The organism is Achromobacter sp. UMC46 (genome assembly GCF_014170335.1).
Taxonomy (GTDB): Bacteria; Pseudomonadota; Gammaproteobacteria; order Burkholderiales; family Burkholderiaceae_B; genus Achromobacter.
The window spans coordinates 112215-167687 of sequence record NZ_LZZS01000031.1; the positions used below are offsets into that span (position 1 = coordinate 112215).

The following is a 55473-nucleotide window of genomic DNA, read 5'->3' on the forward strand; positions in this document are numbered from 1 at the left end:
GGCCCAGCGGGATCGCCTGGGCGGCAGCCGCAAGCGCGCCGCTGCTGGTGACGGTGCTGCGCAGCATGTCGGTGTCGATCAGGCCCGGCGCGATGCCGTTGACGGTGACGCCCAGGTGCGCGGACTCGCGCGCCATGGCTTTGGTCAGGCCCAGCACGGCGGACTTGGCGGCGATGTACGACGCGCTGGATCGGTAGCCGCCAAGCTGGGCGGCCACCGATGTGAAGGTGACGATGCGGCCGTGCGCCAGCGGCGCGGCTTCGCGGCGGCGCAGATAGGCGCGGCCGCACAGGAATACGCCGCGCGCGTTGACGGCGAAGCTGCGTTCCCAGATGTCCAGCGTGGTGTCTTTGATCAAGGGGCGCTCGCCGTCGGGCTGGAACAGCAGCAGTCCGGCGGCGCTGACCAGCACGGCGATCGGGCCATGCTGCGATTCGATGGCGTCGAACGCGCCTTCGACGGCGGCCTCGTCGCTGACGTCGAAGGCGTGGGCGGCATGCGGCGCGCCCAGTTCGGCGGCCACGCGGCTGGCGCGCACGGCATCCACGTCCGACACCACCACGCGGAATCCCGCGCGCGCCAGTTCCTGGCAGATCGTGGCGCCGATGCCGCCGCCGCCGCCGGTCACCAGCGCAAGACGGGAGGCCGCGCCGTGCGGGGCGGGCGTGGATACATTGGGCATGCTGTCTCCTGATTGGCGTGCCGTCTGCCGGGGGAGGCGTGGCCGCTGGTTTGAATTTTTTGCGATTATGTATACATGAAGAGTCAGCAGGTATAGGGGCTTTCCCTGAGCGTCCTTTGATTTAGGACATGGACACTAGGGAAAGTGCGGATACGTGCGATCAGCTCGGTGCCGCATGTATTCTTCATGTATACAATGCGGCCATGGACACGCTATCTCAACACGTTACCGATACGCTGCGGGACTGGGTGCTGCACGGCCAATTCAGCCCGGGCGCCCGTCTGGAAGAAATCCCGCTGGCCGAGAAATTGGGGGTGTCGCGCACGCCGGTGCGCGCGGCGCTGGCGACCTTGGGCAACGAAGGCTTGCTGGAACATCTGCCCAAGCGTGGCTACACGGTGCGCGCCTATGACATTGGCGAGATCGTGGCGGCCTATGAAGTGCGCGCCGCGCTGGAAGGGCTGGCCTGTCGGCAGGCGGCCTTGCGCGGGCTGACCAACGATGCGGTGGCGGTATTGAAGAACTGCCTGGACGAGGGCGACCGGATCCTGGCGAAAGGGGTGCTGCTGGCCGAAGACCATTTGCCGTACCAGCAGGTGAACATCACCTTGCACAACGGCATCCTGGAAGCGGCGGGCAACCCGTGGGTCAAGCGCTTCGCCACGCAGGCGCAGGCCATCCCCTATGCGTCGGACCGCATCATCCTGTGGGAAGACCACGGAATCATCCTGCGCTCGCACGATGACCATCACCGGATCGTCAACGCGATCATCGCGCGCGACGGCGCGCGCGCCGAAGACCTGATGCGCGAACACGTGTACTACGCGGGGATCATCCTGAAGAACAACTACGAGCGGCTGGCGCAGGCTTACCGGGTGTAAGCGCTACGCCTGCCGCGGCGGTGCTTAGCCGCTGATGCCGGTTTCCAGGCAGGGCTGGAATTCGCCGGTTTGCGGGTCGCGCAGGAACAGGACGCCGGTGGCTACGCCGAAGTAGGTGCCATGCAGTTCCAGGTCGCCCTTTTCCACGCGGCGGCGGATGGACGGGAATGTCATCAGGTTGTTCAGGCTGTGTTCGACCACGGCCAGTTCCAGGCGTTTGAGCTTGGTCTGGCGGTCGCCGGAGCCGGGACCCAGGCGTTCGGCCATGGGCTCGATCTGCGACATCCACTTGCCGATGAAGTCGCCCTTGGACAGGGGCTTGGCGTCGTCGAAGAACGAGCGGATGCCGCCGCAGGACGCGTGGCCCAGCACGACGATGTGCTTGACGTTCAGGCCGTTGACCGCGAACTCGATCGCGGCGCTGGTGCCGTGGTAGGACGATTCAGAGTCGGGCTCACAGGGCGGCACCAGGTTGGCGACGTTGCGGACCACGAACATTTCACCGGGTCCGGCGTCGAAGATCACTTCAGGGGACACGCGGGAATCGCAGCAGCCGATCAGCAGGATTTCCGGGTTTTGGCCCAGTTCAGCCAGCTTCTGATAGCGGCTGCTTTCCGAATGGAAACGGCCTTCCAGGAATGATTGGTAGCCTTCGGTGAGTCTTTTTGGGAACATGATCTTCACATCCTAGTAACAAGGCCAGGCCTGCTGGCACGCCGACAGACGCAATAAGGGGCTTCGTGTGGAAGCCCCTGTTATCGAGTCGGCAAGCCGGATTTTCCCATATTTGGACCGACAGGCACCTGTCTAAACCCTGACTACAGAAGGGTTTTTTTGCTGCCCGCGAGGACAAACCCCGCGCGTAGCGTGGGGGCCCCCCCGCCGCCGGGCCGCCCCAAGGCGGGGGAAGCCCCCTCGGGGGGCAGAGAGCGCGCGCAGCGTGCGAAGCGTGGGGGCCCCCCGCCGCCGGGCCGCCCCAAGGCGGGGGAAGCCCCCTCGGGGGGCAGAGAGCGCGCGCAGCGTGCGAAGCGTGGGGGCCAATACCCTCTTCTATTGCGCGCGGACGTCCAGCACCGTGACCCGGGTGAATTGCAGCGGCGTGATCGCTTTCACCAGCCGGATCTGGCCTGGGGCCATGGGGCCGATGACGTCGTCGTTGACCCGGCCGACCTCGCGGCCCTGCGCGTCATACAGCACGAAGGTCAGCACGGCGCTGGAAATGGGCCGGCCCGACTGGTTGGCGAGCGATCCCGTGATGGTGGACACATTCATGTTCGTGTCGCGCACCGCCTGCACGTTGCCCAGGGTGACGCCGTAAGCCATGCTTTGGGCGCCGGCGGCGCAGGACAGGCCGGCAAGCAGGACAGCAGAGGCAAGGGCGAGTTTCATGGAAGTCTCCTGGGGCACGGGCGCCGGGGCGCTTGCATGTCCGCGCCGCCGTCTTCGCCGTCCGCAACGGGCGCGGACAGCTGTATCTCACACCTTTCCGCAGCCGGGCACAACGGGTCAAAAGGATGAATGGGTAACAGGTTGCGCGGCTTGTTCCCAGATTCGACGGGGGATGGCACAAATGCATCGGAATGTCTCGAGCTTGAGGATTTCGGCTGTCGGAAAGCTGAACGGCGGACGCCGGATTCCCTGGCTTTTCTTAACCTTTCCGCGCTTGCGAAGCCCGGCGGATTGTTCGATGATGGCCGTGCCGGCACGTGGCCGGCGGATCGTGCCGCCCGCCGCCATGCGCGACCCTGCGCCAGGCGGGCGCTTAACGCTCAAGGGAGAAACTCATGCTTTCCCGTACTAGCCAGCTGGCCTCGGCCATCGTGTTGTCCGCATGCTTTTTCGGGGCGTATGCGCAGACCCCTGCCGCGCCTGCCGCCGCGCCCGCCAAGACACCCACGCCACAGCAGCAGCGCATGGCGGACTGCAACAAGTCGGCGACCGGCAAGACGGGCGACGACCGCAAGACCTACATGAGCAGTTGCCTGAAAGGCGAGGCCCCGGCGCCCGCCAAGCAACTGACGCCGCAGCAGCAGAAGATGAAGGACTGCAACGCCACGGCCGGCGAGCAGAAGCTGACGGGCGACAAGCGCAAGACCTTCATGAGCACGTGCTTGAAGGGCTGATCTGCGAGCGTTGCCGCCGCGAAAAAAAAGCGCCAGACATTGCGTCTGGCGCTTTTTTCTTGGGGCGTTCGCCGCTCGCTTTTTTTGCCTTAGGCCGTGGCGATCGGCGTGACCGGCGAACCGATTGCGTGCGGCAGGCGCAGCGGCGGCGCCGTCAGCATGAAGTGGTGGCGGCCGTTGGCGTGCAGGAAGTCCGCCAGGTCTTTCAGGTACCACAGCTCGGCCAGCGGCAAGCCCAGCTTGAACAGGCAGTGGTGGTGCAGCGGCAGCATGGCGCGCGGGCCCGTCTTTTCCCTGGCCGGGTAAGCCTCGACCGCATAGTTGTCCGCGCAGATGGCGGCGATGCCGCTGTCCGTGATCCATTGCAGGAGCGCGGCATCGGTGCCGTCCAGCGCGGCGCCGTAGGTGTGCAGCACCTCGGGGTCGGGCGTGCCGTTCATGGCGACGACGGCTTCGGCGTAACCGGTGCGCAGCACCAGCATGTCGCCGGACTCGATCGTGATGCCGTCCGTCTGCAGCACGTGCATCAGTTCCGCGTAGCCGATCAGCGTGCGGCCGGGGCCGTAGTGGCGGAACAGGTCCACCAGCACGCCGCGCCCTTGCATGCCTTTCTGCGCCAGGTTTTCCACGCCCAGCTTCAGCGCGGCCGACGGGCCGCCGCTGTTGCAGCCGCAGCCGGTGTGATCGCCGTCGGCCGGGCCGATGACATCGACGCCGGCCTGGAAGCCGTTGTAGTAGCGCAGTTCAGGCTTGCCGTCGCCGTCGGCGTCGAACAGCGCGCCCACGTGCGCCAGCGCGTCCCACTGGGTGGAGTACTGCATGGACAGCAGCACCTGGTCGTCGCTCAGCACGTCCACCGCATCCGGGTTGACGTTGCGTAGCGGGAAGTTCAGGTAGGGCGTGTCTGCAAGCTTGGTGGGGCTTAACTGCGGCGGATGGCGGCGCGGGTTGAGCACGTTGCCGCCCGGCAGGTCCAGCGGCAGCGACAGGCAGAACGTCTTGCCGGCGCGGATTTCGCGCGCGCCCTTCAAGACTTGCGCTTCGGTGATGAGGTTCAGGCGGCCAAGTTGGTCGTCGGGTCCGAAGTCGCCCCAGTTGGAGCCTTCGGGCCGGTGTTTCCAGCGCTGCATGCGATTACTCCGTCAGGAAGTCGACGACCGCGCGGGTGAAGGCTTCCGGTTGCTCCCAGTTCGAAATGTGGGAGGTGTTCAGTTCGGCGTAGCGGGCGCCCGGGATCGCGGCGGCAAGCTCCTTGCCTTGGGCGGGCGTGGCGGCCAGGTCGTGCGTGCTGCTGATGACGAGCGTGGGCGCGGTGATGGCGGACACCTGCGGGCGGTAGTCGGCGTCACGCAGGGCCGCGCAGTTGGCCGAGTAGCCGGCGTCTGGCGTGCGGCGCAGCATGTCGATCAGCACTTGGGTCAGGCCCGGTTCAGCGGCGCGGTAGCCGTCGGTCAACCAGCGCTCGACCAGCGTGGGCGCCATTTTTTCCAGCGTCTGGTCGGCCACGGCGGCGATGCGGGTGCTCCAGCCGTCGGCGGAACCGATGCGCGCGGCCGTGTTGCACAAGATCAGCTTGGCGACAAGCTGAGGGTGCGCCAGCGCCAGCGCGATGCCGGTGGGGCCGCCCATCGACAGGCCGCAGAAGTGGGCCTGCTTGATGTTCAGGTGCGCCAGCAGTTCGGCGACGTCTCCCGCCAGTTGCGCGAAAGTGTATTCGCCGTCGGGGATCGAGGACTTGCCGTGGCCGCGGGTGTCGTAGCGCAGCACGCGGAAGTGCTTGGCCAGTTCGGGGATCTGGCGGGCCCACATGTCGGAGCAGGTGCCCAGCGAATTGGAGAGCACGAGCACCGGCGCGTCGGCCGGCCCATCGATGACGTAGAACAGCCGTGCCTGGCTGAGTTCGGCGTAAGCCATGTGGGATTACCTCGGATGAAACCGCGGCCGCGTGAAGGGCGGCCGCTTAGGGATTACAGATGGCAGGTGCCGTCGACGTAGGCTTTGCGCCAGCGCGTGATGGTCACGCGGTCGAAGAGGTCGGCCTGCGAAAACGGGTCGGCGTCGATGAATTGCTGCGCGGCGTCGCGCGTGTCCAGGTCGACGATGTACAGGCCGCCGCCGGCGTCCTTGCCGTCGTCCTGCAGCTTGGCGCCGCAGGCCAGCAGCAGCTGCTTGTTGGCGTCCAGGTACTCCAGGTGCGCCGCGCGGTGCTGTTGGCGGACGGCCTGGTGGTCGGGCTTGTCGAACGTTTCGATGATGTAGGGCATGGAATGCTCCTGTCAGATCGCCGAGGGATGGCGCGCCAGCGCCGTGACGTTGATGTCCATGTACGGGAACAGCGGCAGGGACGCCAGCAGCGTGTGCAATTCGTCGTTGCTTTCCACGTCGAAGATGCTGACGTTGGCGTAGCGGCCGACCACGCGCCACAATTCCTTCCACTTGCCGTCGCGTTGCAGTTGCTGCGCCAGCGCCTTTTCGTCGGCCTTGAGCTTATCGGCGCGGTCGGCGGGCATGTCGACGGGAAGATTGACCTGCATTTGAACCATGAACAACATGATGGACTCTCCAGAGAGGCGGCCCCGGCCAGTGCCGGGGCGGCGCATCGTCAAAAAAACTCAAGCGGAAAACTTCAGCGGCAGGCCGGTCAGGGTCAGCAGCGCGTCGGCGGTGACGTCGCCGAACATGTCGATGACGGTCACGCCGTCGGCGCGGATGTCGAACACCGCCACGTCCGTGTACACGCGCGACACGCAGCGCACGCCGGTCAGCGGGTAGGTGCAGGCTTCGACCAGCTTGCTCTGGCCTTCGCGGGTCTGCAGTTCCATCATCACGAAGACGTCCTTGGCGCCGATGGCCAGGTCCATCGCGCCGCCCACGGCGGGGATGGCGTCGGGCGCACCGGTGTGCCAGTTGGCCAGGTCGCCGTGCTGCGATACCTGGAAGGCGCCCAGCACGCAGATGTCCAGGTGGCCGCCGCGCATCATGGCGAACGAGTCGGCGTGGTGGAAGAACGAGCAGCCGGGCAGTTCGGTGACGGGCTGCTTGCCGGCGTTGATCAGGTCGTAGTCCTCTTCGCCCTTGGCGGGCGCGGGGCCCATGCCGAGCATGCCGTTTTCGGTATGCAGGATGACTTCGCGGTCGGCCGGCAGGTGGTTGGCGACGAGCGTGGGCAGGCCGATGCCCAGGTTGACGTAGGCGCCTTCAGGGATGTCCTGCGCGACGCGGGCGGCGATCTGGTCGCGGGTCAGTTTGGTGCTCATTGCTGCTCCTTGGCGGCCGGGGTAGCGTCGATCTGCACGACGCGCTGCACGAAGATGCCGGGGGTGACGACGGTTTCGGGGTCCAGCGTGCCCAGCTCGACCACTTCGCGCACTTGCGCCACGGCCACGCGCGCGGCGCTGGCCATAATGGGGCCGAAGTTGCGGGCGGTCTTGCGGTAGACGAGGTTGCCCCAGCGGTCGCCGCGTTCGGCCTTGATCAGCGCGTAGTCGGCGTGCAGGGGATATTCCAGCACGTAGTGGCGGCCGTTGATTTCGCGGACTTCCTTGCCGTCGGCCAGCGGCGTGCCGTAGCCGGTGGGCGAGAAGAACGCGCCGATGCCGGCGCCGGCGGCGCGGATGCGCTCGGCCAGGTTGCCCTGGGGCACCAGTTCCAGTTCGAGCTTGCCGCTGCGGTACAGGCCGTCGAAGATCTGCGAGTCCACCTGGCGGGGGAACGAGCAGATGATCTTGCGCACGCGGTTGGCGGCCAGCAGGGCGGCTAGGCCCGTGGTGCCGTTGCCGGCGTTGTTGTTGATGATGACGAGGTCTTTCGCGCCCTGTTCGAGCAGGGCGTCGATCAATTCCATGGGCTGGCCGGCGGTGCCGAAGCCGCCGATCATGACGGTGGCGCCGTCGGGTACGTCCGCCAGGGCGGCCGCCGCGCTTGCAACAAGCTTAGAGATCATGATGTTCGCTCATAGGTGGCGTGTCATAATTTGTTCTTCATTAGAACTTTCGTTCTTCTGAAGAACATCGTTTCATGGGGACCGCATAGCGTCAAGGCAAGCCGACGCCGCGCGATCTCCAATGTTTTGCGTTGCCTTCGCGGGCAACGGACGGCTCGCCAGCGGCGAGTTTTTTTCTCGTGAGACCAGACGGATGGCGGAGCAAGACACCCAGCAACCCAGCGACAGTTACGTGCAATCTTTCGCACGCGGCCTGTCGGTGATCCGGGCTTTCGGCCCGGACCGTTCGCAGATGACGCTGTCCGAAGTGGCCGCCGTCACGGGGCTGACCCGCGCCGGCGCGCGCCGCATCCTGCTGACGCTCGAACACCTGGGCTACGTCACGGTTGAAGACCGCAAATTCGCGCTGACGCCGCGCATCCTGGAGCTGGGCTACGCCTACCTGTCGGGCACGCCGCTGTGGAATCTGGCGCTGCCCTACATGGAAGAAGTGGCCGAGCTCACGCGCGAGTCCTGCTCCGTGTCGGTGCTGGAAGGCGCGGACATCGTCTACATCCTGCGCCTGTCCACGCACAAGGTCATGACCATCAACCTGGCCGTGGGCAGCCGCCTGCCGGCCTGGGTGACGTCGATGGGCCGCGTGCTGCTGGCCGGCCTGCCGGAGGCGGAGCTGGACCGGGTGCTGGCCATGAGCCAGATCCAGGCCTACACCGCCGACACGGTGACCGGCATCGCCGAACTCAAGCGCGTGCTGGCCGGCGTGCGCGCCGACGGCTACGCCTGCGTGGCGCAGGAACTTGAACCCGGCTTGCAGTCCGTCGCGGTGCCCATCATCGACCGCAGCGGCCGGGTGATCGCCGCGATGAACGTCAGCGGGCATTCCAACCGCTTCTCGCGCGAGGCCATGCTGGAAGCCTTCCTGCCGCCCTTGCGCCACGCCGCCGGCCAGATCAACCACGCGCTGCTGCGCCGCTAGGCGAACCCGGCGGCAGGGCGGAAGGCGGGGCTGGTCGTGCATGGCGGCCGGGCTCAGATCGGGGCCACGCCCAGCGTCGTACCGCCGCAGACATACAGCATCTGGCCGGTCACGAAACCATTGTCGGGCGACAGGAAGAACATGGCGGCGCGCGCCACGTCTTCCGGCGTGCCCAGGCGCTTGACGACGATGCTGTTGATGATGCGTTCGGTCTGCGGGGCGCCAGCCGGGTTGCTCTTCGTGAAGAGGTCCGTGGCGATGGGGCCGGGGCCGATGGCGTTGACGGTGATGCCGTCGCCGCCCAGTTCCATGGCCAGCGTGCGTGTCAGGCCGACCAGGCCGGCCTTGGTGGCCGAATAGACCACGCGATCCGGCTTGCCCAGCGCCGCGCGCGACGACATGTTCACGATGCGGCCGAAGCCGGCTTGGCGCATGGCGGGCAGTGCGGCCTGCACCAGGATCAGCGCGGTGCGCAGATGCAGGTTCACCACATAGTCCAGATCCGCCAGCGTGGCCGTGTCGGCCGTGCCGGGGCGGGTCGCGCCCGCATTGTTCACCAGGCCCACGATGTTGTAGGCGGCGGTGACTTCCTGCGCGACTTCCTTGGTGCGCGCTTCATCGGTCAGGTCGGCCTGATACGAGACCAGCCCCGCCGGCGGATGCTCGGGCAGGCGGTAGTCGATGTTGACCACTTTGTGGCCCGCTTCCAGCAGCATGCGGATGATGGCGGCGCCAATCCCGGCGCTGCCGCCGGTGACGAGATACGCAGTCGGTTTGCTCATATCAGTTCCTGTCTGTTCGATGAAAGCGCGGTGGATCAGTGCGTGGCGTAGCCCCAGGCCAGCACGGCGGTGATGTGGATCACGCCCACCCACAGCATCATGATGACGGTGTAGCCCATCACGTCGCGCAGCTTCAGCTTGGACAAGGCCAGCGCCGGCAGGATCCAGAAGGGTTGCACCAGATCGTTCCAGGCGTTGCCCAGCATGACGGCCATCGTCGTCTGGTTCATGGCGCTGCCGATTTCCTTGGCGGCGTCGATCATGAACGGACCCTGGATGACCCAGTGGCCGCCGGCGGACGGGGCGAAGAAGTTGATGAAGAACGAGCTGATCAGGCCCCAGAACGGCAGCGTGGCGGGCGTGGCGAAGTCGACGAACACTTGCGAGATCGACGTCACCAGACCGGAGGCGGCCATGATGGCCATGATGCCGGCGTAGAACGGGTATTGCAGGATGATGCCCGAGATCGTCTTGATGCCTTCGGTCAGCTTGGCCACGTAGGCGGCCGGCGTGCCCAGCAGAATGATGCCCAGGAACAGGATGATGAAGTTGATCAGGTTCAGGTCCAGCGAGCCGCCGTCCATGAAGTGGAACGTGACGTAGGCGATGCCCAGCGCGCCGATCAGCATGGAGAGGATGCGGCTGTTGTTCAGCTTCGAGGCAATGGTGCCCTTTTCCAGCATGTCTTCGGTGGCGTTGGAAGCGTTGGCGTCGCGGTCGATGCCCGGGTCCACTTCAACGATCTTCTCGCCCTTCTTCGGGTGCAGCCAGGCGTTGAGCAGCGGCAGCGTGATGATGATGACCAGGCTGGTGATCAGCATGGGCACCGAGAAGATGGTTTCCGACAGCGGGATGGTGCCCATCTGCTTGGCGGTGGGGTGGCCGGGGGTGGCGACCAGCACCGGGATGCTGGCGGACAGGCCCAGGCCGTACATCGTGAAGCCGCTATAGGCCGCGGCGATGATCAGCGGGTAGTGCACGCCCTTGACCTTCAGCGCCAGCTTCTTGGCGACGATGCCGCCGATGACGAGCCCGAAGCCCCAGTTCAGGTAGCTGCCCACGCCGCCGACCAGCGTCGCGACGATGATGGCGGTGTGCGGGCGGTGCACATGGCTGACGATGCGGTTGAGCAGGCGGTCGGTCAGCGGCGCGGTGGCCAGCACGTAGCCCATGGCCAGAATCACGGCCATCTGCGTCGTGAAGGCCAAGAGGCTCCAGAAGCCCTTGCCCCAGGCGCGGGTGACGTCGCCGATGCTCTGGCCCTCGATGCCCATGGCGAGCAGAACGGTCAGCAGGGTCAGCGCGATCGCGAAGACGAAAGGATCGGGCAGATACTTGCGCATCAGCTCGGTAAAGAATGAAGCGAGTTTATTCATGGTGCCTCCAACAACTCCGTAGGCGGGTTCTCTTGTGTCTTGCCTTGCCCGCCACCGGGTGGCGGCGCGGGCGGGTGCGACGTCTGTTTTCTTTGTGTGGTTGGGCTCGTGGCCCGTTGGCGCGGTTGGCCGTGGCCCCCGCGCCTTATTTGTCTTGAATTCGTTGTGGCGCCGTCAGGCGTCGCCGGCCTTGCTGTTCAGCCACGCGGCCAGCTCGCCCAGCGTGGCGCTTTTCTCGCGCAGCACGCGTTCGCGGCGTTCGGGGCTCCAGGTGTAGAAGCCCTGGCCGCTCTTGGCGCCGATCTGCCCGCTTTCGACCTTGCTTTTGAGCAGCTCGGATGGTTCGGTGCGGTTTTCCAGGTCTTTGTAGAGATAGCTGGCGATCGCGTAGTGCACGTCGATGCCGTTCATGTCGCGCTGTTCCAGCGGGCCGGACAAGGCCAGGCGGATACCGAGGCTCCACTTGACCACTTCGTCGATGTCTTCGGCGCTGGCCACGCCCTTTTCCAACAGCGAGATCGCTTCGCGGGCCAGCGCATGCTGGATGCGGTTGGCGATGAAGCCGGGGATGTCCTGGCGCACCAGCACGGGCCGTTTGCCGGCGAAGCGCAGCGTGGCCATGACCTGGGCGACGGTGGCTTCCGAGGTGTCGTCGTTGCGCACGACTTCGACCAGCGGAATGACGTCGGCCGGGGTGAAGAAGTGGGTGCCCACGAAGCGGTCGCGGCGCGTGACCGCGCTGGCGATGGCGTTGATGGACAGGCCCGAGGTATTGGTGGCGAAGAGCGTGTGCGCGGGGCACACGGCGTCAAGCTTGGCGAAGATGCCGCGCTTGAGTTCCAGGTTTTCCGGCACGGCTTCGATGACGAGGTCGCAGCTTGCGGCGGCGTCCAGGCCGGGGTCGAAGCGGATGCGCTGGATGGCTGCCGCCACGCCGTCTGGGGCGTAGACGTTCAATTGCCGTTCGATGGTCTTCAAGGCGCGATCAAGGGCGCCTTCCATCGGGTCGATCAGGACGATGTCGAGTCCCTTCGAGGCGAATAGCGCGGCGATGCCGCTGCCCATGGCGCCTGCGCCGATGACGGCGAGATTCTTGAGGGGAGTATCCATGATGGTTCGCTCGATGCTTGCTGGCAGGCCGCGGCGGCGCAGGCGGGCTCGAGGGGGAACCAGGGTGATCTCTGTCTCTTCCTCGGGTGCCTTTCTGTGCGCATGGGCCAGAAAAATCGTTTGTTCTATATACGAACATTTGTGCGTATATAGAATTTCTGAGAAAGATAGTACTAAAAGTCATCGGGGGTGGACAAATGGGGTTTTTTTGGCGTTCATCTGGTGGACGTCTGGGGCGACAGAGGAGGGCACCTTGCGGGTGCGCTGCCCCAGCCGCGCCAATGTCACCAGTGATAGTTCGCCGTGCCGGCAATGCGGGCGTCAGCCGGAATTGCGCAGCCCCGCCGCGATGCCGTTGATCGTCAGATGGATCGCGCGCTGCACGCGTTCGTCGATGTCGGCGTTGGGATGCTTGTGCGCCGCGCGGTGGCGGCGGATCAGGTCGATCTGCAGGTAGTTCAGCGGGTCGATGTAGGCGAAGCGTTCACGCAGCGAGTCTTGCAGGGTGGGGTTGTCGGCCAGCAGTTCGCGCTGGGTCAATAGCTTCAGCATGGCCAGCGTGCGGGCGTGTTCGGCGCTGATGGCGCCGAACACGCGTTCGCGCAGGCCGCGCTGCGGGACCAGTTGGGCGTAGCGGGCCGCGATGGCCAGATCGGACTTGGCCAGCACCATTTCCATGTTGGACAGCAGCGTGCGGAAGGCGGGCCAGTCGCGCGCCATCTCGCGCAGCTGCGCCAGGCGGCCGCGGCGCGAGCGCGGCGCATCGGGGGCGCCGGTTTCCAGATAGGCCTCGATGGCCGAGCCCATGCCGTACCAGCCCGTCAGCATCAGGCGGCATTGCGCCCACGAGAAGCCCCAGGGAATGGCGCGCAGGTCTTCGATGCGCTGGCCCTTCTTGCGCGACGCGGGGCGCGAACCGATGTTCAGGCCGGCGATTTCGCTGATGGGCGTGGCGGCGAAGAAGTACTCCGCGAAGCGGGGCGTGTCGTAGACCAGGCCGCGGTAGGTGCGCTGCGCCATGTCCGACATGAACGACATGGCCGGGCCGTGGTGCGCCATGTGCGCGTCTTCGGCGCTGGTGGCTTCGGCGCGCGGGGCCAGGCTGGATTCCAGCGTGGCGGCGACCAGCAGTTCCAGGTGCCAGCGGCCGACCTCGGCGTCCTTGTACTTGCTTTGGATCACTTCGCCCTGTTCGGTCAGACGGATCTGCCCGGCGACGGTGCCCGGGGGCTGGGCCAGGATGGCGTCGAAGCTGGAGCCGCCGCCGCGGCCCACCGAACCGCCGCGGCCATGGAACAGGCGCAGGCGCACGTGGCGGGCCGAGAACACGTCGACCAGCGCGCGTTCGGCCTGGTAGAGCGACCAGTTCGACGTCAGGAAACCGCCGTCCTTGTTGCTGTCGGAATAGCCCAGCATGACCTCCTGCGCGCCGTTCTGCGCCAGCTTCACGCGCTGGCGCACTTCGGGCAGGTCCAGCCAGGCGGCCATGATCTCTGCGCCGCGCTGCAAGTCGGGGATGGTCTCGAACAGCGGCACGACCATCAGGCCGTCTTCCGCCGCGATGTCCTGGCCGGCGGGCGCGATCAGGCCGGCTTCCTTCTGCAGCACCATCACTTCCAGCAGGTCGCTGAGCGTCTCGGTGTGCGACACGATGGTCTGGCGCACGGCCTGCTTGCCGTAGCGGGCACGACCGGCGGCAGCGGCGCGCAACACCGCCAGCTCTCGCGTGGTGTCTTCGCTGTAGGCGATCCAGGGCGACGCCAGCGGGCGGGCCTGCGCCAGTTCGGCGCGCAGCAGCGCCACGCGCTGGTCTTCGTCCAGCGCCAGATAGTCCAGCGCCTGGCCGTCGCGCTGCGTGCCGGCGCGGGCGAACAATTCGGCCAGTGCGCGTTCATGCACGTCGGAACTTTGGCGCAAGTCGACGGTGGCCAGATGGAAGCCGAAGACCTCCACCGCCTGTTGCAGCCCGGCCAGCCGCAGCCGGCCGATGGGCGCGCCATGGTGGGCGGCCAGCGACGCGGCGATCACGGCCAGGTCGGCCGACAGCTCTTCCGGCGCGCCGTAGGGCGCCGCCGCCACGGTGCTGCGGCGGGCCAGGTTCTGGCCGGTCAACCCTTGCGCCGTGGCGGCCAGGCGCGCGTAGACGCCGACCAGCGCGCGGCGATAGGGCTCGTCGCTGCGGTGCGGGGAGTCGTCGCCGCTGTTCTCGGCCAACGCCAGCAGTTCGGGGTTGGCCGTGATCAGCAGGGTGGTGATTGACAGTTCCGCGCCCAGCGCGTGGACCTCTTGCAGATAGTGTTCGAACAGCACGGTGGCCTGGCGCAGCAGCGCGCGCTCCAGGGTGCTGGCGTCCACGTTCGGGTTGCCGTCGCGGTCGCCGCCGATCCAGCTGCCCATGCGCAGGAAGGGCTCCAGCGGCGGGGGCGGCGCGGCGAACGGCTTGGCGGGCTCGCGGTTCAGCAGCCTGGACAGGTCCGCATACAAGCGCGGGATGACTTGCAGGAAGGTGCTGCGGTAGTACGACAGCGCATTCTCGATTTCGTCGGCCACCGTCAGGCGTGTGTAGCGCAGCATGCGGGTCTGCCACAGGGTGGCGACGCGGCCGAGCAGGGCGGCGTCCAGCTGCGCCAGTTCTTCCGGCGTCAGCGGGCCGTCGCGCTGCGTCAGCGCCGAGGCGATTTCGCGGTGGACGTCCAGGGTGCTTTTGCGCTGCACCTCGGTAGGGTGCGCGGTCAGCACGGGCATCACGCAAGCCTCGGCCAGCAGGCGGCGGATGCGGGCGGCGCCCACGCCATGCTTGCCCAGCGTTTGCACCGCATCGCGCAGGCTGCCGCGCGACGCGGTGTCGTCGGCGAGCGCGCGGGCGCGCTGGCGGCGGTTCTGGTCGCGGTCTTCGGCGATGTTGGCCAGATGCAGGAAGTAGCTGAAGGCGCGCGCGACGGAGTTCGGGTCGTTGCCTTGCAGGCGCTTGACGCGCTGCTCCAGCAGCTTGCTGTCCGCCTCATTGCCCTCGCGGCGGAACTTCACGGCCGTGCGGCGCAGCGTTTCGATGGTGTCGAAGACGCGTTTGCCTTCACATTCCTCGATGACCGTTCCTAACAGGCGGCCTAACAGCCGGATATCGTGACGCAAGGGTTCTGCTGAATCGGACTTCGGGCGGATGGCATTCATCGGGCGGGGATCCGTCGGGCGGCTGGAAAAGGGAAGGGGGAGAAACGCGGCGGCTGCAAACTGCGGAATGGGAAACGGATCCGATTTTACGCAGGCTTGCTTACGGGAAAGGCGGCGGGGCTGCGTTAAAGTTCGCCTGTTCCCTTCGTCTTTCTAGAAGCCCCCTTTATGCAAAATCATCAACGCCGCGCACTTGTCCTATTTTCGGGCGGGCAGGATTCCACGACTTGCCTGGCCTGGGCGCTGGACCGCTATGCCCATGTGGAGACGGTGGCGTTCGATTACGGCCAGCGCCACCGCATCGAACTGGATGCGCGTTTGAACGTGCTGCGCGACATCCGAGCAGGCTTTCCGCAATGGGCGGCGCGGCTGGGCGAAGACCATCTGCTGGACCTGAAGGTGCTGGGCCAGGTCGGCGATACGGCCATGACCAGCGACCGCGCCATCGAGATGCAGGCCAACGGCCTGCCCAACACGTTCGTGCCTGGGCGCAACCTGCTTTTTCTGACATTGGCGGCGGCGCTGGGCTACCGGCGCCAGCTTGACGTGCTGGTCGGCGGCATGTGCGAAACCGACTTCTCGGGCTATCCCGATTGCCGCGACGACACCATCAAGGCGCAGCAGGTGGCACTGGGTCTGGGGCTGGGCAGCCGTGTCACCATCGAAACCCCGCTCATGTGGATCGACAAATCGGAAACCTGGGCGCTGGCCCAGACGCTGGGCGGCAACGCGCTGGTCGAAACCATCGTCGAGGAAAGCCACACCTGCTATCTGGGCGAACGCGGCGCGCGCCACGGCTGGGGCTACGGCTGCGGCACCTGCCCGGCCTGCGAACTGCGCCGCGCGGGCTGGGAAAAGTGGACGGCCGCGCGGGCCTGACGCCATCCCCGTTTTGCGGCGCGCCGCCGGATGACGCGTGTCGCTATATTTCGCAGATTTTTGAGGTTTATATTGATATATTGAATTTCATTCATATAAATATGAAAAATATTCAATAAAAAATGACTTAAAACCGCCCTTTTCGTATTCAGGCCCCTTTTTTTGCGACTCTGTTCCAGGTATGGAAATGCATCCACACATTTCGATACCGTTCGCTGGAGCGGCATTATCAATCAGGGCTTAATCATTATGAATCGGGCGCGGATTATTCTCGTTTTCGACAACGAGTTTGCAAAACGGGGCATTTCCAATTCCCTCGAGCAAATCGGTTTTGTTTTGAACCCCGTCTCGCTGCTGGAGGGGGCGGCGACTCGCCTGTCCGGCGAGATCCTGGTGCATCTGTGCCTGCCGCGAGACCTGGACATCACCATCGGCCAGCTGCGGGCGAATTTCCTAAGTTCCACGATCATCGCGATACGCGACATCGAGAGCCCCTCGGTGCGGATCAATGCGCTGCTGGCGGGCGCGGACAGTTGTTACGGCGCCAGCATCAGCTATAGCGAAGTCGCCGCCGCCATCCAATCCGCGCAACGCAAGCTCACCCTTTCCTATGCGCCCGCCGGTCATGCCGCGCGCAGATCCGAGCCGGCGCCGGGGCAAGTCGCGACAAGTCCGCCACCTGTGGAAAAGGCGTGGCGCCTTGGGGACAACGAATGGACGCTGATCCCTCCGGGCGGCGAGGGCATCAGTTTGACGCGGATGGAACGGCTGGTCCTGCAGGCCATTCACAGGCATCCCGAAAAACTGGTCGGGCGCGGCGATTTCACGGACGAGAGCGCGGACATCGCCAGCAACGGCCGCTCGCTCGACTTGATTGTCAGCCGGCTCAAGCGCAAGGGCAATGTCGCGGGCGCCTCCATCCCCATACGGAGCATGCGGGGCAAGGGATACGCGTTCTCGGGCGAATTGCGCGTGGACGGCGGGCGGGAAGACGCGCCGGCATCCGCAAGCATCATGCCGCTGCTCCGCATGCCCGGCGAATCCCGGTATCCGCTGCTGGCGGCGGCCCAGGACGACAGGCTGCAGTTCCACTACCAGCCTATCGTGACGGCGCAGACCCAGGAGATCGCGGGTGCCGAAGCGCTGCTCAGGTGGAAAGGCGCAGGCGGCGCGGGGGCGGACATCGAAAGCCTGTTGCGGGACGCGTGCGCGTCAGAGGCCGCGGATTCGCTGGTGGGCTGGGGGCTGCGCGCCATCTCCGCCGATCAGGCGCGCTGGCGGCAGGCGGCCGCTGGCCAGGGCACGGTCGTCAATATCAATGTCTCTCCGCAGAGCTTTGCTCGTCGCGATGTCGTGGACGCGATCCTGCTTGGCGTGTTCTCGCATGGCCTCACACCGCGGGATCTGCGCCTGGAGATCTCCGAAGCGGCCACGTCCCACGCCGGCCCGGCCGACGTGCGCGCCGTTCTGGAAGAGTTCACGAGCCTGGGCGTCCAGGTCTGGCTGGACGACTTCGGCAAGGGCTACAACAATCTTGCCTGGCTATCGACGCTGCCGTTGGCCGGCTTGAAACTGGAAAAATCCATCGTCTGGAACGCCGCGCGCAATCCGGATTCCCACAAGGTGCTGCGGTCGATCTGCCAACTGGCGAAAGACCTGGGCATCACGACCGTTGCCGATGGCATCGAAACGGCCGCGCACCGTCAGGCCGCGCAGGACGCCGGGTGCGAACTGATGCAGGGCTTCCTGTTCTATCCGCCCGCCACCGGCGACGAATTCGCCCGCGCACTGGCCGGGCAGCGGGCGCACCGCGCCGCCGTCATGCCCGGGTCCGGGCGATAAAGCGCCACCGCAGCGCGAACGCCGCCGCCAGAATGGCCGCGGCCAATCCGGCAGACAGCCCCATCGCCGCGCGCGCGCCGTGCTGCTCGATCACATGGGCATAGGCCACCGGCGCGGTGGCGGTCAATAGAAAGCTCGGGATCAACAGCGTGCCGACCAGCGTGCCGTAGCTGCGGAAATCGAACAGGGCCAGCGGCAGCGTGCCGCGGGCGATGGTCATCAGGCCGTTGCAGGCGCCGTAGACCAGCGCGTACGCCGCGGTGGCGTAGAGGTTGCCCCGGGACAGCAGGGTCAGCAGAAAGCACAGCGGAAACAAGGCGCTGACGGCCAGCGTGAGCGTCAGCGGATGCAGCCGCGACCCCAGGGCGACGTCGGCGAGGCGGGCGGTGAATTGGCCGACGCCCCACAGCGCGGCGACGCTGACGGCGGCCGCCGTGGCCAGGCCCAGGCCCGAGAGCAGCGAGATCAGATGGGCGGCGTTGCCGGCGGCCAGGAAGTTGGTCAGCATCGCCATGACCGCATACAACGCGCCGGCCAACCGGCGTTCGTAGACGGTGCGGGCAAGACCGTCGGTGTGCCGGGGGGCTGCGGCGGCGGAGGCGGCGTAGCGTTGCCGAGGCAGCGCCAGGTACAGCGGCAAGGTGCTCAGGGCCAGCGCCGCGTAGACCAGCACCGCGCCGCGCCACCCCAGCCACTCGGACAGCGCGTGGCCGACGGGCCACATCACGGTAGAGGCCAGGCCGCCGAACAGCGTGATCTGCGACATGGGGCGGCGCGCGGTGGGGCCGGCAGCGCGGGCAAGCGAGGCGAAGGCGGCGTCGTACAGGCACAGGCGCATGCCCACGCCCAACAGCAGCCAGGCCAGGTAATACACGGCAACGGCATGGGCGGTGGCCAGCACGGCGCAGCCGGCCGCGGCAATCACGGCGCCCACGGGCATGACGCGGTGGCCGCCCCAGCGGTCCACGGCCATGCCGGCCACGGGCGATACCAGCGCCATCGTCACGATGGCCGCGGAAAAGCCGCCGTAGACGGCGGCGGGGCTCCAACCCAGGTCGGCCGCCATGGCCGGCCCCAGCGCGCCGATCAGATAGAACGTCACGCCCCAGCCGACCAGCTGGGTCAGGCCCAGGCAGACAATGGCGCGCGGCGGGATCACGGCCGTTGCGGCGGGATGGCGTCGCCTGCGCCCAGGGCGCGCTGCATCAGCACGGTATCGCGCCATTCGCCATGCTTGTGCCCGACGGAACGCAGGGTGCCGACGGGGTGGAAGCCCTGGCTGGCATGCAGGGCCAGCGACGCCGCGTTGCGGCTGTCGCCCACTATCGCCAGCATCTGGCGCCAGCCGGCGGCGGTGCAGCGTTCGATCAATGCGGCCAGCAGCTTGCCGCCGATGCCCAGCCCGCTGCGGCCGGCCTTCACATACACCGAATCCTCCACTGTGTGGCGGTAAGCCGGGCGCGGACGGTAAGGGGTGACGTAGGCATAGCCGACGACCTCGCCGTTGATCTCCGCCACCAGGTAAGGCATTTCCTTTTCCAGCACGCTGCCCCGCCGTTGGCGCATTTCGGCGATGGAGGGCGGTTCCAGTTCGAACGAGGCGGTGCCGTGTTCGACGTGGTGGGCGTACAGGGTCTTGATGGCGGGCAAGTCGGCGTCCGCGCTGTCGCGGATCAGGACGGTAGGCAGGGTGGGCGGCATGAAAGGGGCGGGAAGTCGATGAAGGAGAACCAGCCGCCAGTGTCGCGCAAGGCAATTCATTAATAAAGCTTTGGTTTATTATGATTTTCATAAGCAAAACTTTGGATAGAAGCGATGCGTGGCTTGAACCTGGACCATCTGCGCACGTTCGCCCAGGTAGTCGAATTGGGCAGTTTTTCCGCTGCCGCCGAACGCGGCGGCGTGACGCAACCGGCCGTCAGCCTGCAGATCCGCCAGCTGGAACGGCGCTTCGGCCTGAAGCTCGTCGAGCGCATCGGCCGCCGCGCCGGGCCGACCGCCGCCGGGCTGGAACTGCTGACCCATATCCGCGTCATCGACGCCGCGCTGGCGCAGGCCGAGCAGGCCATGTCGGCCCACGTGTCGCAGGTGTCAGGGCGGATCCGGCTGGGCACGGGCGCCACCGCCTGCACCTACTTGCTGCCGCCCGTGCTGGCCGACATGCGGCGCCGCTTTCCCGCCCTGGATATCGTGGCCAGCACCGGCAATACGTCGGACATGCTGCGCGGGCTGGAGAACAACACGCTGGACATGGCGCTGGTCACTTTGCCCGCACCAGGCCGCATGTTCCAGGTCAGCCCCGTCCTGGAAGACGAGTTCGTGGCGATCTTCCCCGCCCGCGACCCGGGCGCCATTCCCGATGCCGTGACGCCGCAGTCGCTGGCGGGGCTGCCGCTGGTGCTGTTCGAACCTGGTGCCCGCACGCGCCGGCTGGTGGACGACTGGTTCGAAGCGGCGGGCGTGGCGGCCAAACCCGTCATGGAACTGGGCAGCACCGAAGCCATGAAGGAAATTGTGGCGGCCGGCCTGGGCTGCGCGGTGCTGCCGAAACTGGCCGTGTCCGGCGCGGGGCAGCGCGATGCGCTGGCCGTGCGCTCACTGACGCCGCGCCTGTCCCGCGACCTGGCCATCGTGATGCGCCGCGACAAGCCGCTGACCCGGGGGTTGCGGCACCTGGAAGCGGCGCTGTTGGCGTTGCGGCCATGAGCGCCGGCGCCGCCGCGTCCCGGTCCCCCGCGGATCTGGACCTGTTCCCCTACGAATCGTCGCCGCGCCCCGTCGCCGGGCTGGCCGTGGACTACGAAGACGGCCATCGCGTGCGCCGGCACCGGCACCGCCGGGGGCAACTGCTCTATGCGATCTCCGGCGTGATGGTGGTGGATACCGACGCCGGCATCTGGGTCGTGCCGCCGACGCGCGGCGTCTGGGTGCCGGCCTGGGTGCCGCACGGCATCCGCATGAGCGGAGAGCCGCGCATGCGCACGGTCTTCGTCGAGCCAGGCGCCGCGGCGCACTTGCCCGGCGAATGCTGCGTGCTGTCGATTTCCCCGCTGCTGCGCGAGCTGATGGTGGCGGCCGCAGAGGTGCCGCTGGACTGGGCGCCCGGCACGCGCGACGGCCGGTTGATGACGCTGCTGCTGGACGAATTGCGCCAGGAACCCGTGCTGCCGCTGCACTTGCCGCAGCCGTCCGAGCCGCGGCTGGCGCGCATCTGCCGCGCCATCGTGCGTCATCCCGAGCGGCAGGCGGGGGCGGCGGACTGGGCGCGGGAACTGGGGGTGGACCCCAAGACGGTGCATCGCCTGTTCCTGCGCCACACCGGCATGACGTTCGGCCGCTGGCGCCAGCAGGCGCGCCTGCTGGCGGCCATGGAGCGGCTGGCGCGCGGCGCGCGGGTGCTGGACGTGGCGCTGGACCTGGGCTACGAGAGCCCCAGCGCGTTCGCGGCGATGTTCCGCCGTGCCGTGGGCGAGCCGCCCAGCGTGTTCGCGGCCCGGGGCGACGCGTCCGCCTGATGGCCACGAACCGCCTTGGGGGCGGCCATCGGGCAGCGCCGCCCCGATCCAGCGTATTATTTACCGTTTTGCCGCCACGCTAACAGCACCCGAGACCCATCATGCCGCACTACCGTTCCCGCACATCGACCCACGGCCGCAACATGGCCGGCGCCCGCGCCCTGTGGCGCGCCACCGGCATGAAGGACGGCGATTTCGGCAAGCCGATCATCGCGGTAGTGAACTCGTTCACGCAGTTCGTGCCGGGCCACGTGCACCTGCGCGACCTGGGCGCGCTGGTGGCCAAAGAGATCGAAGCCGCGGGCGGCGTCGCCAAGGAATTCAACACGATCGCCGTCGACGACGGCATCGCGATGGGCCACGGCGGCATGCTGTATTCGCTGCCGTCGCGTGAACTGATCGCCGATTCGGTGGAATACATGGTGAACGCGCACTGCGCCGACGCCATGGTATGCATTTCGAACTGCGACAAGATCACCCCGGGGATGCTGATGGCTGCGATGCGCCTGAACATCCCGGTCGTGTTCGTGTCCGGCGGCCCGATGGAAGCGGGCAAGGTCAAGTCGCCGATCGACGGCACGGTGATCGCCAAGATCGACCTGATCGACGCCATGATCAAGGCGGCCGACCCGAAGGTCTCGGACGCTGAAGTGGCCGAAGTGGAACGCAGCGCGTGCCCGACGTGCGGCTCCTGTTCCGGCATGTTCACCGCCAATTCGATGAACTGTCTGACCGAAGCCATCGGCTTGGCGCTGCCGGGCAACGGCACCATCGTGGCGACGCATGCATGGCGCAAGGGGCTGTTCGAACAAGCCGGCCGCCTGGTCGTGGACCTGTGCCGCCGCTACTACGTGGAAGAAGACGAATCGGTCCTGCCGCGCAACATCGCGACGAAGAGCGCGTTCCAGAACGCGATGGCGCTGGACGTGGCGATGGGCGGTTCGACCAACACCGTGCTGCATTTGCTGGCCGCGGCGCAGGAAGCGGGCGTGGATTTCACAATGGCCGACATCGACCGCATTTCGCGCAAGGTGCCCTGCCTGTGCAAGGCGGCGCCCGCCACCGACAAGTACCACATTGAAGACGTGCACCGCGCTGGCGGTATCCTGGGCATTCTGGGTGAACTGGCGCGCGCGGATTTGCTGGACCTGACCTGCGGCAACGTGCACAGCGGCACGCTGGGCAACGCGATCCAGCAATGGGACGTGGCCGGCGACGCGAGCGAGGCGGCGCAGAAGTTCTACCGCGCAGCGCCTGGCGGCATCCCGACGACGGTCGCTTTCAGCCAGGAGGCGACGTTCCTGACGCTGGACACGGACCGCAAGACGGGCTGCATCCGCAGCAAGGAAAACGCCTATTCGAAGGACGGCGGCCTGGCCGTGCTGTACGGCAATCTGGCCGAGAAGGGCTGCATTGTGAAGACGGCCGGCGTGGACGAGTCGCAATGGGTCTTCACGGGCCGTGCGCGCGTGTTCGAAAGCCAGGACGATGCGGTGGAAGGCATCCTGGGCGACAAGATCGTGGCGGGCGACGTGGTGGTGATCCGCTACGAAGGCCCGAAGGGCGGCCCGGGCATGCAAGAGATGCTGTATCCGACGTCATACCTGAAGTCCAAGGGCTTGGGCAAGACGTGCGCGCTGTTTACCGACGGGCGTTTTTCGGGCGGTTCGTCGGGGCTGGTGATCGGGCATGCGTCGCCGGAAGCGGCGGAAGGCGGCACGATCGGCCTGGTCGAAGAAGGCGATGTGATCGAGATCGATATCCCGAAACGCAAGATGCATCTGGCGGTGTCCGACGAAGAACTGGCGCGTCGCCGCGCGGCGATGGACGCGCGGGCGGACGGCTGGGAGCCGGTGGGGCGCGAGCGGGTCGTGTCGTTGGCGTTGCAGGCTTATGCGGCGTTGGCGACGTCGGCGGACCGCGGTGCGGTGCGGGATTTGTCGCAGCTGAAGCAGAAGGGCAAGCGGTGATTGCCTGATTGCGTGGGGTGTGAAAAAGGCGGCGCTTATGGCGTCGCTTTTTTTTTGTGTTGAGCCGCGCACCCAGGGCCGCACCGCGTCGTGCGTCTCAAGAACCATCATGCCGCCACCCACAAGGAAACCCCGATAAAATTCCTAGACCCCGCCTGGAGCCCCCATGTCCCTGAATTCTGAAGCGCTGCGCCTGTTCCTTGGTGTCGTCGATGCCGGCTCAATGAGCGCTGCCGCCGAGATGCTCGGACAGACCGCGTCAGGCGTCAGCCGGGGCCTGTCGCGGCTTGAGGACGAGCTGGGCGTCATCCTCTTGAACCGGACGACCCGGCGGATGGAGTTGACCGAGGAAGGCGCTCACTTTCTTCCCAAGGCGCGTCAGATCGTGGCGGCGCTGGAAGAGGCCGAGGAATGCATGCGGATGGTGCATCAGCGGCCGGCGGGGCGGTTGCGGGTGGATGCGTCGGTGCCGGTAATGCTGCATTGCGTGGTGCCGCATGTGGGGGAGTTCCGCCGCGAGTATCCCGAGATCACGCTGGAGCTGACCAGCAACGACCGCATCGTGGATTTGATGGAGCATCGCACCGATGTCGCGATCCGCATGGGGCCGTTGACGGATTCGACCTTGCATGCGCGGTCGTTGCGGCCGGCGCCGCGTTGGATGATGGCCAGCCCCGAGTACATCGCGCGGCGCGGGGCGCCGGAGACGGTGGAGGACTTGGCGGGGCATGAGGTGTTGGGGTTCACGCAGCCCGAGAGCCTGAACGTGTGGCCACTGAAGCATGCCGGCGGGTCCAGTTATCTGGCGACGCCGACGCTGGCGACGTCCAGCGGGGAAACGCAGCGGCTGCTGGCGTTGCGCGGGGTCGGGATCGCCTGCCTGTCGGATTTCGTCGTGCGCGAAGACATCGCGGCGGGGCGGCTGGTGAAGGTGATGGAAGGCGTGTACAGCGACTACCTGCAGCCGATGCACGCGGTGTACCACCGGAACACGCAGCTGTCGCGGCGCATTGCATGCTTCCTGGATTTCTTCGCCGGGCGCGTGTAGGGGATGGGTTGCGCGCGCGCAACCCATCATGCCGGTCTATGCGTGCAGCGCCCGTCCAAACGCCGACAGCACCGATTCGTGCAGCGCTTCCGACAGAGTCGGGTGCGCGAACACGGTGTGCATCAAGTCCTCTTCGGTCGCTTCCAATGACGCCGCCACGCCGTAGCCCGTGATCAGCTCGGACGCTTCCGGATGGATGATGTGCGCACCCAGCAATTCCCCTGACTTCGCGTCGAACACGGTCTTGACCAGGCCCTGGTCTTCGCCCATCGCGATTGCCTTGCCGTTGCCGGCGAAGGTGAATTTGCCGATGCGGATCTCGACGCCCGACTGCTTGGCGTGTTCGCGGGCGCGGGCTTCGGTCATGCCGATGCTGGCGACTTGCGGGTACGAGTACGTGCAGGCGGGGATGCGCAGCGGGTCGATGGCGTGGGTGGGAAGGCCGGCGATGGCTTCCACGCACAGCACGCCTTCGTGGCTGGCCTTGTGGGCAAGCCAGGGGGCGCCGGCCACGTCGCCGATGGCGTAGACGCCGGGCTCGCCGGTGCGGCATCGGTCGTCGGTGACGATGTGGGTCTTCTCGACCTTCACCCGCGTGTTCTCAAGGCCCAGGTTTTCGACGTTGCCGACGATGCCGGCTGCGACGATGACGCGGTCGACTTCAAGATCCGTCTTCTTGCCTTGCTGTTCCAGCGTCACCTTGACTCCCGTGGCGGTGGGCGAGGACGCCGTGACGGCGCATTGCTTCAGCACGCGGATGCCTTGCTTCTCGAAGGCCTTGTGCGCCAGTTGCGAGATCTCGACGTCTTCTTGCGGCAGGATTTCCGGCGTCATGTCGATCAGGGTGACGTCGGCGCCGATCGCGCGGTAGAAGCTGGCGAACTCCGCGCCGATCGCGCCGGCACCCACGACCAGCAACGACTTCGGGATCTCGGCCGGTGCGAGGGCCTGGCGGTAGGCCCAGATGCGTTCGCCCACCGGCAGGGCCGGCAGTTCGCGGGCGCGTGCGCCGGTGGCCAGGATGATGTGCTTGGCCGACAGCGTGGCGCCGGTGTCCAGCGCGAGCGTGCCCGATCCGGCCAGCTTGGCGCTAGCGGCGAACACGGTCACGCCGTTCTTTTTCATCAAGTGCGCCACGCCCTGGCCCAGGCGGCCCGCGACCTTGCGGGACCGGGCCACCATTGCGGCCAGGTCGGGGCGGGCATCGCCCGCGCCGGCCACGCCGTAGTGCGCGGCATCGCGGCAGGCGCGCAGTACTGTGGCGCTGTGCAGCAGCGCCTTGGTAGGGATGCAGCCCCAGTTCAGGCAGATGCCGCCCAGTTCGGCGCGTTCCACCAAGGCGACGGACATGCCCAGCTGCGCGCCGCGGATGGCGGCGACGTAGCCGCCGGGGCCGCCGCCGACGACGATGAGGTCAAACACGGTCTTCGTCATGGTCGGGTTCACAGCAGGATGCGCACGGGGTTTTCGATCAACGTGCGGAAGGCGGCCAGCCAGCGTGCTCCGACGGCCCCGTCCACCGCGCGGTGGTCGGCCGACAGCGTCACCGTCATGACGGTGGCGACGGCCAGCTCGCCGTTGCCGTCCACCACCGGGCGGCGTTCGGCTGCGCCTACGGCCAGGATGGCGGCCTGCGGCGGGTTGATGATGGCGGCGAACTGGCTGATGCCGTACATGCCCAAATTGCTGACCGTTAGCGAACCGCCCGTGAATTCCTCGGGCTTCAAGCGGTTGACCTTGGCGCGGCTGGCCAGTTCGACGATTTCGCCCGCGACGGCGGACAGGGACTTCACGTCCGCGTCTCGCACGATGGGTGTGACCAGTCCGCCGTCGGTCGCGACCGCCACCGAGATGTCGGCGCCCGCGTGGTATTCGATGGCGTCTTCGTGCCAGCTGACATTCACTTCCGGCACTTCGCGCAGCGCCAGCGCGGCGGCGCGCACGATGAAGTCGTTCACCGACAGCTTTACCGCGCCACCCTGGTTGGCTTGCGCGCGCAGGGCCAGCAGCGCGTCCATCCGGCAATCCACCGACAGGTAGAAGTGCGGCACGTTCTGCTTGCTCTCGGTCAGGCGGCGGGCGATGGCGCGACGCATGCCGGTGTGCGGGACGCGGCGGGCGGCGGGGCGGCCGGCCGACGGTGCGGCGGCAACGGGGGCGCGGTCACGCGCCGCCTCGACGTCGCGGCGCACGATGCGGCCGTGTGGGCCGGTGCCCGTCACACCCAGCAGGTCCACATGCCATTGCGCCGCCAGCCGGCGTGCCAGCGGGCTGGCGAACAGGCGCCCACCAGGAACCGCGGCGGTGGACGGGCGGACGTCTGTCGCTGCGGCAGCCGTCGCTGCGGCAGCCGGGGCTGTGGCGGTCTCGACGGGCACTGCGGCAGCCGTCGCCGGCCCGCCTTGTTCCGCCAGCGCGCGATCGATGGCCGAGGCGTCGTCGCCGTCAGCCAGCAGCACGCCGATCACGGTATTGATCGGCACCGACGCCGCGCCGGCCTGGACCAGGATGCGGCCCAGCACGCCAGCATGCTCGGCGTTGATTTCGACGATGGCCTTTTCGGTTTCGATTTCCGCCAGCGCGTCGCCGACGGCGACCTTGTCGCCTTCTTTCTTCAGCCACTGGTGCAGGTTGCCGCCCGACGTGTCGGCGGCGACGGAGGGAAGCTTGATGAGGTGTGCCACGATGTTCGTCCTAGGTTGCGGCGGCCAGATCGGGCCGGTAGGCGGCGGGGTCGTCGTATTCGACCAGCTCCAGCACATTGCCTTCGGGGTCGCGGAAGAACGCCAGCCAGGTGCCGGGGCGCACTTCCATCGGCGCGGGCGCGCTGTCGAACACGACGCCCTTGGATTGCAGGCCGCGCACCACGCCGGCCAGATCGCGCACGATGAAGGTCAGGTAGGTGGCGCCCTGGCGGTCCAGGATCGCCGCGCCGCGCACGGCGGCCTCGGGCGCCACGCTGGGCTGCAGCAGCTTGATGCGTTCGCCGTACGGTGTCTGCAGTCGCGCGACGTCGTAGCCATGCACGGTCAGCCCGGTGGCGCGCGCCTTGTCAGCGGGCACGCTGACGCGGTTCACGAGCGTCAGGCCGACCACATCGGTATAGAACGCCAGCAGCGCGTCCAGGTTCTTGCAGCAGATGCCGATTTCCATCGGCACGGTCATTTGCAGCGTGCTCATGCCTGTTCTCCCAGATCGGCCAGCACGTCGGCCAGGCCCGCCAGCACTTCCTCGGTGTCGGCGAACGCCGCGCGTTCCAGCACCTTCGAGATGCTGGGCGATGCCTCGCCACCCGTGACGCGCTTGATCGGCTGGTCCAGCCAATCGAAGTAGCGGCGCTGGATCTCGTCGGACAGCATGGCGCCGTAGGACGTGCCGCGCGCGCCTTGCTCCACGATCAGCACATTGTTGGTCTTCTGGATACTGGCGCCGATGGTGTCCCAGTCCAGGCTGGCGCGGTCCAGCGTGCGCAGGTCGATCACTTCGGCGTCCACGCCCGCTTCTTCCGCCGCCTTGAGCGCGCGGCTGACCATCGACAGGTAGGTCAGGATGGTGACCTTGCTGCCCGTGCGGCGCACGCGGGCGCGGCCGAACGGAATGGCGTAGTCCAGGTCGCCGGCGGGCACGTCGCCCGACGACGCATACAGGTCCACGTGCTCGATCACCAGCACCGGGTCCTTGGAGGCCAGCGCGGTGTTCATCAAGCCCACGTATTCGAAGGGCGTGGACGGCGCCACGATGCGCCAGCCGGGCGCCGTGGCGAAGATGCCGGCCGGGTCCATCGAGTGCTGCGAGCCATAGCCCGTGCCCATCGCGACTTTGGTGCGCAGCACGAAGGGCACGTCGATGTCGCCGCCGAACATGTGGCGGGCCTTGCCGATCTGGTTGAAGATCTGGTCGGCCGCGACCCACATGAAATCGGGGTACATGAATTCGACGACAGGCTTGTAACGGCCGTCCATCGCCAGGCCGCCGCCCAGGCCGGCGAAGGCGTTTTCGGAGATCGGAGTGCCCAGCACGCGGTCGGGATACTTGTCTTTCAGGCCGCGCGTGGCGCCGTTGGTGCCGCCCTTCAGGCGGTGCACGTCTTCGCCCAGCACGACCACGCCGCCGTCGGTCTCCATGCGGCGGTCCAGCACGTCGGCCACGGCGTCGACGAACTTGCGTTCGACGCGGTCGCCCGCGTAGCCCTCGACGTCCTGGTAGCGCAGCCCGGCCAATTCGGCGCCGTCGCTGCGCAGGCCCACGTCGCGGAAGTCGGGGCTGGGCCACAGGTCGGCGCGCACGCGGCGCTTGCCGCCGTCGGCGGCCTCGGTCAGGCGGCCGCACACGTCCTTCATGACGTCCTTGCAGCGCTGGCGAAGCGCATCCACTTCCGCTTGCGTGATCAGCGCGCGGCCGATCATTTCAGAGGCGATCTTGTCCAGCGGATCGCGGCGGCGCCATTGCGCCTCTTCGTCCTTCGTGCGGTAACCGAAGGCGCTGCCCGGGAAGGGGCCGTTCTGGTGGAAGAAGCGGTACACGTCCACTTCCACGATGGTCGGGCCGTTGCCGGCGCGCATGTGCGCCACGGCTTCCGACATGGCCAGGTGCACGGCCAGCGGGTCCATGCCGTCCACTTTCCACGACGGGATGTTGAACGCCAGGCCGCGCGCGGACAGGCGGGGTTCGGCCGTGGACTCTTCCACCGTGGTCGACACGGCGTAGCGGTTGTTCTCGATGAAGAAGCACAGCGGCGTCTTCCACGCGGCGGTCAGGTTCATCGTTTCCAGTACGGAGCCGATGTTTACCGCGCCGTCGCCGAAATAGGTCACCGCCACGCGGTCGGTGCCGGCGTGCTTGTGGGCCCAGCCGGCGCCGGCGGCCAGCGGCACGCCGCCGCCCACGATGGCGTTGGTGCCCAGCGCGCCCGCCTCCAGCCAACGCAGGTGCATGCTGCCCCCACGGCCGCGGCAATAGCCCTGGGCCAGGCCCATGATCTCGGCCAACGTCTTTTGCAGGACCTCGTCGATGGCGGGCGTGAGCGGGTTGCGCGGGTCCAGGCCCAGCGGGGCGACGTGCTGCAGCGCTTTCGCCAGGAACTGGTGGTGCCCCCGGTGCGAACCGTTGATCTGGTCGCCGGCGCCCAGGGCCAGCACCGAACCGACGGCGCCGCCTTCCTGGCCCACGGACGAATGCGCGGGGCCGTGCACGAGGCCTTCGGCGGCCAGGTCCAGCACGGCCTCTTCAAAGGCGCGGATCCAGTGCAGCTGAGTGAGCATGGTGCCGAGCAGGGCGGGGTCCGCCTGCTGCCAGTCCTTTGCCTCGACCGTCAGTTGCCGCCAGGGCGCTTGGGGCTCAAGCGGTTGGTAGGTGGCCATGAGTGAATCTCCAGAATGTTTTTAAGCGTCGATGCGGTTAAAGGTAGCTGTAGCGGCTCCAGCCGCCGTCGGCCACCAGGGTGTGTCCGGTGATGTAGGCGGCCTGGCGCGACGCCAGGAAGACCGCCAGGTCGGCCATTTCGGCCGGCTGCGCCATGCGGCGCAGCGGGGTGCGCTGCTTCAGGCGTTCGGGGTCCAGCCGGCCGCGTGCGGCCAGGTCGCGCACCAGGTCGGTCTCCACATAGCCGGGCGCCAGCGCGTTGACGCGCACGCCCATCGGGCCCCACTCCACCGCCAGCGTTTCCGTCAGCAGCACTACCGCGCCTTTGGTCGCGCAGTAGGCGGCGCGGTCGGGCGCCGCCACCACGCCGTACATGGAGGCCAGGTTGATGATGCAGCCCGATCCCGCCGGCACCATGCGGCGGCCGGCGGCCTGCGCGCACAGGAACACGCCGGTCAGGTTGATGTCGACCGCGCGGCGCCATTCGTCCACGGTGACTTCCAGCGTGGGCTTGTTGGCCGAGATGCCGGCGTTGTTGACCAGCACGTCGATGCGGCCCCAGGCCTGTTCGACCTGGGCGAAGGCGCGTTCGACGGCCTCGGCGTCGGTGACGGAGGCCTGTACCGCGATGGCCTCGCCGCCGGCGGCTTTCAGTTCTGCCACGGCCGCGTCCAGGGCGGCGGCGTCCATGTCCAGCAGCGCGACGCGGGCGCCTTGGCGCACGAAAGCCTGCGCGGTCGAAAAACCGATGCCTTTGGCGCCGCCGGTGATCACGACGGTCTGGCCGCGCAGGTCGCCGTGGATGACTTCAGTAGGGTTGTCCAAGATGTTTGCCTGTAGAAGAGGTTGCGTGGCGGCGGGTCAGACGGCCAGCCATTCCTGCACGACGTCCTGGCGCTCGTGCAGTTGCGCGGGCGGTCCTTCGAACACGATGCGGCCGTGGCCCATGACGCTGACGCGGGTCGACACCTTCAGCGCGATGGTCAGCTTCTGCTCTACCAGCACCACCGAGACGCCGCGTTTGTGGATGTCGCGGATCACGTCGGCGATCACTTCCACGATCTTCGGCGCCAACCCTTCGGTGGGCTCGTCGATCAGCATGACCTTGGGGTTGCCCAAGAGCGAACGGCACATGGTCAGCATCTGCTGTTCGCCGCCCGACAGGTTGCCGGCGCGGGTATTGCTGCGTTCCTTCAGGCGCGGGAAGTAGTCAAACATCTGCGCCACGGTCCAGAAGGGCGCGTCGTCGCGCTTGGGCTGTTCGCCCATGCGCAGGTTCTCGTCCACCGTCAGGTTGGCGAACACCTCCCGTTCTTCGGGCACGAAGCCCAGGCCGGCGCGGGCGATTTCGAACGGGCGCTTGTTGGTGATGTCGCGGCCTTCCATGGCGATGCGGCCGCCGGTCACATCCACCAGGCCCATGATGCTTTTCATGGTGGTGGAGCGGCCCGCGCCGTTGCGGCCCAGCAGGCTCACGACTTCACCGCGCCCGATGGACAGGTCGATGCCGTGCAGGATGTGGCTTTTGCCGTAGTGCGCGTGCACGCCTTGCAGGCTGAGCAGGGGGGATTGCGTGGTCATACCGTTTCCTCTCCCAGGTAGGCTTCGCGCACGCGGGCGTCGCCGCGGATCTCGGCAGGCGTGCCGGTGGCCAGAATTTCGCCGTACACCAGCACGCTGATGCGGTCGGCCAGCGAAAACACCACCTGCATGTCGTGCTCGACGATCAGCAGGGTGCAGTCGCGCGTTACTTCTTTGATGAGTTCGACCGTGTAGTCGACCTCGTGCTGCGACATGCCGGCCATCGGCTCGTCCAGCAGGATGACTTTCGGGCGCGAGGCCAGCGTCATGCCGATTTCCAGCGATCGCTGCTCGGAATAGTTCAGGTCGCCGGCGGCCGTGCCTTGCTTGGCCGTCAGGCGCACTTTTTCCAACAGGCGGTCCACGTCTTCGTTGACGGCGCGGTAGCGCGCGATGGGTCGCCAGAAGTTGTAGACCAGCCCGTGCATGCGCAGCACCGCCAGGCGCAGGTTCTCGCGCACGGACAGGCGCGGGAACACGTTGGTGATCTGGAACGAGCGCGCCAGCCCCAAGCGGTTGATGGCTTCGGGCGCCAGGCCGCCGATGGAGCGCGCGCGCAGGCTGATGTCGCCCGAGGTGGGCGCGAATGAGCCCGACATCAGGTGGAACAGGGTGGATTTGCCGGCGCCGTTGGGGCCGATGACCGCGTGCCGTTCGCCGGCGTCGATCGCCAGGTTCACGCCGCGGATGATCTGCGCTTCGCCGAAGGACTTGCGCACCTCGGTCAGGGTCAGGATGTCGTGGCTCATTTTGCGGGCTCCAGCACAGGGGCGGCGGCGCCGTCGTCGCACCACAGGGCCAGCGCCCAGCGGCAGGCCGCCAGGCCCACGGCGAACAGCGCCAACGGGATCAGCCAGGTGGACAGCGCAAGCGGCGCCCACGCGTGGCCGAAGAGCGGGATGGACGGCCAGCCGGCCTCGGGGTTCATGGCCAGCAGCGAACGGTAGTCGCGGGCGAACATGCGTTGCAGCAGCTCGACCGAGAAGACGGTGGCGGCGGTCAGCAGCAGGCCGCCCGCCACCGACAACGCGGCGCGCGGCAGCCAGTTGGCCAGCCCGCGCTCGCGCAGCGATTTGGCGGCGCGTTGCACCAGGCCGACCAGGCCATCCGGCACGAACAGCATCACCAGTACGAACAGGATGCCCTGATACAACAGCCACGACCGGGTGATGTCGGCCAGCGTCTGCGACAGGAAGGTCAGGATGGACGCGCCCAGCACCGGTCCCAGGAAGGCGTTGACGCCGCCGATGTAGGCGAATAGCACTGCATCGGTGGACAGCTTCACCTCGAACAGCACGTAGTTTCCGGCCTCGATGTTCAAGGCCTGCAGCCCGCCCGCGATGCCGGCGAACATGGCCGACAGCGCGAACACCATGGTCTTCAGCGCATGCGGACGGTAGCCCAGGTAGCGCAGCCGGTTGGCGTTTTCGCGCAGGCCCAGCGTCAGCCGGCCCAGCGGCGTGCGGGTCAGGCCGTACAAGGCGGCCAGCGAGATCAGCACCCAGGCCAGCACGAGGAAGTACACCTCGATGTCGGATCCGAAGGTGAAGCCCCAGGCCGGCATGCGCATGGCCGACACGCCGGCTTCGCCGCCGAACACGCCTTTCAGGTGCGGCGCCAGGGCGTGCAGCAGTTCCGCCAGCGCCAGCGTGATCATCGAAAAGTACACGCCGGAACGCATGGTGGCGAACCAGCCGGCGACCAGTCCGAACAGCAGGCCGGCCACGCCGCCCGCCAGCGGCATCAGGGGCGTAGGCAGCAGGCCTGCGCCGCCCAGCGCGTTCATCGCGTGGATAGTGGCGAAAGTGCCCACGCCGAAGTACGCGGCATGGCCGAAGGACAGCATGCCGCCCTGGCCCGCCAGCAGGTTGAAGGCGCAGGCGAAGAGCGCGGCGATCAGCATCTGCACCGCCGCCACCAGCTGGCCCGGAGGCAGCAGCCAGGGCAGCGCGCACAGCGTGCCGACGCAAACGATCAGCAGCAGGGCGCCCGAGGCGATTCGAGTCTGGCTCATGCCTGCTCTCCCTTCAGGCCGGACGGCTTGACCAGCAGCACCACCAGCATCAGCAGGAAGGGCAGGGTGGCCGCCAGGCTGGAAATCTTCACCGTCATCAGGCCGCCCACGCTTTCCGCCCACTCGCCCGCGCCGAACAGGCCGAACAACGACGCCAGGCTGGCGTCGATGCCGACCGAGAACGAGCTGATCAGGCCGATCAGCAGCGAGGCGATCATCGCGCCTTCAAGCGACCCCAGGCCGCCGACGACGACCACCACGAACACCAGCACGCCCAGCTCCAGCGCCATGTTGGGGTTTGTCGTGTAGAAGGCCCCGGCCACGGCACCCGCCAAGCCCGCCATCGCCGCGCCCACGCCGAACACGCTCATGAAGACCAGCGGCACATTGTGGCCCAGCGCTTCGGCCATGCGCGGCCGGTAGATGGCCGACCGCACCACGATGCCGACGCGGGTGCGCGACAGCAGCAGGTAGATCACGGCGAACATCGCCAGAGACACGCCGCCCATCAACAGGCGGTAGAACGGGTAGTCCGCATCGAACACGCGGAACGCCGCGAAGTTCAGGAATGGCGGCACGCGGTAGTCCACGGGGAAGTCGCCGTAGAACAGCTTGATCAGTTCGGCCACGATGAAGGCCAGGCCGAACGTCACCAACAGTTCCTGCGCGTGGCCGAACTTGTGGACGCGGCGCAGGAAGAAGCGCTCGACGCCCATGCCCAGCACGCCCGCGATGATCGTGGCCAGCACCAGCGCCGTCCAGAAGCCCGTGACGGGCGTCAGCGTGTAGGCGGCGTACGCGCCGATCATGTAGAACGAGGCGTGCGCGAAGTTCAGCACGCCCATCATTCCGAAAATCAAAGTCAGGCCTGCCGACACCATGAATAGCAGCAGGCCGTAAATCACGCCGTTCAACAGCGAGACGGTAAAGAATTCCATGTCCGCTCCATAATCCTTGCGCGGGGACGCCAGGCCCCCGCGAGCGATCGCGCACTTTTTTCCGGCCCGCGCCGGGGTGCGCTTTTTTTTGCAGGCGATCGAGGGGACGCGTCGCGCGTCCCCTCAGGCCGCCATCAATCCGGCCGTTGCATCTTGCACGTCGCCTGCACCGGCGCCGACACGTCGGCCGCCGCCAGCACCTTCACCGGCTCGAAGCCCATGTCGGTGCCGTCGGCCTTGTACTTGGCGTTCTTGCCCACCTTGGACACGACCATCGGCAACTGCACCTGATGGTCTTCGGCGCGCATCGTGTAGGTGCCCAGCGACGAGGTGTAGGTGACCTTTTCCAGGGCCTTTGCCAGCGCGGGCACGGACAGCTTGCCGTCCTGCGGCGGCACCTGCTTCAACGCTTCGCCCAGGAAGCGCACGCCGATGACGGTCTGCGGTTCCGTGTAGCTGGGGTAGTGGCCGGTCTTGGCCTTGTAGTCTTCGGCGAACTTGGCGCCTTCATCGCCCGCGGCTTCGATGTTGTACGGGTGGGCGATGTAATGGCCCAGCGCCACTTCCCCGGCGTTGGCCAGGTTGCCCACCTGGTCCAGGAACACGGTGGCGAAGCGCACCTTCAAGCCGGCGGCCTGCGTGGCTTTCATCAGCAGCAGCAGGTCGTTGGACCAGTTGCCGGTGATGACGGTGTCGGGCGAAGCCGCGCGGATGCGCGCGACGTAGGGCGCGAAGTCCTGGATCTTGTTGACTTCGTGCAGCGTCTTGCCCACCACCTCATAGCCGTACTGCTTGGCGAAGCGCTCGGTCGCGCCTTCCATGTCCTGGCCCCAGGAATAGTTCTGGTTGATGGCGTACACGCGCTTGCCCAGCGTGCCGTCGGCCGACATCACCGAGGCCAGCGACTTCACGCGCAGGTCGGCATTGGTGGTGAAGCGGAAGTGGTAGAAGTGGCACTTCTGGCCCGTCAATTCCAGCGCTTCGCCGCCTACGTTCAGGAAGACGACTTCCTTGCCCGGGTTGCGCAGGTTGTGCTTGCGCACGTCTTCGGTCAACTGACCCGAGATCGCGGAGGACGAGCCCTGCACCAGGACCTGCACGCCTTCGGCCGCGGCGGCGCGGAAGCGGTCGGAGGCGCCCACGGGGCCGCCCTGGTTGTCGAATTCGACCAGCTCAAGCGGCTGGCCGTTCCAGCCGCCGGCGGCGTTGATGCGGTCCAGCTCGTATTTGACCGCGGCGCGGAACATCAGGCCGGTCGAGGCCTGCGGGCCCGACAGCGTTTCGATCAGGCCGATCTTGACGGGTGCGGCGTGCGCCGATGCGGCTATGCCGGCCAGGCACAGCAGGCCGGTGGTGAAAGCCAATTTCATGCGTGTCTCCTCCGTGGGACGGGAGTGGTAATTCCGTGAATCAAGCAAGCGCGCTTTGTTGCGGCTCTTCTACGCCCAGAAAGCGGGCAATTTCGGTGAGTTGTCCTTCCAGCATGTACAGGCCGGGATGCGTGCGGCAGCCGTGCGCGGCCGCGGCGCGCAGCAGCGGGGTGTCGACGCGGCTCATCACGGCGTCGGCCACGACGGCGCCGGGGGCCAGGCCGAGCACGGGGAAGGGCAGGGGATCGGTGTCTTGCAGGCCCAGCGAGGTCGCGTTGACGGCGATGTCGCAGGCTTCGGGCGCGGGGCCGGCGACGCGGATGTCCAGGCCGGGGTATTGACGCGCCAGGTGGGCGGCGAAGGCGTGCGCCTTGTCGGCCGACCGGTTGTACAGGCGCAGGCTGGCGGGGCCGGCATCGGCCAGGGCACAGGCGATGGCCTTGCCCGCGCCGCCCAGGCCGGCCAGATAGACGTGGCGCCCGGCGGGGTCATGGCCCTGGCCGCGCAGGCCGGCCACGAAACCCAGCCCGTCGAAGTTGCCGCCCGTCAGCACGCCGTCTTGCAGGCGCACGGCGTTGACCGCGCCGATCAGCTGGGCCGCCGGGGTCAGGGCGTCGCACAGGGCGGCGGCTTGTTCCTTGTGGGGCACCGTCACGACGATGCCGCCCAGGTTGGCCAGGCCGCGCAGGCCGGTGAACAGGCCGGGCAGCGCGTCGGCGGACACATGGAAAGGGACCATGACGGCGTCGATCGCGCGTTCACGCAGCAGGGCGTTCAGCCGCTGGGGCGTCTTGACGTGCGCAATCGGGTCGGCCGCGATCGCGAATACGGTAGTGCTGCCGGTGATTTCCACCTGGTTGTCCCCTGCCTGTCATGCGGCCTGCGGCCATGTTTTTCCGACGCTTCTTGCCTGAAAGCGCGACTTGATTTACGCTTTCGGAATAAGTTGTCAGGCAACTTTATTAAGTTGTCCGATAAATCATAGGGCATGCGTTTTTCTCGTGTCAAGCAGCGGATTCAGGAGTTCAATCCAGGAAGCCGCTGCCGCGTGAAAGGCCGCGGGCCCGCCCATAGAGAGCTTTGGAGACAGGATGATTTCGTTCGAAGGACAGGTGGCCGTCATCACCGGCGCAGGCAACGGCATTGGTTTGGCGACGGCGCGGCTGATGGCCGCCCACGGCGCCCGGCTGGTGCTGACCGATATCGACAACACGCGCCTGGAGGCGATCGCGGCCGAGCTGGATCCCAGCGGCCAGCGGGTCTACACGCACGCGCTGGACGTGTCCGTGTCGCATGATTGCGAGCGGGTGTTCGAGTCCGCGGCCAAGCAGTTCGGCGGGCTGGACCATCTGGTCCACTGCGCCGGCATCTACCCGGAACAGCTGGTCAAGGACACCAGCGACGAAGCCTGGCGCACGCTGATGCGCGTGAACCTGGACGGCACGTTCTACGTGTGCCGCGCGGCCCAGCGCCATCTGCGCCATAACGGGTCGATCGTGTTGCTGACGTCGCTGGCCGCCCAGCGCGGCAGTTACGCGCACGCCGCCTATTCGGCGTCCAAGGGCGCCGTGCAGAGCTTCACGCGCAGCCTGGCGCTGGAATTAGCGCCGCAGATCCGCGTGAACGCGGTGGCGCCCGGCATCATCGCGACGTCCATGACGCATGACCTGATCGGCCAGAAGGGCGCGCAGCTGCTGGAAAGCACGCCCTTGCGCCGCTTCGGCACGGCCGAGGAAATCGCCGGGTCGATCGCGTTCCTGTGTTCGCCGCTGGCGGGCTTCGTGACCGGCGAAGTCATGCAGGTCAACGGCGGCATCTATATCGCTTAAAGTGCAGGACGCCGCCATCACGATCCGACGACTTTCCATGCAGCCCACACCAGAACAGGACCCGCCGCGCGCCGCGCCCAAGAGTTCGCTTTCCGCGGCCTTGGGCGACGCGCTGGCCGAGCAGATACGCCAGGGGGTGCTGGCCCCCGGCGACCGCCTGCCCACCGAAAAGCAGCTGACCGAAACCTATTCCGTCAGCCGCGCGGTCGTGCGCGAAGCGTTGGCCCGCCTGAAGTCGGAAGGGCTGATCACATCGCAGCAGGGCAGCGGCGTGTTCGTCGATCCGAATTTCCAGCGCAACGCGTTCCGCATCGCCGCACCCACGCCGGGCGACAGCCAGGACCTGGAACACATCCTCGAACTGATGCTGTCCATCGAAGTCACCGCCGCGCGCTACGCGGCGCAGCGCCGCACCGAGCAAGACTTGAAGAAGATCCGCCAGGCGCTGGTGGGCATGGAATATGCGCTGATCAACGACAAGCTGGGCGACGAAGAGGACTACCAGTTCCATCAGGCCATCGTGCAGGCCACGCATAACCCGCACCTGGTCGCGTTGAACGACTATCTGGAAGCCAATGTGCGCCGGGTGATCCGCAGCGCCCGCCACAACACGGCAAGCCGGTACGCCGAGCGCATGGCCGCCGTGCAAAGCGAACACCAGGTCATCTTCGCCGCGATCGAAGGGGCCGACCCGGACGCCGCCGGACGTGCGGCCGAGCAGCACCTGCGCAACGCCGCCGACCGCTTGCGCCTGTTCCAGGCCGAACGCCCCGCGCCGGTCTAGGCGGGCGGGGCGCGGGCAGGCCTACGCGAAGGTCTGTTCCATCTCGCGGCGGAATTGCACCGCCGTCGAGCTCTCGTCGTACTCCACGTCGCGCCAGCGTATCGCCTGCGACTGGCGCACCGGGTGCTTCAGTTTGACCTGATGCGACAGGCCCAGCGGCAGATAGCCTTCTTCGACCGAGTCCCGTGCAGGCATCAGCCGGCCGTACACCGTATAGCCCCCTTCGCCGTCCAGCAACTGGCCGGCTTGCAGGTCGCGCTTGGCGGTGGCCACCACGTCGCCATGCCAGCCGGCGGGCGCGCCCGTGGGTTCGCGCCGCAGGCCGACGCTGGCCACGCTGATGCCGAGTTCAAGCCCGATCAGGTGATAGGGCTTGTACATGGCGGTGTAGTTGCCGCTGGGGTCCGTGACCAGCCCATATTCCTGGAAGCAGCGCCGCACGTAATCGCTGTCGGCGGCCAGCGTCACGTAGACGCCCCAGCGCAGGTCGCGGAACACCGGGCGGCCGTCGCGTTCCAGGGACGAGATCACCTCCACCTGCCCGCGATGGTGCAGGATGCCGCCGTCTTCGCGTGGCCGCAGCACGCGCGCCAGGTCGTCCACGCCGCACGGCGGGAAATGCAGGCCCGACGGCGACGGCAGCAGGCCGGTGGCGTTGGACACCGCCGCCATTTCGATGGCGCTCTTCGTGCCGTCCAGGAAGCTGTTGAACATCTGCGCGTTGAAGTCGCCGGCCGCCACCATTTCGGCGGTGAAGCCGTAGTAGGGCCAGACCGTGTCCGGGGTGGACGTGTGGAATTCCGGCAGGTACTTCGTGCCCTTGCCCGCGGCCATCACTTCAAAGCCGGCGGCACGCGCCCAGTCCACCATTTCGCAGATCAGCGCCGGCTGGTCGCCGTAGGCCAGCGAATACACGATGCCCGCCTCGCGCGCGCGGCGCGCCAGCAGCGGGCCGGCCAGCGCGTCGGCTTCGACGTTGACCATGATGATGTGCTTGCCGTGCTCGCAGCAGGCCAGCACGTGGCCGATGCCGGCCGCGGCCTGTCCGGTCGCGTCGATGACGATGTCGACGTCGGGGCTGGCGATGATGGCGTAGGGGTCGTCGCTGAAATAGACCTTGCCGTTCTTCAGCGCGTCATTGGTGCTGGCGGCGTTCAGTGCGCTGGCCGGCCAGCCCACGCGGGTCAGCGCGGCGCGGGCGCGGGCGGGCGCCAGGTCCGCCACCGCCACCAGCCGCATCCCCGGCGTGCGGGGGGCCTGGCTCATGAACATCGCGCCGAACTTTCCGGCGCCCAGCAATGCAACTCGCAAAGGCTTGTGGTCGGCTTCTCGCTGCTTGAGCAGGCGGTGCAGATTCATGGTGCGGGCTCCTCCGGGGTGGGGGTACAGCCAACACAGAATAGTCCTAAATCATGACCGCTGAACAGGACCGGCCCGGACTCATTCGTCTGCCGTATAGAGCTCGCCCGCCAGCACATTGCGCCAGTTCGCCCAGGTGATGCGGGGGCGGTCGGCAACCTGCCGGTTGTAGGGCGCGTCGAACAGGATGTGCTTCCAGCGCGGCTTGACCGCGCCTTCGATCAGCGGCTTGTCGTCGATCAGCAGATGGCCGTGCACCAGGGTCTTGTCCTTGGTCAGGATCAGCCGGTTGGTGGCCTCGCGCCCCAGGTGTTTTTCGACCCACAGGTATTTTTCCGCCACGCAGTTCTCGAACTGCGACAGCGGCGACGTGCAGATCCGCACGTCCATCCCCAAGGCCAGCAGTTCGCGCACGGCCTCCAGCGCGCCCGGTACGGGCGGCAGGTTGCGGATGAATCCCGGGGCGGTGTAGATGGCCTCGGCCATGCCGCGCAATTCCGGGGCGTAGTCCTGACGGATGTAGAACGATTTCCGGTCTTCGAATTCGACCGGTGCGATGTCTGGATGGCGGGCGCGCCAGGCGTCGATGAACGCGTGTTCGAAATCGGCCAGCACGCCGTCTTGGTCCAGCAGGATGATCATGATGATCCCGGGTCGTTGCAACCGGGTGATTGTGCCAGAGCGGGGCTATCTGCCGCCGGGCCGAGACTGCGCGACGATGCGGTAGCGGCTGCCGCCCGTGAGCGATTCGGACGCCACCAGCACCATGCGGTCATAGCGCCAGGAAAGCGGCGCCGGCGTGGCGTCGGGCGGCTCGGGATGTTCGATATTGCGCAGCAAGGTCACGTGCGGGCGGAAGGGTTGGGGCGGGGCGGCCAGGCCGAAGCCGGTCAGCCATTGCCACAGCCCGTCGTGCGCCGCCTGCAAACCGGCGGGCGTCTGGCGCGGGCCGGCCCAGAGGATGCGCTGGCGGCTGAAGACGCCGTAGTGGTTCAGGGCCATCTCGCCCGCAGCCAGCCGGTGTTCCGGCGTGGCGGCGGCCAGCGTGTCAGCCAATTGCGCGTCGACCGGCCCCAGGAAGGCCAGAGTCAGGTGCAGCGTCTCGGTGCGCATGACGCGTCCGCCCGTCGTCAGCCGGGCCTGTTCCGCCCAGCCGGCCAGCGACGCGGCAAGCGGGGGCGACGGCCACAGGGCGAAGAAGAGGCGAACGGTGGACATGCGCCGATTGTAGGCGCGGCGCGCCCTACGCGATCCACCGCATCTCGGACGGCGAGGTCGCCAGTTCCGCCAGTTTCGGGTTCTGAAGGGCGCCGCGCGTCAGCCGTCGGTGGTTTCCGATTTGCGCAGGCGGCTCAGCGCGGTGTCGAAGCGTTCGACGCCAGGGCGGGCCGGCCGGTCGAAACGCTCGACGCCAGGGCGCGCGGGCTTGTCGAAACGCTCCACGCCGGGACGGGTGAAGCGTTCGACGCGCGGCGGGCTTTGCGTCTTGGCCTGCACGCTCTGGGCCGCCGCCTGCTCGCGCTTGGCGATGATCTCTTCGGCGCGCTGGTGATGCGGCGCCATCTTGCGCACCATCACGCGGCCATCGCGCGGGAAATAGTTGATGCGGCGGGCGTGCACGTCGCCCAGGTCCTGCGCCTTGACCGGGATGCCTTCGGTCCTCAGGTAGTTCAGGACGAATTCGCCGTTGCGTTCGCCGATGTTCATCTGCTGCATGGCGCTCAGCACCGCGCCGCCGCCGAACACCTTGGCTTCCAGGCGGTCGCGCACGGCGCCCGCCTTCAGCAGTTCGTTGATCAGCACTTCCATGGCGAAGGCGCCATAGCGCATCGTGGCGGATGCGGGGGACTGCATGTCGCCTTCCGGCAACATGAAATGGTTCATGCCGCCCACGCCCTTCACCGGATCGTGGATACAAGCGGCGACACACGACCCGAGTACGGTCGAGATCATCAGGTCTTCGTCGGTGACGTAGTACTCGTTGGGAAGTACTTTCACCGCCTGACACTGGAACGCGCTATCGAAATAGTGGCGCGTTGCACGGGCTTCAAGACGGGCGACCATGGGACTTAAGGGGCAAGGACAGCGATTGGGACACGAAGGACGGCGCTCGGTAAAACAATGAATGTTGCAAAAAGTGTATAAAAATGTCGCTTTATTCTTGCATACCCCAGCAAACAATGGGAGAAATGCTTGTAACCGTGACGATGTAATACGTCCCTGATTTTTATCGTGCTTTGTCGCTTTTTCCTTTCCTGGCAGGACGCCAGGGTGGTTGGGCAAGCGCCCGCAGGCGTTTGCGGGCGTCCACTCAAACGGCTTGCAACCATCGTACCCGGGCGGTTTGCGCGCCTTTCTTCGGATCACGGGGAGGATCGGGCTTTATACGTGGCTTTAGGGGGGGGCGACTACCCGGCAACAGCCGGGCAGCGTCAGAAGCGCGTGCTGCGCGTGACCGACCAGCGCGCCGACAGCGCGCCCAGGGCGGCCGAGGCGGCCACGGCCGCGATCAGCACCGAAGCGCCGGGCAGATGCAGGGCGAATTCGGCGCCATAGCTGCGCGCCAGGCTCAGCAGGGCGTCATTCAGCGGCGACAGCGCGATGGCCGCCACGCCGATGGCCAGCAACGAGGCCACGGCGCCCGACAGCGCGCCCAGATACAGGAAGGGCCGGCGCACGAAGGACTCGGTCGCGCCCACCAGGCGGGCCACACCGATTTCCTCGCGCTGCGACAACGCCTGCATGCGCACGGTGTTGAACACGGTGGCCAGCACCACGACCGCCACGCAGGCGGCCAGGAAACCCAGGCCGATGCGGGCGAACCGCAAGATGGCTTCCAGCCGCTGCACCCAGGCGCTGTCCAGCTGCACCAGGTCCACGTGGTTCCATTGTTTCCACGCGCCGGCCAACTTGTCGGCACGTCCGGCCAGGTTGTCGCCGTCGGCCAGCGTCACGACCACGGCGTCCGGCAGCGGGTTGCCCGGCAGCACGGCCAGCGCCTGCTGCCAGGCCGGATTGGCGCGCAGATCAGCCAGCGCGGCGTCGCGTCCCACGACCCGCACCGCGCGCACGTCTTGCGAATAGTCGTCCTTGATGCGTTTGGCCACGTCGGCGGCAGCCCCGGCGGGGGCGTCCACGCGCATGAACACCGTGACTTCGGGGGTGACGGACATCTCGCGCGCCACCGGCTGGACCGATACCAGGATGGCGCTGCCCAACAGCGGCAGGGCCAGGGCCAGCGACATGACCAGCAGGTTGGCCAGCGACGAGAACGGCTGCTTGGCCAGGCGGCGCAAGGTGACCATGAGCGCATAGCGGTGTTGCCGCAACCAGGCGTTCATGCCGATTCTCCCGGGTGTCCGAACCCAGGTTCGGCGCGGCTGCCGCCTGCGCGGGCAGGGGCAGCCTGCGCCTGCCCGGCGTCGGGCGGGGGGGCCGTGCCGTTGGAATCGGCGAACTTGCCCGGATCGATGCGCAAGGTGCGGCTGGCGTAGCGCGCCATGAGGTCCTGGTCGTGCGAGGCGATCAGCGTCGTGACGCCGACGCGGTTGAAGTCGCGGAACACGTTCATGATGCGTTGCGCGTTGTCGTGGTCGAGGTTGGCGGTGGGCTCGTCGGCGATCAGGATGGCGGGCCGGTTCACGATGGCCCGCGCGATCGCCAGGCGCTGCTGCTCGCCACCTGACAGTTCGATGGGGTTCATGTCTTCCTTGCCCGACAGGCCCACCTTGTCCAGCGCGGCGCGGGCGCGCGAGGCCGCCGAATCCCAGGGGTGCCCCTGGACGGCCAGCGGCAGCATTACATTTTCGAACGCGCTTCGATCGAACAGCAGGTGGGTGTCTTGCAAGATGACGCCGACCGCGCGGCGCAGGTACGGCCGGGCGCGGGATGGCAGCTTGTCCAGCCGTTGGCCGTTGACCTGGATGGACCCGCGGCTGGCGGGCTCCAGCCCGCCGATCAGCTTGAGCAGCGTGGACTTACCGGCGCCGGACGGCCCCGATACGAAAACGAATTCTCCCGCGCTGACGCGGAAGTTGATGTCGGCCAGAATATTGCGGCCGCGACCATATGATTTGAATACGTGTTGGAATTCGATCATGGCGGCTGTCAGATGAAGCCGCAATAGTAACTCGGGGACAGTAAGGTGGCCTAAGCCTGTCGGCGGCCGGGCTGTGAAAAAGCGTATCCATGTGACCAATTGGTCACGTTTTGCCCAGAACGAAATGAATGCGTCTCAGGGCAAATCCCAGGCGCTAAAACACGTCCCCGTTTTCGTTCGAAAACATCGTTTGATTTCGCCAGTGTCCCTATATTTCAAGGGAATTCCCGGATGCGCCGCGTGCTGCGCGGACGCTACCATCCGCCCCATGCGTCGGCCCAACCCGGCCCGCGTACGGCTCGATTTATCCCACACGGAGATCACGATGAAAGTACTGAAACTCGCTGCTATTGGCGCGGCACTGTTCGCTGCATCCGCGGCTGCCAATGCGGGCGCGACCTTCGATAACGTCAAGAAGAAAGGGTTTGTCCAATGCGGGGTTTCGACCGGCATTCCGGGTTTCTCGATCGCCGACAGCAAGGGTGAATACAAGGGTATCGACGTGGACCTGTGCCGCGCCATCGCCTCGACCATGTTCGGCGACGCTACCAAGGTCAAGTTCACCCCGCTGAACACGCAGCAACGCTTCACCGCGCTGCAGTCCGGCGAAATCGACGTGCTGACCCGCAACACCACCGTGACGCTGACCCGCGACACGACGCTGGGCCTGATTGGCGTGGGCGTGAACTACTACGACTCGCAAGGCGTCATGGTCTCGAAGGACCTGAACGTCAAGAGCGCCAAGGAACTGAACGGCGCCACCATCTGCGTGCAGCCGGGCACCACCACCGAACTGAACCTGGCTGACTGGTTCCGTGGCCAGAAGATCGAATTCAAGCCTGTCGTGATCGACAAGTACGACGAAATCATCCGCGCCTTCTCGGCTGGCCGCTGCGACGCCTTCACGACCGACAAGTCGCAGCTGGCGTCCACCCGCACCACGCTCGAGAATCCGGACAAGTTCGTCATCCTGCCGGAAGACTTCTCCAAGGAGCCGCTGGGTCCCATGGTCCGCCAGGGCGACGAGCAATGGTTCAACGTGGTCCGCTGGTCGCTGAACGCCATGCTGGAAGCCGAGGAATACGGCATCACCAAGGCGAACGTCGAAGAAATGGCCAAGAGCCCCAACCCCAACATTCAGCGCATCCTGGGCGTGACCCCGGGCATGGGCAAGAACCTGGGCGTGGACGACAAGTGGGCATTCAACATCATCAAGAACGTGGGCAACTACGGTGAAAGCTTCGAAAACACGCTGGGCAAGAACAGCGCGATGAAGCTGGAGCGTGGGTTGAACGCGTCGTACAAGCAAGGCGGTTTGATGTACGGCTGGCCGGTGCGTTAACACACGGCTGCCTGGCAAAACGGAGCCTCGGGCTCCGTTTTGCCTACCCCGCCATAGAGCGGGCGGCAGGAGTGGGGGGCGTGGCCTTGCCGGCGTTGCCACCCGGTGTACGACTTCTGTAGATTCAACATGACGACTTCCAATAAAAACGCCCCGATTTCGGCGCCCCGCCGGCGGCTGAACTGGAACGACCCGGGCGTGCGCTCCGTGGTCTACCAGGTGCTAGCGCTGGCAGCGGTCGCCTGGGCCGTGTGGTTCCTGGTTTCGAACACGCTTCACAACCTGTCCGTGCGCAACATCGCCACGGGCTTCGGGTTCCTGAGCCGTGAAGCCGGGTTCGCGATCGGCGAAACGGCCATCGCCTACACCCCCGCAAACGATTACGGCCGGGCCATCCTGGTCGGCTTGCTCAACACGCTGCGCGTGGCCGTCATCGGCATCGTGCTGGCCACCATCCTCGGCACCCTGATCGGTATCGGCCGCCTGTCCAAGAACTGGCTGGTGGCGAAGATTACGTCGGTGTATGTCGAGGTGATGCGCAACGTGCCGCTCCTGCTGCAGTTGTTCTTCTGGTACGCGCTGATCACGGAAAACATGCCCGGTCCGCGCCAGGCGCACAACCCGTTGCCAGGCGTCTTCATCTCCAACCGCGGCCTGAAAGTGCCCGGGCTGGAAGGCAATTCGCTGGACTGGATGCTGGCCGGGCTGGGACTGGCCATCGTCGCCATCATCTTCCTGGGCCACTACGGCAGGAAGCGCCATGAGGCCACCGGCCACATGTTCCCGCTGGGCCGCTGGGCCATCGGCCTGTTGATCGGTCTGCCGGTCATCGGCTGGCTCGTCAGTGGCGCGTCGCTGACGCTGGACATGCCGGAACTCAAGGGCTTCAACTTCTCGGGCGGCCTGACGCTGTCGCCGGAATTCGCCGCGTTGCTGGCGGGTCTGGTGATCTACACGTCGGCGTTCATCGCCGAAGTGGTGCGTTCGGGCATCCAGGCCGTGAACAACGGCCAGTGGGAAGCCGCCGGTTCGCTAGGCCTGCGCCGCAAGCAGGTGCTGCGCCTGGTCATCCTGCCGCAGGCGCTGCGCGTGATCATCCCCCCGATGACCAGCCAGTACCTGAACCTGACGAAGAACAGCTCGCTGGCGGTCGCCATCGGCTATCCGGACATCGTGTCGGTGGTCAACACCACGCTGAACCAGACGGGCCAGGCGATCGAGGGCATCCTCATCATCATGGGCGCGTACCTCACGGTCAGCCTGTCGATCTCGATATTCATGAACTGGTACAACAAGCGCATCGCGCTGGTGGAGCGTTGAGATGAGCAGCACTACGCATACCCCCAGCGAAGGCCTGCCGCCGCCCAGCACGCATGTGGGCGCATGGCCGTGGGTCAAATCCCGCCTGTTCTCGTCGCCGCTGAACATCCTCATCACGGTACTGCTTGCGTGGTTCCTGCTGATGGCAGTGCCGGCGCTGGTCGAATGGGCGTTCATCAAAGCCAACTTCGACGCGACGAGCGCGCAGGAATGCCGGGCTTCCGGCGGCGCCTGCTGGGCGTTCATCATCGAGAAGCACCGGCTGATCCTGTTCGGCACCTATCCGTTCGACGAGCAATGGCGTCCGCTGATCGCCACCGTCATCCTGGTGGCGGTGATCGTCTGCAGCGGCATCCGCCGTTTCTGGAACTGGAAGCTGGCCGTCATCTGGACCGTAGGCCTGACGGCCGTGGCGCTCCTGATGTGGGGCGGCGTGTTCGGCCTGACCTACGTGGAAAACGCGCGCTGGGGCGGCCTGCCCCTGACGCTGATCCTGTCCACGTTCGGCATCGCCTTCGCGTTCCCCATCGGCGTGCTGCTGGCCTTGGGCCGGCGCTCGAAGATGCCCGCCATCAAGGCGCTGTGCGTCGTGTATATCGAGCTGATCCGCGGCGTGCCGCTGATCAGCCTGCTGTTCATGTCGTCGGTGATGCTGCCGTTGTTCCTGCCGGAAGGCTTCTCGATCGACAAGCTCCTGCGCGCGCAGATCGCCATCATCATGTTCGCCGCGGCCTACATCGCGGAAACGGTGCGCGGCGGTTTGCAGGCCATCCCGAAGGGGCAGTACGAAGGCGCGGATTCGCTGGGCCTGAACTACTGGCAGCAGATGCGCAAGATCATCCTGCCCCAGGCGCTGAAGATCGTGATCCCGCCGCTGGTCAGCATTTTCATCGCGCTGTTCAAGGACACGTCGCTGGTGGTGATCATCGGGATCTTCGACCTGACCTTGGCGGCCAAGGCGGCCTTGTCCGACGCGGCATGGCGCGGATTCGGCGTAGAGGCGTATCTCTTCATCTCGCTGATCTACTTCGTGTTCTGCTTTTCCATGTCCAAGTACAGTCAGGCGCTTGAAAAACGTCTTGCGACTGATCACAAACGCTAGCCAATGCCGCGCGTCCGCCGCAAGGCGGGCGCGCACAGCGATATTTACGGGAGTACAGGCATGTCGGATGCCATTATTCGTTTGCAGGACGTGAACAAGTGGTATGGCCAGTTCCACGTGTTGCGCAACATCAACCTGGACGTGGCGCAAGGCGAGCGCATCGTGGTGTGCGGCCCTTCGGGGTCGGGCAAGTCCACGATGATCCGCTGCATCAACCGTCTGGAAGAGCACCAGAAAGGCCACATCATCGTGGACGGCACGGAGCTCACCAACGACCTGAAGCACATCGAGACGATCCGCAAGGACGTCGGCATGGTGTTCCAGCACTTCAACCTGTTCCCACATCTGACGGTGCTCGAGAACCTGACGCTGGGCCCCATGTGGGTGCTGAAGAAGCCGCGCGCGGAAGCCGAGGCGACGGCGATGAAGTACCTGGAGCGCGTGCGCATTCCGGAACAGGCCAAGAAATTTCCGGGCCAGTTGTCCGGCGGCCAGCAGCAGCGCGTGGCGATCGCGCGTTCGCTGTGCATGAGCCCCAAGATCATGCTGTTCGATGAGCCGACGTCCGCGCTGGACCCGGAAATGGTCAAGGAAGTGCTGGACGTGATGGTCAGCCTGGCCCAGGAAAGCGGCATGACGATGATTTGCGTGACCCACGAAATGGGTTTCGCGCGCAAAGTCGCCAACCGCGTGATCTTCATGGACCGCGGCGAGATCATCGAGCAGAACAGCCCGGACGAGTTCTTCGACAACCCGCAGAACGAACGGACCAAGCTGTTCCTGAGCCAGATCCTGCACTGATCCCGGGAACGGGTCGATTCAAGCACCCCAAGCGTTGGATGCAGATCCGGCGCTTGGGGTGTTTTTCATGCAGGGGCCGGCGCCGCAGGGGTGAATCAGGCGGAATCGCGTGAAATCCGGCTGAATATCAGGCGTATCCCTTTGTTACGCCTGTCCGCTCCCTGCGGTATGCTACTGACCGCTATTGATCCGGAGTGAGGAGAACAACATGATGACGAAAACCCCCCGTAGCGCCATGCGCCGCACCTTGCTGCAGGGCGCCGTGGCGCTGGCTGCGACCTTGCCGTTCGGCGCGCCCGCGCTGGCGCAGGCTACTGATTTCCCGACGAAGCCGATCCGCTTCGTCGTGCCTTACCCGCCCGGCGGCCCGCTGGACACCATGGCCCGCATGCTGGCCGAGAAGGTGCGCGGTTCGCTCGGCCAGGCCGTGATCGTGGAAAACCGGTCGGGTGCCGGCGGCAATATCGGCGCCGACCTGGTGGCCAAGGCTCCGGCCGACGGCTACACGCTGGTGATGGGCGCGGTGGCCACGCACGCGATCAATCCCTGGCTGTTCGCCAATCTGCCGTATGACCCGGTGAAGGATTTCGCCCCGGTCACGATCGTGGCGTCGGTGCCGAACGTGCTGGTGATGAACGTGGAGTTCGCCGAGCGCAACAAGATCAAGACGCTGGCCGACCTGATCGAGTACGCGAAGAAGAACCCGGGCAAGCTGAACTACGGTTCGGGCGGCAACGGCAGCGCGGGCCATTTGTCGGGCGAGCTGCTGAAGGCGCGCGCGGGCATCAATGTCGAACACATTCCCTACCAGGGCGCGGCGCCGGCGCAGTTGGCGCTGTTGTCGGGCCAGTCGGATTTCATGTTCGACAATCTGGCGGCGTCCGCGCCGTTGATCAAGGACGGCAAGGTGCGCGCGCTGGCCGTGACCACGGCGAAGCGCTCGTCGCTGCTGGCGGATGTGCCGACGGTCGAAGAGTCGGGGATCAAGGGGTTCGACCTTGGAACCTGGTTCGGGGTGTTCACCACCGGCGGCACGCCGGCGCCTGTCGTGGCGAAGCTGAACAAGGCGTATTCGGAAGCGATGCAGCAGCCGGATGTGAAGCAGCGTCTCTTGACCATGGGGTCGGAGGCGGCGCCGATGACGTCTGAGGCGTTTGCTGAGTTTGTGAAGGGCGAGAAGGCGAAGTATCAGGAGATCGTTAAGATTTCTGGTGCTAGTTTGAATTGATTTTGTTTGATTGATGTACGGCGGGTCGGGTTCTTGAGACGCCCGTCGCGCCGGGAGCCTGTCCGTATTTTTGTGGGCGAGGCGTTTTAAAAGTTGTTATCCCCGCGCCGCAGTAAACCGTTCGCCGAACAGGATAGCAAACTGGTTCATGGCGACTTTCCAGTCGAAGGTCGCCCTCACGGACTTGGCCAGCACGTTGCGTAGCGCCAGCCATAGGAGCTTGATGGCGGCCTCATCAGTGGGGAAGTGACCGCGCGTCTTGATGATCTTGCGCAATTGCATGTTCAAGCTCTCGATGGCGTTGGTCGTATAGATCACGCGCCTGATGTCCGGCGGGAAGACGAAGAAGGGCGTGACGTTCTCCCAGGCCCGCTGCCAGGCCGCAACGATTGTTGGGTACTTGGTCCCCCAGGGCCCATCGGCGAACCCCTGCAGCGCCTGCTCGGCCGCTTGTGCGCTGGCGGCCGCGTAGATCGGGCGTAGCGCGGCAGCGACGGCCTTGCGATCCTTCCATCCCGCGTAATCCAGGCTGTTGCGGATCAGGTGCACGATGCAGGTCTGTACCGTCGTGCGCGGGAAGGCCGTGCCGATGGCGTCAGCCAGGCCCTTCAGGCCGTCGACCACGGCGATCAGGATGTCCTGGCACCCTCGGGTCTTGAGTTCATTGAAGACCTTGAGCCAGAACTTGGCCCCCTCGGTCTGCTCGACCCACAGGCCCAGCACGTCGCGCTGGCCATCGGCCTGCACGCCCAGCGCCAGGTACACCGCCTTGTTGCTGACCCCGCCGTCGTCGCGGATCTTGACCCGCAGCGCGTCGAAGAACACCACCGGGTACATCGCTTCCAGCGGCCGGTTCTGCCAGGCAATCGTCTCGGCCATGACCTCGTCGGTGACCGAGCTGATGAAGTCCGGCGATACCTCGGTGCCATAGCTCTCGGCCAAGAACGCCTGGATCTCGCGCACGCTCATGCCCCGGGCGTACATGGAGATGATCCGGTCATCGAAACCGGTGAAGCGCCGCTCATGCTTGGGGATCAGGATCGGGGCGAAGGAGCCGTCCCGGTCGCGGGGAAGCTCCACGCGCACCGGGCCATGCTCGGTCAGCACCGTCTTGCCGCTGGCGCCGTTGCGCTCGTTGGCCTGGCCTTCGGGCTTGTCTTGGCCTGGCCGATATCCCAGATGCAGGTTCATCTCCGCGGCCATCGTCCGCTCGATTACCGCTTTCTGGAACGACAGGAACAGGTCTTGAACCTCGCTGGGCGTCATCGGTCCCTTGACCAGATGGTCCAGTAACTCGGCCGGCACTTCAGGCAGCGGCCCACGGGCCGCCGCCTGCGCGGCTGCTGTGCGTCTCTTCTTCATCGGCATATCCATGATCTTTATTCCTCATGATATGCCCCGCACACAAAATCCCGGATAGGCCCCGCGCCGGTGGCCCGGGGTGCTCGGGTCAACGATTGCGGTCCGGAGCCTTCGCTCCGGACTTCCCCTGCGTCATCTTCGTCGTCGCCTTCGGCGACTCCTTCAGATTCCCTTGGGCTTATCGACGCCCCTCGCACCCCGGGCGCGTCCGGGTGGTCACTCGTATGGGATCGCATGCCGCGCGCAACCCATCGTCTCTTGCGAATTCGTTGGCCGGATTATGCTGTGATACTCACGCATTCCCTCCGGGCTACCGTCATGCAATTTTCCGCCGCCATCCCCATTCTGCGCATCTTCTCGGTCGAGAAGGCGCGCGAGTTCTATCTGGATTATTTGGGATTTTCCTGGGACTGGGAGCATCGCTTCGAGGCGGGCTTCCCGCTGTATGCGCAGGTGCATCGCGGCGACCTGATCCTGCATTTGAGCGAACACCACGGCGACGCCACGCCGGGGTCGGCGGTGTTTGTGCGGATGCAGGGGGTGGACGCCTATCACGCCGAGCTGACCGCGACGCAGTACGGCTATATGCGGCCGGGTGTGGAAGAGGCGCCTTGGGGGCGGGTGCTGGCGGTCACCGATCCGTTCGGCAACCGCCTGAGCTTTTGCGAAAGCCAGGACTAGGCGGCTCTACATCTTGCAATCCGCCGCGTGCACGTCGGTGTGGTCGCGGGCCAGGACTTTCAGGTTCTTGTAGACGAGCTTGCCGTCCGGGCCGGCTTCGATGTGCAGCAGGTACCAGTCCTGGATCGGGTGCTGGTTGGGGCCGAACTTGAATTTGCCGCGCACGGTGGGGAAGTCGGCTTTCCGTAACGCGTTGCGGAAGTCGTCGGGGCGGCCGGTGACGTCGCCGTTGACGGCTTTGAGCGCCGAGGCGATCAGGTTTGCGGTGTCGTAGGCCTGCGCGGCGTAGGCGGTGGGCGGGCGCTTATAGGCCTTGGTGAAGGCGTCGACGAAGTGTTTGTTCTGCGCGTTGTCCAGGTCGGCGCTCCACAGTGAGCTCAGATAGAAGCCCTTGCTTGCCGTGCCGGTGGCGGCCAGCATGCGGTCGTCCATCGAGTAGATCGGCGTGATCATCCGGATCTTGTCGGACAGCCCCGAGTTGGCGAACTGCTTGGTCAGGTTGATGCCCGCGCCGCCCGGGTGGAACTGGAAGATGGCGTCGGGGTTCAGCGAGCGGATGCGGGCAAGCTCCACCGAGAAGTCGGCCTGTTCCAGCTTGGTGTAGATCTCTTCGGCGATCTCGCCCTTGTAGGCGCGCTTGAATCCGGCGACGGCGTCGCGGCCGGCCTGGTAGTTGGGGGCCATGACGACCACGCGCTTGGCGCCCAGCTCGTTGGCCGCGATGCCGGCCGTGTCGGCGTAGGAGTCGTTCTGGAAGGCGACGGCGAAGTAATTCGGGTTGCAAGCCTTGCCGGCGTAGTTGGAGGGGCCGGCATTCAGGCTGACGTAGAAGCCGCCGGCGTTCAGCACCGTGGGGCCGACGGCCGCCATCACGTTCGAAAAGTTGACGCCCGTGAAGAGCCGCACGCCGTCCTGCACCATCTTGTCGGCGATCTGCTTGGCGTTGGCGGGCTTGAGGGCGTCGTCTTCGACGCGCACGTTGACGGGCACGCCGCCCAGCTTGCCGCCGCCTTCCTTCACGGCCAGCATGAAGGCGTCGCGCTCGTCCTCGCCGATGTAGCCGGCGGGGGTGGAAAGCGTGCCGATGAAGCCGATGTCGACCGGCTTTTGCTGCGCGTGGGCCGCGGATGCCGCCAACGCCAGCAGGATGGCGGCAGTGCCGCCGATAGCGCTCTTCTTCATGTGTTGTCTCCTCTTGTGCTTTTGTTATGCCGCCGCGAGGCAGGTCGCAACCTTCCAACCGTATAGCCACTGCAACGCGTCATAGAACTGGGACTGGCTGCGGCCGGTCCACAGCATGTTGCGCACGGTGCGTTCCACGCCCCGCGCGTGATAGAGCCTGCCCATCTCCCGGGTGGACCAGACCACGCGCGCGCTACGCGGGATGCGGACCGATTCGTACAGGCGGAAGGCGGCCTCCAGGTCGTGCCCGCACTGCCGCACGGCCTCGCCCAGCGTCACCGCGTCTTCCAGCGCCATGCAGGCGCCCTGGGCCATGTATTGCGTCATGGGATGCGCGGCGTCGCCCAGCAGGGTCACGCGGCCCTGGCCCCAGTGTTCGACGGGTTCGCGGTCGGCGGTGGCCCAGCGCTTCCAGGATGTGGGGCGGTCCAGCATCTGGTGCGGGCGCGGGTGGATGCCCTGGAAGTACGACAGCACTTCTTCCTTGCTGCCTTCGCGCACGCCCCATTCCTCTTGCTCGCGGCTGTGGAAGGTGACGACCAGGTTGTACTGCTGGCCGCCGCGCAAGGGGTAGTGCACCAGATGGCAATGCGGGCCGGCCCACAGCACGGGCGCGTTGATGCGCAGTTCGTCGGGCATGTTGTCGCGCTCGACCACCGCGCGGTAGACGACGTGGCCGGTCACGCGTACCGGGTCGCCCAGCGTGCGCTCGCGGATTACGGATTTCACGCCGTCCGCGCCTACGACTGCGTCGGCGCGGTAGTGGTTGCCGTCCGTATCCACGACGTCGACGCCGTTGCCGTCTTGCGACATGCCGGCGATCTGGGTGGACGTGCGGAAGCGGATCAGCGGGTTCTGCTGCACGGCTTCCAGGATGGACAGGTGGATGTCGGCGCGATGGATCACGGCGTACGGGCCGCCGAAACGCGCGCGGAACGCGTCGCCCGTGTCGATGCGCACGACCTCCTGGGCGTCGACCGCATCCATCATGATGATGTGGTCGGTGAAGACCGCGCGCGTGCGCGCCGTCTGGCCTACGCCCAAGGCGTCCAGTGCGGCAAAGGCATTCGGCCCCAGCTGGATGCCGGCGCCGATTTCGCCGATGTGCGCGGCCTGCTCCAGCAATTGCACCGCGATGCCTTGCCGGGTCAGCGCCAGCGCGGCGGCCAGGCCGCCGATGCCGCCGCCCACCACGATAACGGACGGGGTTGCGCGCGTGGCTGTCGAGGAGAGGTTCATCGTTGTTGTCCCGGTTCCGTCATTCGCGGCCGCCAAGGAAGGCGCCTTGCTGTTCCAGTTGGGCCTGCAGGGACGCAACGGGCAAGTCTGCCGGTGCGATGCCGGCGCGCAGCGCCATTGCCGCCGCGGTGCCCGCGGCCTCGCCCATGACGAAGCAACTGCCGCTGACGCGCGCGGCCGACTGGCCTTCGTGCGTCATGGACGCGCAGCGGCCGGCCACCAGCACGTTGTCCGCCACGCCCGGGCCGCGCTTGGGCACCATCATCCGGAATGGCAGCTGGTTGTAGCCACGCGATTCGGGGATGGGCGGCCACATCCATTGCACGTCGCCCGCCGTGTGCATTTCCAAGGGCCAGCCGTTCACGCCGATGCTGTCGTCGAAGTCGGCGCAGCCCAGCACGTGTTCGCGGGTCAGCACGGCTTCGCCCACGATGCGGCGGGTTTCGCGGATGCCCAGCTGCGGGGCGATGTCCAGCACATACGCATTCTCGAAACCCGGCACCTTGGCGCGCAGGAAGGCCAGGTACTGCATGATCTGGCGGCGGCCTTCCAGTTCGCCGGCCGACAAGGACCCGGCGTCGGTGCCGTCGGCCGCGCTGCCGTCGGCATTGGCCAGTTGCGTGACGTTGACGCGCCATTCGTAGTCGTGCTTTTGCGGACGCACGATGGCGCCCCGGCGCGGGAACGTGAATTCACCGCTGGCCGCAGCCTGGTCCATCAAGAGGGGAATGGTCTTCCAGGCTTCCTGGGCACGCGCGCCGTCCACGTTGCCCACCTTGAACATCAGCGTGGGGTAGAGCATGTGGCCGTGTTCGTCGCCCTTTTCGAACGGCAGGCCGCCCCATTGCGCGATGTCGGCGTCGCCCGAGCAGTCGACGAACACCTTGGCGCGCACGGCGCAGCGGCCGGACTTGGTCTCCAGGAACAACGCGTCCACGCGGCCGTGGTCGTCGCGCGCCAGACCGGTGGCCAGGGCGTGGAAAAGCACGTGTGCGCCGCTGTCCTGCACCAATCCGTCGGCCGCGCATTTGAAGGCCGAGATGTCGTAGGCCTGGGCGTGGATCTTGCCCAGGATCAGATGCGGATCGTTCAACCCGTCCATCGCGCGCATGCGGTCCAGAAGATCGTTGGTCATGCCGTGCACCACCTGGCGGATGTCGCCATGGATGTTGGCGTGCAGGCCGCAGAAGTTGGACACGCCAGCGGCCGTGCCCATGCCGCCCAGGAAGCCGTAGCGTTCCACCAGCAGCACGCGGGCGCCGTTGCGCGCGGCGCTGGCGGCGGCCAGCACGCCGGCGGGGCCGCCGCCCAGCACTACGACGTCGTATTCGCCGTAGATCGGGACCTGGCGGGCGGGTTCGTTGATGACCATCTGATTCTCCTTGCTTGTCGTGCGTCGCGGGCGGGCCCGGCGTGTCACTGGCCCTTGATGCCCAGTTTCTTGATCAGGGGTTCCCAGCGCTTCAACTCGTCGTCCATGTAAGCGCGGAATTCAGCGGGGGTGCCGCCGACCGGATCCATGAACTGCGCTTGCAGCCGCTTGGCGACGTCGGGGTCGCGGATCGCCTGGATCAGCGCATCGG

54 protein-coding genes (2 of these 54 running past the window's edge) are annotated in these 55473 nt (G+C 66.6%); 17 read left to right on the forward strand and 37 right to left on the reverse strand.

What is annotated here, in order from left to right; genetic code table 11:
• Window positions 1-682, reverse strand: partial view of an SDR family NAD(P)-dependent oxidoreductase gene (locus tag A9973_RS21460; protein ID WP_183015704.1) — the 5' portion only. 113 nt of this gene lie to the left of the window's left edge; only the first 682 of its 795 coding nucleotides appear in the window; the start codon lies at window positions 680-682; its stop codon lies beyond the left edge, outside the window.
• Between the two features lie 203 nt (window positions 683-885).
• Between A9973_RS21460 and A9973_RS21465 the strand changes: the two genes are divergently transcribed.
• On the forward strand, window positions 886-1563 hold the full coding sequence (locus tag A9973_RS21465; RefSeq protein WP_183015705.1) for a GntR family transcriptional regulator: 678 nt from the start codon (window positions 886-888) through the stop codon (window positions 1561-1563).
• Between the two features lie 24 nt (window positions 1564-1587).
• Here the strand turns inward: A9973_RS21465 and A9973_RS21470 are convergent, their stop codons facing one another.
• Entirely contained in the window at window positions 1588-2238 is a 651-nt protein-coding gene (locus A9973_RS21470) for a carbonic anhydrase (protein ID WP_183015706.1), read from the reverse strand.
• A gap of 375 nt (window positions 2239-2613) precedes the next feature.
• Entirely contained in the window at window positions 2614-2952 is a 339-nt protein-coding gene (locus tag A9973_RS21475; protein ID WP_183015707.1) for an FxLYD domain-containing protein, read from the reverse strand.
• Between the two features lie 395 nt (window positions 2953-3347).
• Between A9973_RS21475 and A9973_RS21480 the strand changes: the two genes are divergently transcribed.
• Complete coding sequence (locus A9973_RS21480; RefSeq protein WP_183015708.1) at window positions 3348-3686, forward strand: PsiF family protein; 339 nt, start codon at window positions 3348-3350, stop codon at window positions 3684-3686.
• An 89-nt stretch (window positions 3687-3775) separates the two neighbouring features.
• Here the strand turns inward: A9973_RS21480 and A9973_RS21485 are convergent, their stop codons facing one another.
• Genes A9973_RS21485 through A9973_RS21510 form a run of 6 tightly spaced genes read right to left on the reverse strand, consistent with a single transcriptional unit; the run spans window position 3776 to window position 7629 of the window.
• Window positions 3776-4816, reverse strand: coding sequence for a cyclase family protein (locus tag A9973_RS21485; RefSeq protein ID WP_183015709.1), 1041 nt, complete (start codon window positions 4814-4816; stop codon window positions 3776-3778).
• Between the two features lie 4 nt (window positions 4817-4820).
• The gene (gene pcaD / locus A9973_RS21490; protein WP_183015710.1) at window positions 4821-5600 is read right to left on the reverse strand and encodes a 3-oxoadipate enol-lactonase; all 780 of its coding nucleotides are present in this window, start codon (window positions 5598-5600) and stop codon (window positions 4821-4823) included.
• Between the two features lie 53 nt (window positions 5601-5653).
• Window positions 5654-5950, reverse strand: a complete 297-nt coding sequence (locus A9973_RS21495; protein ID WP_183015711.1) for a YciI family protein — start codon at window positions 5948-5950, stop codon at window positions 5654-5656.
• Window positions 5951-5962: 12 nt separating this feature from the next.
• Window positions 5963-6238 (reverse strand): muconolactone Delta-isomerase, encoded by a 276-nt coding sequence (gene catC, locus A9973_RS21500; protein ID WP_169274136.1) that lies wholly within the window; start codon window positions 6236-6238, stop codon window positions 5963-5965.
• A gap of 60 nt (window positions 6239-6298) precedes the next feature.
• Complete coding sequence (locus tag A9973_RS21505) at window positions 6299-6943, reverse strand: 3-oxoacid CoA-transferase subunit B (protein WP_183015712.1); 645 nt, start codon at window positions 6941-6943, stop codon at window positions 6299-6301.
• Entirely contained in the window at window positions 6940-7629 is a 690-nt protein-coding gene (locus A9973_RS21510) for a 3-oxoacid CoA-transferase subunit A (protein ID WP_183015713.1), read from the reverse strand. The genes A9973_RS21505 and A9973_RS21510 overlap by 4 nt, the downstream gene beginning before the upstream one ends.
• Before the next feature lie 193 nt (window positions 7630-7822).
• Between A9973_RS21510 and A9973_RS21515 the strand changes: the two genes are divergently transcribed.
• Entirely contained in the window at window positions 7823-8605 is a 783-nt protein-coding gene (locus A9973_RS21515) for an IclR family transcriptional regulator (protein ID WP_183015714.1), read from the forward strand.
• 53 nt (window positions 8606-8658) lie between these two features.
• Here A9973_RS21515 and A9973_RS21520 read toward each other — a convergent pair whose 3' ends face one another.
• The 4 genes from A9973_RS21520 to ppc all read right to left on the reverse strand — a co-directional run bounded on the left by A9973_RS21520 (window position 8659) and on the right by ppc (window position 15044).
• Window positions 8659-9387 (reverse strand): SDR family NAD(P)-dependent oxidoreductase, encoded by a 729-nt coding sequence (locus A9973_RS21520; protein WP_183015715.1) that lies wholly within the window; start codon window positions 9385-9387, stop codon window positions 8659-8661.
• Between the two features lie 35 nt (window positions 9388-9422).
• A complete protein-coding gene (locus A9973_RS21525; RefSeq protein WP_183015716.1) occupies window positions 9423-10763 on the reverse strand; it encodes a short-chain fatty acid transporter in 1341 nt (446 codons plus the stop codon).
• A gap of 174 nt (window positions 10764-10937) precedes the next feature.
• Window positions 10938-11873 carry a 3-hydroxyacyl-CoA dehydrogenase family protein gene (locus A9973_RS21530; RefSeq protein WP_183015717.1) on the reverse strand — a complete coding sequence of 312 codons (936 nt, stop codon included), beginning with the start codon at window positions 11871-11873 and terminating at the stop codon, window positions 10938-10940.
• Between the two features lie 321 nt (window positions 11874-12194).
• Window positions 12195-15044 carry a phosphoenolpyruvate carboxylase gene (ppc, locus tag A9973_RS21535; protein ID WP_183015718.1) on the reverse strand — a complete coding sequence of 950 codons (2850 nt, stop codon included), beginning with the start codon at window positions 15042-15044 and terminating at the stop codon, window positions 12195-12197.
• 168 nt (window positions 15045-15212) lie between these two features.
• Here ppc and queC point away from each other — a divergent pair, with 168 nt between their 5' ends.
• Both queC and A9973_RS21545 read left to right on the forward strand, forming a co-directional pair.
• The gene (queC, locus tag A9973_RS21540) at window positions 15213-15923 is read left to right on the forward strand and encodes a 7-cyano-7-deazaguanine synthase QueC (protein WP_183015719.1); all 711 of its coding nucleotides are present in this window, start codon (window positions 15213-15215) and stop codon (window positions 15921-15923) included.
• 336 nt (window positions 15924-16259) lie between these two features.
• Window positions 16260-17765, forward strand: a complete 1506-nt coding sequence (locus tag A9973_RS21545; RefSeq protein WP_255469258.1) for an EAL domain-containing protein — start codon at window positions 16260-16262, stop codon at window positions 17763-17765.
• On the opposite strand, the gene A9973_RS21550 is transcribed toward A9973_RS21545, so the two are convergent.
• Both A9973_RS21550 and A9973_RS21555 read right to left on the reverse strand, forming a co-directional pair.
• Window positions 17743-18924: an MFS transporter gene (locus A9973_RS21550; RefSeq protein ID WP_183015721.1), complete on the reverse strand. Its 1182-nt coding sequence runs from the start codon at window positions 18922-18924 to the stop codon at window positions 17743-17745. The genes A9973_RS21545 and A9973_RS21550 overlap by 23 nt on opposite strands.
• Window positions 18921-19466 carry a GNAT family N-acetyltransferase gene (locus tag A9973_RS21555; protein ID WP_183015722.1) on the reverse strand — a complete coding sequence of 182 codons (546 nt, stop codon included), beginning with the start codon at window positions 19464-19466 and terminating at the stop codon, window positions 18921-18923. Before A9973_RS21555 ends, A9973_RS21550 begins: the two co-directional genes overlap by 4 nt.
• A 114-nt stretch (window positions 19467-19580) precedes the next feature.
• Here A9973_RS21555 and A9973_RS21560 point away from each other — a divergent pair, with 114 nt between their 5' ends.
• From A9973_RS21560 to A9973_RS21575, 4 genes are all read left to right on the forward strand, one after another.
• The gene (locus A9973_RS21560; protein WP_183015723.1) at window positions 19581-20471 is read left to right on the forward strand and encodes a LysR family transcriptional regulator; all 891 of its coding nucleotides are present in this window, start codon (window positions 19581-19583) and stop codon (window positions 20469-20471) included.
• Window positions 20468-21280, forward strand: coding sequence for a helix-turn-helix domain-containing protein (locus tag A9973_RS21565; RefSeq protein ID WP_183015724.1), 813 nt, complete (start codon window positions 20468-20470; stop codon window positions 21278-21280). Before A9973_RS21560 ends, A9973_RS21565 begins: the two co-directional genes overlap by 4 nt.
• Before the next feature lie 101 nt (window positions 21281-21381).
• Window positions 21382-23250, forward strand: a complete 1869-nt coding sequence (gene ilvD, locus A9973_RS21570) for a dihydroxy-acid dehydratase (protein ID WP_183015725.1) — start codon at window positions 21382-21384, stop codon at window positions 23248-23250.
• Between the two features lie 166 nt (window positions 23251-23416).
• Window positions 23417-24298 (forward strand): LysR family transcriptional regulator, encoded by an 882-nt coding sequence (locus tag A9973_RS21575; RefSeq protein WP_183015726.1) that lies wholly within the window; start codon window positions 23417-23419, stop codon window positions 24296-24298.
• Between the two features lie 36 nt (window positions 24299-24334).
• Here the strand turns inward: A9973_RS21575 and lpdA are convergent, their stop codons facing one another.
• From lpdA to A9973_RS21630, 11 genes are all read right to left on the reverse strand, one after another.
• Entirely contained in the window at window positions 24335-25732 is a 1398-nt protein-coding gene (lpdA, locus tag A9973_RS21580; RefSeq protein WP_183015727.1) for a dihydrolipoyl dehydrogenase, read from the reverse strand.
• A gap of 8 nt (window positions 25733-25740) precedes the next feature.
• Window positions 25741-26982 carry a pyruvate dehydrogenase complex dihydrolipoamide acetyltransferase gene (locus A9973_RS21585; RefSeq protein ID WP_183015728.1) on the reverse strand — a complete coding sequence of 414 codons (1242 nt, stop codon included), beginning with the start codon at window positions 26980-26982 and terminating at the stop codon, window positions 25741-25743.
• A gap of 10 nt (window positions 26983-26992) precedes the next feature.
• On the reverse strand, window positions 26993-27478 hold the full coding sequence (locus A9973_RS21590; protein WP_183015729.1) for a VOC family protein: 486 nt from the start codon (window positions 27476-27478) through the stop codon (window positions 26993-26995).
• The gene (locus A9973_RS21595; RefSeq protein WP_183015730.1) at window positions 27475-29658 is read right to left on the reverse strand and encodes a thiamine pyrophosphate-dependent enzyme; all 2184 of its coding nucleotides are present in this window, start codon (window positions 29656-29658) and stop codon (window positions 27475-27477) included. Before A9973_RS21595 ends, A9973_RS21590 begins: the two co-directional genes overlap by 4 nt.
• 37 nt (window positions 29659-29695) lie before the next feature.
• Complete coding sequence (locus A9973_RS21600; RefSeq protein ID WP_183015731.1) at window positions 29696-30484, reverse strand: SDR family NAD(P)-dependent oxidoreductase; 789 nt, start codon at window positions 30482-30484, stop codon at window positions 29696-29698.
• 36 nt (window positions 30485-30520) lie between these two features.
• Window positions 30521-31240, reverse strand: a complete 720-nt coding sequence (locus A9973_RS21605; protein WP_183015732.1) for an ABC transporter ATP-binding protein — start codon at window positions 31238-31240, stop codon at window positions 30521-30523.
• Window positions 31237-31989, reverse strand: coding sequence for an ABC transporter ATP-binding protein (locus A9973_RS21610; protein ID WP_183015733.1), 753 nt, complete (start codon window positions 31987-31989; stop codon window positions 31237-31239). The genes A9973_RS21605 and A9973_RS21610 overlap by 4 nt, the downstream gene beginning before the upstream one ends.
• Complete coding sequence (locus tag A9973_RS21615) at window positions 31986-33254, reverse strand: branched-chain amino acid ABC transporter permease (RefSeq protein ID WP_183015734.1); 1269 nt, start codon at window positions 33252-33254, stop codon at window positions 31986-31988. The genes A9973_RS21610 and A9973_RS21615 overlap by 4 nt, the downstream gene beginning before the upstream one ends.
• A complete protein-coding gene (locus A9973_RS21620; RefSeq protein WP_183015735.1) occupies window positions 33251-34192 on the reverse strand; it encodes a branched-chain amino acid ABC transporter permease in 942 nt (313 codons plus the stop codon). Before A9973_RS21620 ends, A9973_RS21615 begins: the two co-directional genes overlap by 4 nt.
• A 134-nt stretch (window positions 34193-34326) precedes the next feature.
• On the reverse strand, window positions 34327-35562 hold the full coding sequence (locus A9973_RS21625; RefSeq protein WP_183015736.1) for a branched-chain amino acid ABC transporter substrate-binding protein: 1236 nt from the start codon (window positions 35560-35562) through the stop codon (window positions 34327-34329).
• Between the two features lie 40 nt (window positions 35563-35602).
• Window positions 35603-36415: a shikimate dehydrogenase gene (locus A9973_RS21630; RefSeq protein ID WP_183015737.1), complete on the reverse strand. Its 813-nt coding sequence runs from the start codon at window positions 36413-36415 to the stop codon at window positions 35603-35605.
• 238 nt (window positions 36416-36653) lie between these two features.
• On the opposite strand from A9973_RS21630, the gene A9973_RS21635 reads away from it, so the two are divergent.
• Both A9973_RS21635 and A9973_RS21640 read left to right on the forward strand, forming a co-directional pair.
• Entirely contained in the window at window positions 36654-37391 is a 738-nt protein-coding gene (locus A9973_RS21635) for an SDR family NAD(P)-dependent oxidoreductase (protein ID WP_183015738.1), read from the forward strand.
• A 37-nt stretch (window positions 37392-37428) separates the two neighbouring features.
• On the forward strand, window positions 37429-38175 hold the full coding sequence (locus A9973_RS21640) for a FadR/GntR family transcriptional regulator (protein WP_183015739.1): 747 nt from the start codon (window positions 37429-37431) through the stop codon (window positions 38173-38175).
• A gap of 21 nt (window positions 38176-38196) precedes the next feature.
• Here A9973_RS21640 and A9973_RS21645 read toward each other — a convergent pair whose 3' ends face one another.
• From A9973_RS21645 to A9973_RS21670, 6 genes are all read right to left on the reverse strand, one after another.
• Window positions 38197-39534, reverse strand: a complete 1338-nt coding sequence (locus A9973_RS21645) for an NAD(P)H-dependent oxidoreductase (RefSeq protein WP_183015740.1) — start codon at window positions 39532-39534, stop codon at window positions 38197-38199.
• Between the two features lie 81 nt (window positions 39535-39615).
• Window positions 39616-40176, reverse strand: a complete 561-nt coding sequence (locus A9973_RS21650; RefSeq protein ID WP_183015741.1) for a 5'-3'-deoxyribonucleotidase — start codon at window positions 40174-40176, stop codon at window positions 39616-39618.
• 45 nt (window positions 40177-40221) lie between these two features.
• On the reverse strand, window positions 40222-40752 hold the full coding sequence (gene thpR, locus A9973_RS21655) for an RNA 2',3'-cyclic phosphodiesterase (protein WP_183015742.1): 531 nt from the start codon (window positions 40750-40752) through the stop codon (window positions 40222-40224).
• Between the two features lie 99 nt (window positions 40753-40851).
• Window positions 40852-41598 (reverse strand): chemoreceptor glutamine deamidase CheD, encoded by a 747-nt coding sequence (cheD, locus tag A9973_RS21660; RefSeq protein ID WP_183015743.1) that lies wholly within the window; start codon window positions 41596-41598, stop codon window positions 40852-40854.
• A 368-nt stretch (window positions 41599-41966) separates the two neighbouring features.
• On the reverse strand, window positions 41967-42875 hold the full coding sequence (locus A9973_RS21665; RefSeq protein ID WP_183015744.1) for an ABC transporter permease: 909 nt from the start codon (window positions 42873-42875) through the stop codon (window positions 41967-41969).
• Window positions 42872-43633, reverse strand: a complete 762-nt coding sequence (locus A9973_RS21670; protein WP_183015745.1) for a cell division ATP-binding protein FtsE — start codon at window positions 43631-43633, stop codon at window positions 42872-42874. The genes A9973_RS21665 and A9973_RS21670 overlap by 4 nt, the downstream gene beginning before the upstream one ends.
• A gap of 325 nt (window positions 43634-43958) precedes the next feature.
• On the opposite strand from A9973_RS21670, the gene A9973_RS21675 reads away from it, so the two are divergent.
• The 5 genes from A9973_RS21675 to A9973_RS21695 all read left to right on the forward strand — a co-directional run bounded on the left by A9973_RS21675 (window position 43959) and on the right by A9973_RS21695 (window position 49426).
• Window positions 43959-44975, forward strand: a complete 1017-nt coding sequence (locus tag A9973_RS21675; RefSeq protein WP_183015746.1) for an amino acid ABC transporter substrate-binding protein — start codon at window positions 43959-43961, stop codon at window positions 44973-44975.
• Window positions 44976-45104: 129 nt separating this feature from the next.
• Window positions 45105-46295, forward strand: a complete 1191-nt coding sequence (locus A9973_RS21680; protein ID WP_183015747.1) for an amino acid ABC transporter permease — start codon at window positions 45105-45107, stop codon at window positions 46293-46295.
• A gap of 1 nt (window position 46296) precedes the next feature.
• Window positions 46297-47397, forward strand: a complete 1101-nt coding sequence (locus A9973_RS21685; protein WP_183015748.1) for an amino acid ABC transporter permease — start codon at window positions 46297-46299, stop codon at window positions 47395-47397.
• A gap of 60 nt (window positions 47398-47457) precedes the next feature.
• Window positions 47458-48198: an amino acid ABC transporter ATP-binding protein gene (locus tag A9973_RS21690; protein ID WP_183015749.1), complete on the forward strand. Its 741-nt coding sequence runs from the start codon at window positions 47458-47460 to the stop codon at window positions 48196-48198.
• Between the two features lie 211 nt (window positions 48199-48409).
• Window positions 48410-49426 (forward strand): tripartite tricarboxylate transporter substrate binding protein, encoded by a 1017-nt coding sequence (locus tag A9973_RS21695; RefSeq protein ID WP_183015765.1) that lies wholly within the window; start codon window positions 48410-48412, stop codon window positions 49424-49426.
• Window positions 49427-49522: 96 nt separating this feature from the next.
• On the opposite strand, the gene A9973_RS21700 is transcribed toward A9973_RS21695, so the two are convergent.
• Window positions 49523-50794 carry an IS256 family transposase gene (locus A9973_RS21700; RefSeq protein WP_183013799.1) on the reverse strand — a complete coding sequence of 424 codons (1272 nt, stop codon included), beginning with the start codon at window positions 50792-50794 and terminating at the stop codon, window positions 49523-49525.
• Between the two features lie 312 nt (window positions 50795-51106).
• On the opposite strand from A9973_RS21700, the gene A9973_RS21705 reads away from it, so the two are divergent.
• Window positions 51107-51469 (forward strand): glyoxalase superfamily protein, encoded by a 363-nt coding sequence (locus A9973_RS21705; RefSeq protein ID WP_183015750.1) that lies wholly within the window; start codon window positions 51107-51109, stop codon window positions 51467-51469.
• Between the two features lie 6 nt (window positions 51470-51475).
• On the opposite strand, the gene A9973_RS21710 is transcribed toward A9973_RS21705, so the two are convergent.
• The 4 genes in view from A9973_RS21710 to A9973_RS21725 are tightly spaced (at most 44 nt apart) and all read right to left on the reverse strand, a layout consistent with a single transcriptional unit that may run on beyond the window.
• On the reverse strand, window positions 51476-52651 hold the full coding sequence (locus A9973_RS21710) for an ABC transporter substrate-binding protein (RefSeq protein ID WP_183015751.1): 1176 nt from the start codon (window positions 52649-52651) through the stop codon (window positions 51476-51478).
• Window positions 52652-52675: 24 nt separating this feature from the next.
• Window positions 52676-53890 (reverse strand): 3-hydroxybenzoate 6-monooxygenase, encoded by a 1215-nt coding sequence (locus A9973_RS21715; protein ID WP_183015752.1) that lies wholly within the window; start codon window positions 53888-53890, stop codon window positions 52676-52678.
• Between the two features lie 19 nt (window positions 53891-53909).
• Window positions 53910-55262: an FAD-dependent oxidoreductase gene (locus A9973_RS21720; protein ID WP_183015753.1), complete on the reverse strand. Its 1353-nt coding sequence runs from the start codon at window positions 55260-55262 to the stop codon at window positions 53910-53912.
• 44 nt (window positions 55263-55306) lie between these two features.
• Window positions 55307-55473: the 3' portion of a tripartite tricarboxylate transporter substrate binding protein gene (locus A9973_RS21725; protein ID WP_183015754.1), read on the reverse strand. Its footprint extends 835 nt past the window's final position; only the last 167 of its 1002 coding nucleotides appear in the window; its start codon lies beyond the right edge, outside the window; the stop codon is at window positions 55307-55309.

What these genes read in the sequence shown, in the direction of transcription:
- A9973_RS21465 (WP_183015705.1), top strand. Translation starts at nt 886, where the DNA reads ATGGACACGCTATCTCAACACGTTACCGATACGCTGCGGGACTGGGTG.
- A9973_RS21470 (WP_183015706.1), bottom strand. Translation starts at nt 2,238, where the DNA reads ATGTTCCCAAAAAGACTCACCGAAGGCTACCAATCATTCCTGGAAGGC.
- A9973_RS21475 (WP_183015707.1), bottom strand. Translation starts at nt 2,952, where the DNA reads ATGAAACTCGCCCTTGCCTCTGCTGTCCTGCTTGCCGGCCTGTCCTGC.
- A9973_RS21480 (WP_183015708.1), top strand. Translation starts at nt 3,348, where the DNA reads ATGCTTTCCCGTACTAGCCAGCTGGCCTCGGCCATCGTGTTGTCCGCA.
- A9973_RS21485 (WP_183015709.1), bottom strand. Translation starts at nt 4,816, where the DNA reads ATGCAGCGCTGGAAACACCGGCCCGAAGGCTCCAACTGGGGCGACTTC.
- pcaD (WP_183015710.1), bottom strand. Translation starts at nt 5,600, where the DNA reads ATGGCTTACGCCGAACTCAGCCAGGCACGGCTGTTCTACGTCATCGAT.
- A9973_RS21495 (WP_183015711.1), bottom strand. Translation starts at nt 5,950, where the DNA reads ATGCCCTACATCATCGAAACGTTCGACAAGCCCGACCACCAGGCCGTC.
- catC (WP_169274136.1), bottom strand. Translation starts at nt 6,238, where the DNA reads ATGTTGTTCATGGTTCAAATGCAGGTCAATCTTCCCGTCGACATGCCC.
- A9973_RS21505 (WP_183015712.1), bottom strand. Translation starts at nt 6,943, where the DNA reads ATGAGCACCAAACTGACCCGCGACCAGATCGCCGCCCGCGTCGCGCAG.
- A9973_RS21510 (WP_183015713.1), bottom strand. Translation starts at nt 7,629, where the DNA reads ATGATCTCTAAGCTTGTTGCAAGCGCGGCGGCCGCCCTGGCGGACGTA.
- A9973_RS21515 (WP_183015714.1), top strand. Translation starts at nt 7,823, where the DNA reads ATGGCGGAGCAAGACACCCAGCAACCCAGCGACAGTTACGTGCAATCT.
- A9973_RS21520 (WP_183015715.1), bottom strand. Translation starts at nt 9,387, where the DNA reads ATGAGCAAACCGACTGCGTATCTCGTCACCGGCGGCAGCGCCGGGATT.
- A9973_RS21525 (WP_183015716.1), bottom strand. Translation starts at nt 10,763, where the DNA reads ATGAATAAACTCGCTTCATTCTTTACCGAGCTGATGCGCAAGTATCTG.
- A9973_RS21530 (WP_183015717.1), bottom strand. Translation starts at nt 11,873, where the DNA reads ATGGATACTCCCCTCAAGAATCTCGCCGTCATCGGCGCAGGCGCCATG.
- ppc (WP_183015718.1), bottom strand. Translation starts at nt 15,044, where the DNA reads ATGAATGCCATCCGCCCGAAGTCCGATTCAGCAGAACCCTTGCGTCAC.
- queC (WP_183015719.1), top strand. Translation starts at nt 15,213, where the DNA reads ATGCAAAATCATCAACGCCGCGCACTTGTCCTATTTTCGGGCGGGCAG.
- A9973_RS21555 (WP_183015722.1), bottom strand. Translation starts at nt 19,466, where the DNA reads ATGCCGCCCACCCTGCCTACCGTCCTGATCCGCGACAGCGCGGACGCC.
- A9973_RS21560 (WP_183015723.1), top strand. Translation starts at nt 19,581, where the DNA reads ATGCGTGGCTTGAACCTGGACCATCTGCGCACGTTCGCCCAGGTAGTC.
- A9973_RS21565 (WP_183015724.1), top strand. Translation starts at nt 20,468, where the DNA reads ATGAGCGCCGGCGCCGCCGCGTCCCGGTCCCCCGCGGATCTGGACCTG.
- ilvD (WP_183015725.1), top strand. Translation starts at nt 21,382, where the DNA reads ATGCCGCACTACCGTTCCCGCACATCGACCCACGGCCGCAACATGGCC.
- A9973_RS21575 (WP_183015726.1), top strand. Translation starts at nt 23,417, where the DNA reads ATGTCCCTGAATTCTGAAGCGCTGCGCCTGTTCCTTGGTGTCGTCGAT.
- lpdA (WP_183015727.1), bottom strand. Translation starts at nt 25,732, where the DNA reads ATGACGAAGACCGTGTTTGACCTCATCGTCGTCGGCGGCGGCCCCGGC.
- A9973_RS21590 (WP_183015729.1), bottom strand. Translation starts at nt 27,478, where the DNA reads ATGAGCACGCTGCAAATGACCGTGCCGATGGAAATCGGCATCTGCTGC.
- A9973_RS21595 (WP_183015730.1), bottom strand. Translation starts at nt 29,658, where the DNA reads ATGGCCACCTACCAACCGCTTGAGCCCCAAGCGCCCTGGCGGCAACTG.
- A9973_RS21605 (WP_183015732.1), bottom strand. Translation starts at nt 31,240, where the DNA reads ATGACCACGCAATCCCCCCTGCTCAGCCTGCAAGGCGTGCACGCGCAC.
- A9973_RS21610 (WP_183015733.1), bottom strand. Translation starts at nt 31,989, where the DNA reads ATGAGCCACGACATCCTGACCCTGACCGAGGTGCGCAAGTCCTTCGGC.
- A9973_RS21615 (WP_183015734.1), bottom strand. Translation starts at nt 33,254, where the DNA reads ATGAGCCAGACTCGAATCGCCTCGGGCGCCCTGCTGCTGATCGTTTGC.
- A9973_RS21620 (WP_183015735.1), bottom strand. Translation starts at nt 34,192, where the DNA reads ATGGAATTCTTTACCGTCTCGCTGTTGAACGGCGTGATTTACGGCCTG.
- A9973_RS21625 (WP_183015736.1), bottom strand. Translation starts at nt 35,562, where the DNA reads ATGAAATTGGCTTTCACCACCGGCCTGCTGTGCCTGGCCGGCATAGCC.
- A9973_RS21635 (WP_183015738.1), top strand. Translation starts at nt 36,654, where the DNA reads ATGATTTCGTTCGAAGGACAGGTGGCCGTCATCACCGGCGCAGGCAAC.
- A9973_RS21640 (WP_183015739.1), top strand. Translation starts at nt 37,429, where the DNA reads ATGCAGCCCACACCAGAACAGGACCCGCCGCGCGCCGCGCCCAAGAGT.
- A9973_RS21645 (WP_183015740.1), bottom strand. Translation starts at nt 39,534, where the DNA reads ATGAATCTGCACCGCCTGCTCAAGCAGCGAGAAGCCGACCACAAGCCT.
- A9973_RS21650 (WP_183015741.1), bottom strand. Translation starts at nt 40,176, where the DNA reads ATGATCATCCTGCTGGACCAAGACGGCGTGCTGGCCGATTTCGAACAC.
- thpR (WP_183015742.1), bottom strand. Translation starts at nt 40,752, where the DNA reads ATGTCCACCGTTCGCCTCTTCTTCGCCCTGTGGCCGTCGCCCCCGCTT.
- cheD (WP_183015743.1), bottom strand. Translation starts at nt 41,598, where the DNA reads ATGGTCGCCCGTCTTGAAGCCCGTGCAACGCGCCACTATTTCGATAGC.
- A9973_RS21665 (WP_183015744.1), bottom strand. Translation starts at nt 42,875, where the DNA reads ATGAACGCCTGGTTGCGGCAACACCGCTATGCGCTCATGGTCACCTTG.
- A9973_RS21670 (WP_183015745.1), bottom strand. Translation starts at nt 43,633, where the DNA reads ATGATCGAATTCCAACACGTATTCAAATCATATGGTCGCGGCCGCAAT.
- A9973_RS21675 (WP_183015746.1), top strand. Translation starts at nt 43,959, where the DNA reads ATGAAAGTACTGAAACTCGCTGCTATTGGCGCGGCACTGTTCGCTGCA.
- A9973_RS21680 (WP_183015747.1), top strand. Translation starts at nt 45,105, where the DNA reads ATGACGACTTCCAATAAAAACGCCCCGATTTCGGCGCCCCGCCGGCGG.
- A9973_RS21685 (WP_183015748.1), top strand. Translation starts at nt 46,297, where the DNA reads ATGAGCAGCACTACGCATACCCCCAGCGAAGGCCTGCCGCCGCCCAGC.
- A9973_RS21690 (WP_183015749.1), top strand. Translation starts at nt 47,458, where the DNA reads ATGTCGGATGCCATTATTCGTTTGCAGGACGTGAACAAGTGGTATGGC.
- A9973_RS21695 (WP_183015765.1), top strand. Translation starts at nt 48,410, where the DNA reads ATGACGAAAACCCCCCGTAGCGCCATGCGCCGCACCTTGCTGCAGGGC.
- A9973_RS21700 (WP_183013799.1), bottom strand. Translation starts at nt 50,794, where the DNA reads ATGCCGATGAAGAAGAGACGCACAGCAGCCGCGCAGGCGGCGGCCCGT.
- A9973_RS21705 (WP_183015750.1), top strand. Translation starts at nt 51,107, where the DNA reads ATGCAATTTTCCGCCGCCATCCCCATTCTGCGCATCTTCTCGGTCGAG.
- A9973_RS21710 (WP_183015751.1), bottom strand. Translation starts at nt 52,651, where the DNA reads ATGAAGAAGAGCGCTATCGGCGGCACTGCCGCCATCCTGCTGGCGTTG.
- A9973_RS21715 (WP_183015752.1), bottom strand. Translation starts at nt 53,890, where the DNA reads ATGAACCTCTCCTCGACAGCCACGCGCGCAACCCCGTCCGTTATCGTG.
- A9973_RS21720 (WP_183015753.1), bottom strand. Translation starts at nt 55,262, where the DNA reads ATGGTCATCAACGAACCCGCCCGCCAGGTCCCGATCTACGGCGAATAC.